Origin of the sequence: Treponema socranskii subsp. socranskii VPI DR56BR1116 = ATCC 35536 (assembly GCF_000468115.1) — a bacterium.
Taxonomy (GTDB): Bacteria; Spirochaetota; Spirochaetia; order Treponematales; family Treponemataceae; genus Treponema_D; species Treponema_D socranskii.
The window spans coordinates 57672-115342 of the sequence record NZ_AVQI01000016.1; the positions used below are offsets into that span (position 1 = coordinate 57672).

Consider the following 57671-nt stretch of genomic DNA (forward strand, 5'->3'; position numbering starts at 1 on the left):
TTTGCGAGGCGCGAACGGATGACCCGTATCATCGAAAGGGTCGTATCGTATGCGCCTTCCCGCCGGGCGGCATAGCACCACGGAAGCGTATTTTTCGTGAGAGCTGCGACATCGGAAAACGACATCGCATAAAAGCGCTCGAAGGGAAGACCCGTAGGAACTTGACGCGCGCAATAGTTTCCGAAAATGACAAAATCTCCGTACGCGCTTTTGCCGAGCGGAGAAAATTGGACGTACACGCCGCTGTCGGGTGCAAAATAATAGCGCACGCAAATCGGATTTCCCGAACGCTTATTCCGGATGAGAAGCCATGCGCCCGGTGCCGATGACGAATAGACGTCCTGCACCGCCGTCGTTTTGCCGCTTTCGGAATATACGTCGACCGGCATTTCCGTGCGCGGAGCGACTACGACGGAAAAAGTCGTATCGGTTTCTTCGAGGCGGATTTGGAAGCGGTTTCCGTCTTTTGCCGTACGCACTTCGGTGCGGTTTTCTCTGACGGACGAAAGAGGGGACTCAAACCACGTTTCGCGCAGCTCTTTCCGTATATCGGACGAATCGGGGACAAGAGTCTGAGCGAAAAGCACATTCACCGCCCCACAGACGAATGACAGTAAAATTAATAATTTTCCGGCAGCACTGCGCATTGCTCATCCTCTATATTCCCTCATGCATGCACCGGTGCGAGCACCGGAGGACGGTTCCCCGCTGCAACGGGTTCGAAATCGGTAAAGCTTACGGCCCCTTCGGCAAAACGTATTTCCGGCTTTACGAGAGAATCGTCGCTCATCACGATCATACCGTCTTCGTTTTCGTCGGGATGCTTTCCGATCGGCGCATTCGACAACAAAAGCTTTAAGCGGTTGAGCTGATTGACTTCGCTCGAACCCGGATCGTAATCGATCGCGCTGATATTCGCGCCGGGAAAGCGACGGCGGAGCTCTTTTATCATGCCCTTTCCGGTAACGTGATTCGGAAGACAGGCAAAGGGCTGCACGCATGCGATACTCGGCACTCCCGTTTTGATAAGTTCGACCATCTCCGCCGTGAGAAACCAGCCTTCACCCGTGATATTTCCGAGCTGGACGATATCGTCGACGCTTTTCATCTGTTCGTAAATCGTTTCGGGCGCATCGAAGCGCCGGCTTTTGCGGATGTATTTTTCGATAGGCTTTCTGAAGCGCTCGGTAAACCACACGAGAAGGCGCGCAATCGTTTCGGTTTTTTTCGGGAACGCGAGTTTTTCGTGTCGGAAAATACCGGTCGAAAACGTATACAGGAAAAAGTTCACCATATCGGGCATAACCGCTTCCGCGCCTTCGCGCTCGATCGTATCGACGATCTGATTGTTCGCCGTCGGATGAAATTTGACGAGGATCTCTCCGACTATGCCGATGCGCGGTTTTTTGATCGGCAAAAGCGGCAGCGCATCGAAATCGTCGATGATGTTTTTGACAAGTTTGTGAAAACCGCGGACCGAAAGGGAGCGCAGCTGAATCTCCGCCCTGCCGTTCCATTTTTCGTAAAGCGCGTTCGCCGACCCCTGCACTTTTTCATAGGGGCGCGTCCGGTACAAAACGCGCATAAGCACGTCGCCTATCATCGAACTCATGATGAGTCGTTCGAGGAGAGGGAGCGTCACTTTAAATCCCGGATTTTGTTCGAGACCGTTCGCGTTCAGCGAAAGGACGGGGATATGTCCCCATCCCGCATCGTTTAAAGCTCGCCTGATAAAGCCGATGTAATTCGTCGCGCGGCAGCCGCCTCCCGTCTGCGAAATGATGAGGGACGTATGATTCAAATCGTACTTGCCCGATTCGAGGGCGGCGATCATTTGCCCCGTGACGAGGATCGACGGATAACACGCGTCGTTGTTGACGAATCTCAAACCGATATCGACGGCGCGCGGATCGACCGCATCGAGTACGACGAATTTATAGCCGGAATATTCGAAGGCTTTTTGAAAGAGACGGAAGTGGATCGGCGACATCTGAGGAGCGATGATCGTATGCGTGTACTTCATCTCTTTCGTAAACACTTGCTTTCGGTACGAAGCGCTTTTTACGACGGGTTTTTGATGCCGCCTCTCGCGCTCCTTTACCGCAGCGATGAGCGAGCGGATGCGGATGCGTACCGCGCCCAAGTTTGCACCCTCATCGATTTTAATAAGCGTATACATACGTCCCTTTGCGCGCATGATTTCGTCGACCTGATCGGCCGTAACCGCGTCCAGCCCGCAGCCGAAACTCGTCAACTGCACGAGTTCGATGTTCGGCATTCCGGTGACAAAGGAAGCCGCGCGGTACAATCGATTGTGATACGTCCACTGATCGATGATGCGCAGAGGCCGCTCGATGCTGCCCAAATGTGCGACGCTGTCTTCGGTAAAGACCGCAAGTCCCAAATCGTTTATCAGTTCGGGAATACCGTGGTTGATTTCGGGATCGAGATGATACGGACGGCCTGCGAGCACGATGCCGTTTGCGCCGCGCCTGATCGTCTCTTCGATCGCTTCGATACCCTTCTCTTCCGTATCGCGCCGAAACTTTTCCTCTTCTTTCCACGCTTCGTCGACCGCGCGCGAAATGCGCTCTTTCGTCAATTCCGGAAAGTGCGGGATAAGCTCTTCGGCTAAACGCACGGCGAGACGGTCTTTATCGTAAATCGGCAAAAACGGATCCATATATAGGATGGAAGCGTCCTGTCTGAGCGAATCGATATTGTTGCGCAGCACTTCGGGATAGCTTGTGACGATGGGACAATTATAGTGATTGCCCGCAGTCGAATCTTCCTGCAGTTCGTAGGGCGCGCAGGGATAGAAAATAAATTTTACGCCCTGCTGCAAAAGACTTTCGACGTGTCCGTGAGAAATCTTTCCCGGATAGCACACCGACTCCGACGGAATCGTTTCAAGTCCTTTTTCGTAAACCGTACGCGACGATCGGGAAGAAAGACGCACGCGGAAACCGAGCGCAGTGAAAAACGTAAACCACAGCGGATAATTTTCGTACATATTGAGTACGCGCGGGATGCCGACTTCCCCCATCGGCGCATCTTCGGCACGGAGCGGAATGTAATTGTTAAAAAGCCGCGCGTATTTCCACGCGAACATATTCGGAAGCTTCCCTTCTTTTCCCGCTTCGATATTCGTCGCTTTTTTATTGCTCGCATCGAGAACATTGCCGTCGAGTTCCGCTCCCCGCTCGCAGCGGTTGCCCGTTACGAACTTCCGCTCGAAGCCGCCGGTGCTGAACGTGTTGATCGTCAAAAGGCAGTTGTTTTGGCATTTGCCGCAGCGGCGGAGATCGAGCTTGACGCTGAACGACTCAAGATCCGAAAGCGTGGCGATGCCCGAACGGATTTCATGACGAGGAGCGCCCGGTCCCTCTTCGGGCTTCGGAGCCGAAAGGTCGAGCCACTGATCGTAGGCGATGAGCGCCGAACCGTAGGCTCCCATGAGACCTGCAACGTCGGGACGGAACACGTGCACACCCGAAATGTTTTCGAACGCACGCAGCACGGCATCGTTGTTGAACGTACCGCCCTGCACGACGACTTTCGTGCCGATGTCGCTCGCCTTACGCAATTTAATAACTTTGAAAAGCGCGTTTTTAATAACCGAATACGAAAGACCTGCGGAGATGTCGGCGACGGACGCACCTTCTTTTTGCGCCTGTTTGACGCGGCTGTTCATAAATACGGTACACCGGCTTCCCAAGTCGACGGGCTTTTCGGCGCGCAGCGCCCTTTTGCTGAACTCGCGTACATCCATACCCATCGTGCGCGCAAAATTGTCGAGAAAGCTGCCGCAGCCGGAAGAGCAGGCTTCGTTCAATTGAATGGAAACGATGGCTCCGTCTTTCATGCGAAGGCATTTCATATCCTGCCCGCCGATGTCGAGTAAAAATTCGACGCCCGGCACGAAAAAGTCCGCCGCGCGGAAATGCGTTATCGTTTCTACTTCGCCCGCATCGACGTTGAGTGCCGCTTGAAAGAGCGCTTCTCCGTAGCCGGTCGAAACCGCGCGCGCGATGTACACATCTTTCGGAAGCCGCGCATAGAGTCCTTTTAAAACTTTGACGGCAAGGTCGACGGGATTGCCCGCGTTCGCCGCATAAAAATCCCACAGGATTCTTCCTTCCTGATCGATGAGCACGGCTTTCGTCGTCGTGGAACCCGCATCGAGGCCGAGAAAGACGGGGCCTTTGACAGAATCCAAATCGCCGCGCTTCGCTTTTTCTTTTGCATGCCGACTGACAAATTCGTCGAGATCGCTTTGGCTTTTAAACAGCGGCTCCAAGCGCTGCACTTCGCTGAGTTCCGCGCCGACGAGATTCGAAAGGCTGCTTCTGAAATCGGCGACCGTCGGAAAAATAAAATCCGGCATACCCGAATAGCGGCGGTCGGCCGAATACGCGCAGCCCTGCGCGACGAAAAGCTGGGAGTTTTCCGGGACGATGATTTCGTCGTCTTTTAATTTCAGCGTAACGATAAAGCGTTCACGCAGCTGATCCATAAAGTGGAGCGGGCCGCCCAAAAACGCGACGTGACCGCGTATCGGCTTTCCGCACGCAAGACCGGAAATCGTTTGGTTGACGACGGCTTGAAAAATGGACGCGGCGATATCTTCGCGACGGGCGCCTTCGTTGATGAGCGGCTGCACGTCGGTTTTCGCAAAAACGCCGCAACGTGCGGCAATCGGGTAGATCGTGTGCGCGTCTTTTGCAAGCGTATTGAGACCGTCGGCGTCCGTTTCAAGGAGAGCGGCCATCTGATCGATAAAGGCGCCGGTACCGCCCGCGCACGTACCGTTCATGCGCTGCTCCACGCCGCCTTTAAAATACGTAATCTTCGCATCTTCGCCGCCGAGTTCGATGACGACATCGGTGAGCGGAATGATCGTTTTGACGGCAGTCGTCGCCGCGATAACTTCCTGAATAAACGGAACGGAAAGCCACTGCGACACGGACAATCCTCCCGAACCGGTCACTTTGACGGTAACCGCTCGTTCCGCTCCTCCCGCGATATTTTTTTCGAGGAAGTCGAGAGCTTTGTTTACGACGGATATGATCGTGCTGCGGATATCGGCACGGTGACGTTCGTAGTCGCTGTATATGAGCGTATCGTCGTCGTCGAGCACGGCAATCTTTACGGTCGTCGAGCCGACATCGATGCCTATACGGATCGGAAGCAATTCATTATGTAAAGCACTTTGTGTTACTGCCATAAATTCCTTGTTAATTCTCTCCCGTTTTAGCTCTCCTACTATAATAGTAGTAAAGCATAAAATAGGCAAGTTGAACGATTTTACAAATTGACGGCAGGTGCGATCCTATGCGCACATACGGTACCGTAAAAGATCCGCGCGATCCGCCGGGCACATAACGGCGCAAGCGAATCGCACGGTATTCGATTTATTCACCCAAAAACAATTTCAAATCGTCGTCGACGGTGCCGATCGTCGCAAGACCGAAATTCTTTACGAGCACGTTTAAAACATTGGGCGACAAAAACGCCGGGAGCGTGGGCCCGACGTGAATGTTTTTTACGCCGAGGTACAAAAGCGCAAGGAGCACGATGACGGCCTTTTGCTCGTACCACGCAATATTGAACGCGAGCGGCAGTTTATTGATATCGTCGAGACCGAAAATCTCTTTGAGCTTGAGCGCGATGAGCGCGAGCGAATACGAATCGTTGCACTGCCCCGCATCCAAAACGCGCGGAATGCCGCCGATATCGCCGAGATTCAATTTATTGTATTTGTACTTTGCGCAACCCGCCGTCAAAATGACGACGTCTTTCGGAAGCCGCTTTGCGAATTCGGTGTAGTATTCGCGCGACTTCATCCTTCCGTCGCAGCCGCCCATCACGATGAATTTTCTGATCGCACCGGATTTTACCGCAGCGACGATTTTATCGGCAAGCGCAAAAACCTGCTCGTGCGCGAATCCTCCGACAATCGTTCCGCTTTCGATCTCTTCCGGCGGCTCGCAGCTTTTCGCCTGTTCGATGATCGCCGAAAAATCTTTTTTTTCGCCGTAAGAACCGGGAATGTGACGGCAGCCGGGAACGCCCGTCGCGCCCGTCGTCCACAAGCGGTCTTTGTAGCTGTCGGGAGGAATCACGACACAGTTCGTCGTCATCAAAACGGGGCCGTGAAATTTTTCGAATTCTTCTTTTTGTTTCCACCACGCGTTTCCGTAGTTTCCGACAAAGTGCGGATATTTTTTAAATGCGGGATAGTAATTCGCCGGAAGCATTTCGGAATGCGTGTACACATCGACGCCCGTCCCCTGCGTCTGCTCCAAAAGCATTTCCATATCTTTCATATCGTGCCCCGAAATCAAAATGCCGGGATTTTTCCGCACACCGATATTGACCGTCGTCGCTTCGGGATTTCCGTACGCGCCCGTATTCGCTTTATCCAAAAGCGCCATACCCTGAACGCCGTATTTTCCCGTTTCAAGCGTAAGGGCGACCAGATCGTCGACCGAAAGACCCGCATCGAGCGTTTTCGAAAGCGCCTTTTGAATAAAAGCGTCGACTTCTTCATCATCCTGCAAGAGCGCGTTCGCATGCTTCGAATACGCCGAAAGCCCTTTCAAACCGTATATGATAAGTTCGCGCAGAGAGCGAACGTCTTCATCGCTCGTCGCGAGAACGCCGACCGTCGAAGCTTTCGCATCGAAATCCGATGCATCGCCTTTCCACGTCGCAGCTTCCGGAAGATCCTCTCCGCCCGATACTGAAGGCAAGAGGCGCTCGGTCGCAGCGAGCGTCTCTTCGATCCGCTTAATAATCGACTCTCTGTCGAAGTTCGCATTCGTAATCGTCGTAAATAAATTGAGCGTTACGAGATGATTGACATCTTTGCTTACAGGAAGCCCCGCTTGGCGCATCTTCGTCGTTACGCACGAAAGCCCCTTCGTCACATAGATAAGCAAATCCTGCATCGCCGCCACATCGGGCTTTTTACCGCAGACACCCGAAACGGTGCAGCCTTTGCCGCCCGCAGTTTCCTGACATTGGAAACAAAACATCTTAGCATCCATAATAAGACACTCCTTGTTCTTCCGTATAATTTCGCACATATACATTTCCGCTGCGGTTGCCCTGCCCTTACAGTTCAAACGCTTGCGTTTACAGTTCGAGTATACTAAAATGGGGCGCGGAATGATGTGGTAAAAACCACGCCGGTTTTATATCGATTTTACCGGATTGAACGGCGAGTTTTATTAAACTCGAAATTGAATCTATCGGGGAATACGGCGCAGGAGGCGTAAGTGGATACGGCGATGCTTCGTTCGCTGAAAATCTTCAACGGCATGGACGAAAAAGAAACGGCGCGCGCGGCCGAGGCGCTGGGCGTATGCGAGCGCGCATATAAAAAAGGCCAAATCATCTTTCATGCGGGAAAGACGACCGATAGGATGGGCATGGTGCTTTCAGGAAGCGTCATCATCGAAAACAACGATGTGTGGGGCAACCGCACGATACTCGGTTACATCGGTAAGGGACAGTTTTTCGGCGAAACCTACGCGCTTTTGGAAAACACCGCACTCCTCGTCGATGCGTGCGCGAACGAAGACAGCCGTATCGTATTTTTTAAAATCGGCGCCGTCCGTCGCCTTGCGGCAAGCGGAGAGCCCTGGCTCGTAAAACTTTTGTCGAATCTCCTTATGATTTCCGTCCGCAAAAACATCGCGCTGTCGGAGCGGAGCTTTCACACCGCCCGCAAAACGAGCCGCGCAAAACTCCTGTCGTATCTGAATTTCATTTCGCTGAAAAAGAAAAGCACCGAATTCGACATTCCCTTCGACCGACAGCAGCTCGCCGACTACCTCAACCTCGAACGGACGGCTCTTTCGAAAGAACTCGGAAAAATGCAAAACGACGGTCTCATCACATTTCGAAAAAATCACTTCGTGCTGAACAAAACGAAGTCACAGGGAAAATAGAGGCTATCCCAACATGCACATCTTTTATCAATGTATGATTCTATTTCGCCGTTTGCCCTTGTTTTCATTGCGCGCATAAAAAATGCCGACCTGTCCGCAAAAGAATCGATCGGCGTCTTACGGACGATCATGCAGGCGGAACAGACTCATCCTGATGTGCGTACGGTTTCCAGCCAGCCCAGCATAGTGTCCAGTACGAGGCGGCTGTTTCCGCATTGACAGTGGTTCGACGCCGCTTCTTTGTCGGTGAACAGCCTGAACGTTACCGATTTTGCACCGGTGAGCGCATCGATTTCTTCTCGGTATAAATGCCAATCGATAAAGTGGTCTTTTGCGCCCTGCAAAATCAATACGTCCTGATCGATTTTGTCCGCAATATCGAGCATTTGAAAATCGTTCATTTTTTGCATCCATTCGTACGGGCTTTTTACGCCGTATGCGTGCATGCCGTGATTGAGCGCCCATTGGAAAGCGGGATCTTTTTTTACTTGACCGTACAACACGGCGTTTATAATGCCTTTTAAGCGAAGACGCAGCAGCGTTTTGAAAAAGTTCTGCGCCGCATCGGGTAAATCAGAGAGGGCTACGTGTAAAAAATTCGGAAACACCGACCATGCGATAACCTGCTTAATGCGTTTTTCAAATGCGGCGGCTCTGGGCGCAAGCATCCCTCCCAAGGAAGCGCCGACGATAACAAGGTCGTCCAAATCGAAATGATCGATGATCGCCGTAACCGGTTTTTCCCATTCGTGCGTAAAAGTTGCTCCCTGCACACGCAAAACGCCGCCCTGTCCCGGCCCTTCAAAAAGATACACATCGTAACCGTTTTCGGCAAAATACAGCATAGGAAAAAACAGCTCTTCAAAATAACTGTCGTTTCCGCCGTGCAAAAGTATCGTCCCTTTCGGAGTTTTATGCGAAGCGCTCATGCCGGCTTTTGTGTACATAACCGGAAGACGGATCGAACCGAACGGAACGTCGAAGCGTTCAACCGTACCCGACGAAAAATAATCGGCATAGTGCGCGTAAAACAAATCGGCGGCTTTTTTATAATACGCAAGCTTGTCACCGTCGCCGTCCGCCATAAAAAACTCGCTCATGCGATAATAAGCGATCGCGTTTTCGGTTCTGCTTTCTTTGAGCGCATTGTCTCCCAAGCGGATGAGCGTATGCTTCCAGTCGTCGTGCGTGCGAATGCCGCGCGACACGGCGGCCGTTTCATCCAAGTCGCCTCCGTCCCAGTTGATAAGCCTATTAAGCTGAAAATTATAGTTTGCATTGTCGTTTAAATTATATAAACCGACTTTAAATTGGATCATAATTCCTCCAAATAAATATTTTTATAGAAACCTGCTGTAAAGTTTCAGGCGAGTGACAACGTACGATTTGTTACATAATAACGGATCGAATCGGAAAATACTTCCATCAGGACGCTGTTTTTCGAGTCCTCGATTTTTTATCGTCGAAGTGAAGTAATTTGAAGAACGCGAAGAGTTTCGGCAAGATTTTTTTAAGCGATGTTGCCGGTATCAGCTTCCGCTTTTGAGAAAGTCCGTAAACGATATGCCGCAGTATTTTTTACAGGCGGTTGCAAAATGAGAGGAACTTGAAAAGCCTGCAAGGATTGCGGCGTCCGTTATGCTCATGCCTTTTTCGATAACGCAGCGGCAGGTTTTTTCGAGTTTTTTCAAAAGAAGATAGTTTTTAAAATCGATGCCGACTTCTTCTTTAAATAAATGTAAAAATCGGCTTTTGCTCAAACACAGCATCCGAGGAATCGTATCGTATGCATCGCTTTCGATACTTTCGCATTGTTCTATAAGACGTATCGCTTCGGCAATACGGCAGTCCATATTCCGCTCTCCCTCGCTCTTGCACATATCGCCGAATACGGATGCACCGTTCGCCTTCCGCTTTTTTTGCTTTGCATGCACGGCGAGAGTGCCGACAAGATATTCATCTACGGCTTCCAAGTGCTCCCCGTCCTCAAGCATACGTATGAGATGCTTTTCGATTTCACTCGGAAACGGGCTGAGCTTCTTTCCTTTTAGCAGTTCATCGTCGATTATCCGTGAAAGCTCGGACGTCGTATCGATCAAAAACACCGCCATAGGCGCATCCTTGTTTCGCCGAACACAGTGCATGACGTTCGATTGAATGACGGCCGAACGCAGACTTTCACTCTCCTTCTCCGCCGTACAGGTAAAAGGTCGTACCGAAATGAGAGCATGCTTTGCAAAATGTTTGTGCGCTTGCGGGTCGTCGTAGCGCGCCCAAAAGACAATACGATCGTCTTTATATATCATACCGTTTGTATTTTAGCAAAACACGAATAATTATTCATTGTTTGTGAGCACAGATGCGCCCCTCCCGTCCGCAGCGTGTGGGTATTACAGTGTCGCCATACCGCGCAGCACAAAACCTCTACCGAACCAGAGAAATCGGACGCCGCCCGTTAATCGACGGAAACGCCGACTTCGCGGTAATAGCGCTTCGCGCCCTCGTGCAGCGGTAAGCCTGCGATGTCCTTTACCGCATCCTGCGCCGTCAAGCCTTTTAAATTACGCTGCGCGTTTCCGAGCTCGTCGACGTTTTCCCAAAAGGTTTTCGTGAGCATATATACCGTTTCATCGTCGAGCGTCGAATTGCAAAACATCAGCATTTTAATAGCCGTCGTTCCGACATCGGCGTTTTGTCCGGGATAGGTTCCCGCGGGAATCGTATAGCGCGCATACCACGGATAAGATGAACGAAGCTTTTCCAAAATATCGTCTCCGATTCCGACGAGATTGCATCCCGACGAGCAGGCCTGAGAAACGGCGGCTGCGGGAATGCCGCTCATAATCCATGCACCGTCGAGCGTGCCGTTTTGGAGCATGTCGGCAGCATCTCCGAACGCGATGTATTCGGTTTGAATATCGGACGGATAGCTCAAGCCCGCCGCGGTAAAGTGGTTTTTACACTCGCCTTCAACGCTCGATCCCGCAGCGGCGACGGCAAAATGTTTGCCTTTGATGCCGGAAAGGGATGCAATGCCGGATTTTTTTGTAACGACGACCTGGTTCGGATTAAAATACAAACCCGCTATGATGCGGAGATTTTTATTCGCAGCGCCATCGAAGCTGTCGGTGCCGTTATAGCTTTGCCAGCAGTTCGAGCTCACGGCGATCGACACTTGCGACTCTCCGTCGGCGATCTGATTGAGGTTATCGATGCCGCCGTTCGACGCTTGACTCGACGCGCTCACAAAATCGATCTTCGTGTCCCACACGTTTGTGATCGCAGCTCCTACCGCATAGAGCGCGCCCGAAGCGGATGCCGTCGGAAATTTAATAGTCACTTTTTCGTGTCCGCCCGCCGCAGTTTTTTTTCCGCTGCAGCCTGCAAGTACGGCAGCCGCAAAAACCGCTGCAAAGCTAATCCTTATCGATACGTTTTTCATATTCACCCCCATAAAACTTATGCAAACCTCTAAAAACCGACAGAGCTTTTAAAAGCAGCTTTTATTAAAACTTCCGTTTTCAAAAAATTCAACCGCGCGCTTTGCAGAACACATGCAAGCGCACTATCATCCGCGTAACCGTATTCTTGAGCCTCCGCTTATGAGCGCTTTTCCGAATCGGAAATCTTTTTCACCTGCACTCGGTTTTTTACATATTGATAAATGCTCACCACAGCGAGGAGCGCAAAACCGATCGCATCGGAGACGACGCCCGCATAGAGCAAAAGAGGGGCGATCGCGATTAACGCCGCCCGTCCGAAAAAAGTTGTGCGGCGCAAAAGCCATCCTTCAAGACCCGCGACGAGCGTGACCGTGCCGACCGATGCCGTAAACATCGACCAGAGGCTCATCGCAAGAGGTGCACTTCCGCTTCCGATGAGCAGCACCGGATTTGCCAAAAAGAAAAACGGAATCAAAAATCCGACAAGCCCTATCCTCACGGCAAGCAGTCCCGTTTTAAGCTGATCCGAATCTGCGATGCCGGCTGCGACGTAACAGCTGATCGCGACCGGCGGCGTGATATTCGAAAGGCACGCGTAGATGAGACAAAACAAGTGCGCCGCTATCGGAAGCACGCCGGTTTTTATTAAAACGGGAACGGCGACAGCCTGCACGATGACGTAGGCCGCCACGCCCGGAACACCCATCCCCAATATCGTAGACATAACCATGACGAGGAGTCCCGTCAAATAGATGCTCTTATTCGGCACGACGTTTAAAATCACGTAGCCCATGTTTAGGCCGAGGCTTGTCAGCGTCACGGTTCCGATGATGACGCCGATGATAATGCACGACACTCCGACGCCGACGGCACCCTTCGCGCCTTCGACGCAGGCGGCGATTATCTTATCCGCTGTCATACGCGTATCTTTTCGGAGCCAGCTCGCGCCGACGGCGGCGAAAATCACAACAACCGCCGAAAGAAGCGGCGTAAATCCTTTCGCCATCATAGCGATAAGCAGCACGAGCGGGAGCACAAGATGTCCCTGCTCTTTCAGCACTTTCAAAGCATCGGGGATGTTATCTTTAGAGAGGCCGGGAAGCCCCATGCGCTTCGCTTCAAAGTGAACGGCGAGCAGAATTCCCAAGTAATACAAAAACGCGGGCACGATCGCTGCGAGCATGACGGTCGTATAGCTTATGTTTAAAAATTCCGCCATGACAAAGCCGACGGCGCCCATGATCGGGGGACAAAATTGGCCGCCGGTACTCGCCGTCGCTTCGACCGCCGCGGCGAATTCTTTTTTGTAGCCTGTCCGCTTCATAAGCGGAATCGTAATCGTACCGGTCGTTGCGACGTTTGCGACGGCCGATCCGTTTATCATGCCCATGAGGGCGGATGCTAAGACGGCGACTTTTGCAGGCCCTCCCGGCGTGCGACCGACGAGCGTCAAAGAAAAATCGTTGATGAATTTTGAAAAACCGCTGTGCTTTAAAAAAGAGCCGAACACGACGAATAAAAAAATATACGTCGCAGACACACCGACGCCGACGCCCAAGATTCCCTGCGTGCCCCAAAACTGCGTAACGAGTACGCGCTTTATCGTAAAGCCGTTGTGTCCGAGCTGCCCCGGAATATATTTCCCGAAAAAATTATACGCAAGGAAGAGCGCCGCAAGAAAGGCAAGATTTCCCGAAGTGCGGCGGGCCGCTTCAAAAACGACGGCAAGCGCAAGAGCGGCAACTGCAATTTGAAACGGCGTAACGCGGCCGCCGCCTCGAGCGACCGCCGTATAGTGAAGTATAAAATAACCGAACGTAAAAAGAGCAAACGCGATGAGAAAAAAATCGACGACGGGAGGAAAGCGACGCTTTCTGTTTTCTTTTTTTGCTGCAGGATATAACAGAAACGCGAACAAAAGCAAAAAGATGCTGTGAAACGCGCGCAGGTTTACGGCGCTCATCACTCCGACGGTATTGAAATACAGCTGAAAGACGACCCAAACGCAGAGCAAAACCGTAATGATCTTTTCCGTCGGACCGGTATACACTCTGGTACGGGAATCGGTATCCGTGTCTTCAAGCAATTTTTGCGCAAGGGCAGCTTCGGTCGATTTCGGCATACGCCTTCCTAAAAGTTTGTATGCGGTCGATTGTATAAACATACATCGGAAAAGTCAATGATTTTGAAAACGCGTAATCTTGAAAACGCGGCTCCCGTGAAGGCTTTGACAAAAATAGGACGACATCTTTTAATTCATAAGAATTTATGTACAATACTAGGGTAGTTTTATTTCTTCATAATGCTGGAGGTCATATGAAAAAATTCCGTATCATTGCCTGTATTTCGGGCATTGTATTTTTAGCGGCGGCCTTATCATCCTGCGGAGGGAAAAAAGGCGTGGCGAAAGACGGTACGTATACCGGCACCGCAATCGCCCACAACGGCCCGCTCACCGTCGAAGTAGGCTTTGCAAAAGGCGCCATCACGTCGGTAGCCGTAACACAGCACACGGAAACTAAGGGTGTAAGCGAAAACGCTATCGCAAAAGTTTCCGAAGCGATCGTAAAAAACAATTCTACAAACGTCGATTCCGTAAGCGGCGCTACGATCACTTCTTATGCTATTAAAACGGCCGTACAGAATGCGATCGAACAGGCAGGCGGACAGCCGAGCAATTACGCTAAAGAAGTTTCCAAAGCAAACGAGGGAGATAAAACGCTCGAATGCGATGTTGTCGTCATCGGAGCCGGAGGCGGCGGTATAACGGCAGCTGCGCGGGCACAAGAACAAGGGGCGAAGGTTATCCTCATTGAAAAGAACGGACAGGTAGGCGGCGACACCGCTCTTAACGCGGGCACGCTCATAGCGACCGGTTCGAAATTCCAAAGAGAACAGTTAAAAGAAATCAAAGATTCTCCGGAACTGGCATACAGCGATATCATGCGTATAGGAAAAAACGTAAACGATCCCGTCTTGGTTTCCATGATCACCAAAACCATCGGCAAAACGGTAGACTGGCTCATCGACGACATGAAAGTGCCGTACAACGTTGCCGCAACACAATACCCCGATCATTCGGCTAACAGACAGATCGGCGTTGTAGGGCGCTCTCCGGCATTCTTTGCCGCAATGCAAAAAAATTTTGAAAACCTCGGCGGAACATTGCTTTTGGAAACAAAAGGTGAATCCCTAATCTTCGAAGACGGAGAAGTAAAAGGCGTTACGGCAGGCGACAAATCGGGCGCGAAGATTACGATCAAAGCGGCTTCCACCGTTATCGCCTCGGGCGGTTACGGAGCGAACGCGAAGCTTCTTCCGAATACCCTCACGGGGTATATGTTTTACGGACGCAGTACGGACACGGGAGACGGCTTTACGATGGCAAAAGCGATCGGCATAGATACGATTAACCTCGACTGCGTAAAAGTCTACGCACAGGGCGTAGAAACAACTCCCGGAAGAGCTCTTGCGGCGACGGCATCTTCTACCGCAGCTTCCAACGGACACGGAACGATATACGTAAATACAAAGGGAGTTCGCGTCGTAAATGAAACGGGAACGCTTGCGGCACAGACGGAAGCGACCGTAGCGCAGAGCGACAAAATCCTGTATCTCTTAATGGACGAAGATGCATACCGCGCATACGTGGCAAAGAGCCTTGAAGACAAACTCGTCGCATCCGAAAGCGATATCGACAAATGGTACAACATCTCAAACGACGGCAAACCCGTAATCGCAAAAAGCGCAAATCTTGACGAGCTGGCAAAAACTATGGGCATAGACGCAAGCGCATTGCAGACAACCGTCGCAAAATACAACGACAACTGTGCAAAGGGAGCCGATCCCGAATTCGGCAAGAAAAACCCCGTCGCTCTTGCATCGGGCGGCACGTACTACATAGTAGAACAGCGTCCTCGCTTTTCCACGACCTTGGGCGGTTTAAAAGCCGATGCTTCCATGCAGCTGCTCTCAGGCGGAAAGCCCGTTAAAAACTTATACGGAGCCGGAAGCGTTGTAGGCGGTGCAAACGGCCGAGACTCGATGACTGCAATGATGAATTCATGGGCGATCGGTTCGGGACGCATAGCCGGTGAAAGCGCTGCAAAAAACGCAGGTAAATAAATAATCCGAAAATACGCTCTGTAAAAAACGATCGATGTGACGGCGATGCTTGGAAAAGAAACGCGCTTCGAAACAACCGAAGCGCGCAAAAATGAGCTATTGCAGATTCGAACTGCAGACCCACGCCTTAAAAGGGCGTTGCTCTACCTACTGAGCTAATAGCCCAAGCTGTACGGCAAGTATGTCGGTTACTATATTATTTTTCGTAATAAGTGTCAATAACCTGCCGCACATCTCAATTTTTTTTAATAGCCCGTAACGGCGGCGCTTTCGTCCCAATCTTCAACGATTTTGACGCCGCTCGACGTGCCGAGCCTGTTCGCTCCGGCAGAGAGCATCGCCGAAGCGGTTTCTGCGGAGCGTATGCCTCCCGACGCTTTTACGCCGAGGGATGTGCCGACCGTTTTCCGCATAAGCTCCACGTGATGAACCGTCGCGCCGTTCGGAAGCGGCTTTCCGTCATCTCCTTTCGGATTTGCAAAACCCGTCGATGTTTTTACAAAATCTGCTCCGGCTTTTGCCGCACAGGTACAGCACGAAGCGATCTCTTCATCGGAAAGAAAGCAGGTTTCGAGAATCACTTTTACGACGACGCTTTTTCCCGCTTTTTTTGCGGCATCCCGCGCCGAATCAGTGACGGCTTTGATGTCCGCTTCCACGTCTCCGAAACGGCCGTCCTTTGCGGCACCTATATCGATTACCATATCAACTTCATCCGCTCCGTCCGCAATCGCGCGCGCGGCTTCAAACGCTTTGACGGCGCTTGCATTCGCGCCGAGGGGAAAGCCGATGACGGTACACACTCGGACGGTCGAACCTTCCAGTTCGGAAGCCGACAGCCGCACGTAGGCGGGGTTCACGCATACCGATGCAAAACGATATTTTTTTGCATCCGCGCAGAGCTGTCGTATTTTTTCAGTTCCCGCTTCCGGCGCCAAAAGCGTATGATCGATCATCGACGCAACCGTTTCTTTTTTCATAATCATCCCTGCCAAATAATCAATTTATAACGAATACAGTATAGCGGTCTTGCACGGTTTTCGGCAATAGTGTATTATTTTACGCGTGGTGCGTGCCGTGTTACGGCACACAAATAAATCAAGCTATAACAGGAGAACACTTATGGCGTACAGAATCAACAAATCGCAGTGCGTAAACTGCGGAACCTGCGAACCCGACTGTCCGGTCGGCGCTATATCGGAAGCCGATAACGCCCGCATCATCGATGAAGAAAAATGCATCAGCTGCGGAACCTGCGCAGGCGAATGCCCGACTTCGGCGATCGCGGAAGTGTAACTTTTGCTGCAAAGCGGGGACATGCCGGACTGCGTAACATAGGGCTGCCGGCTGTCCTTTTTATGCAGGCGACTATGGCAAAGCGTTTTCTTTATTACGTATTTACAGCATTTTCCTCGGCAGCGAAAGCGATAATTCTTATCGTATTGTGCGTGCTTGTCGGCTGTGCCGTTACGTTTCCGCTGTGGCGCTTTGCAACTTCGCTCCCTTCCGTCTACACGGCAGTCGTCCTCAGTCTTTTTGCCGCATACGTCGTATATAAAACGGCTCGCGCGATAAAAAAATCGACGCGGAGAACGGTGCTGTGCATCGTTCTCAATATTGTCATCATCGCATCGGGACTTACGGCGGCAGTCGCGCTCGTATTTGCCGGCGCACGCTTTATCGCGATCCCCGTCATCATCCTCATCCCCGTACTCTGCATTATCTCATCCCGTCTTTTGCGGGGTGAACAATAAGCGATTCCATGCAAAAGCTGCGCCGCTTTTTTTTTACGGCAGCCGTCATTGCATTTTTTTTCATTCCGCTCCGAAAAGTATCCGCCGAGCAAAATGCAGCACATCCCTCTACTCTATCGAATTCCGCTTCGGCGCAAAACGGTATTACGCTGTACACGGAAAAGCTCCCGCGCATTCCGCGTCTTTCTTCGCGCGACGACGTTTTTAAACAGTACGGTGCAGATGTCGAGGAAAACTATAAGCGTTCCGCTTCGGGAAAAGCAAAGCACGTGCAGTTTTATGCGTACACGCCGACGGCCGACGATACGCTTTTTACCGTCGCGGCAGCCTGTTCGATCCCATACGAGACGATAGCGACGGTAAACGGCATCGCGAATATCGGCGACATAGCCGAAGGTAAAACGATCATTCTGCCGACCGATGCGGGCTTATTTGTACCGGAAACGCCGAAATCGTCTATCGAAATATTAATAGAAAAAAAATATTTTTCGATTATGGAAAATTTGCCGAAAGCGTGGTATAGTATAGACGGCAGACGTTTTTACTTTCTGCACGGAGAGCGTTTCGGCTCGACCGAGCGCGCATATTTTCTCGATGCGGATTTTAAAATGCCGCTCGATGCTTCGTGGCTGTCGTCCGCATACGGCATGAGGATGAGTCCGCTTTCCGGCGAAATGCGCTTTCACCGCGGCATCGATTTGGCAGCTCCCGAAGGTTCGCCCGTGTATGCATGCAAAAGCGGAAGCGTCATACGCTGTACAAAGGGCGATCCGATATACGGAAATTACGTCGTGCTCAAACACGACAAGGGCATGACGAGCATCTATGCGCACCTGTCGGAAATAGACGTGCGCGAAGGCGATATCGTCATAGGCAGAGCTCGGATCGGGCTTGTAGGAAAAACGGGAGCGGCGACGGGGCCGCACCTCCATTTTGAAATACGCGTAAACGGCGTTTCGACCGACCCGCGAGGTCTTTTGCCGGATTACGGTGACAGGCAAGGGCGATGAAGATACACGGCATCTGCAGTAAAATTATTATTTTTTCCCTTTTATGCGCCGCATCTCCGCTTTTTGCCGAAACGTTCCGTGTGCGAAAACTTTTTTCGATACGGCTTACCGGTACGGTGCAAAGCGAACAGACGCTTGTCACCGGCATCAACGACGGCATTGCAATTCTCCTGCCCGAAGATCGCAGCTGGCTTGAAGGCATCGAAATAAAGATAGCGATTCCCGAAGCGGTTGCCGCATGGCAGGATTCGGTCGCCCTCTCCCTCTACGACAATATAACGCCCGACCCCGCCTCTTCCCGCATCGATTACAGCGGATCGCGTTCCTTTGTCAAGCCGCTTCCGACCCGGCTTTCGTGGATTATCCAAATTCCACTTTCGGCATCGGCATCGTTCAAAGAAAGCGCATACGCGACAAAACTCGACGTCACCCCAAACACAAAGCGCGGCTTCGTGTTCGTGCGCCTGCAGCCCGCGATGAAAGGCATTCCCGACGAAACGATCAACGCGGAATTAAAGATTACCGTAAAGCCGATCTTAATAAATAAAGGGAAACTGCGAGTTTCCGTCGCCTGTCCGAACGGTGATGCCTCTCCGTATACGATTTTTATTGACGGCACCAAGACGGATGCCGACGCAGGCTATACGCTCTCTCCCGGCGTGCACGACATAAACATCGTTTCCGATTTTTACCGCGACGAAATGCGTACGGTGCGAATCGATCAGGCAAAGACGACAGAGCTCGCGATTACGCTCAAGAGCCTTGCTCCGACACTGCTCGTCACTTCTCCCGACAATGCTGCGGTATATGTCGACGGCCGGAAGTGGACCGCGTTCGGCAAAGAGACTGAGATTTCCGAAGGAGAACATACGGTGCGCTTTGTCATGGGCGACTACGAAATCGTACGCACGCTCAACGCACAAAAAGGCAAATCCTATACGGCGTCAGTCGCCGTCGATGTAAAGATAAGCGAAGAGTAAATAATCAAGCGTCCGCATAAAGGTAAAAACGCGCCGATTTTTTTTAAATCAGCTAATTTTTTTCGGCATTTCGGTCGATATAGTATATACCGGGAGCATTTCCCCTCCCACCCATGCTTCCGGTTGCCTGATGGGCATTGGAGCCGATATGCGTTTTGCGTACCGGCTCCTTTTTTATACGGGTGTACAGACATTATGAGGCAACAACACATGTCGTACTGCCCGCTTGACATACCGTTTTTTTTATGCCATAGTATTTTTATGATATATACGGCGCTACTATATGCAAACACTTTCTCGATGTGTCGACGGTGACGGTGCTGTATAGTGTTATCGCGTAGATTACAGACCTGTCGCTTCGGCGGCGGGTCTTTTTTGTTTTAAATAACGACGCACGGCGCAATGTGCAAGGAGCAATGCAATGGCAGGAATGGATGCAAAAGGAAAATACCGGCAGTTTCCGATAATCGATATCGGACGGCGCGAATGGCCGGATAAGCTTATCACAAAAGCGCCGGCGTGGTGTTCGGTCGATCTCCGCGACGGCAATCAGGCGCTCGTCAATCCGATGGGCGTCGAGCAAAAACTCGATTTTTTCGATCTGCTCGTAAAGATCGGATTCAAAGAAATCGAAGTGGGATTTCCGTCCGCATCCGAAACGGAGTATATATTTTTACGCCGGCTTATCGAAGAAAACCGCGTGCCCGAAGACGTAACGCTGCAAGTGCTCTGCCAGGCGCGCGAACACCTTGTCAAAAAAACCTTTGCATCGCTGAAAGGTGCGCCGAAAGCGATTTTCCACATATACAATTCGACGTCCCCCGCGCAGCGAAAGTATACGTTCGGCATGACAAAAGCGCAAATAACGCAGCTTGCCCTCGACGGCGTCAAGTGCGTGCAGGACTGTCTTTCGGATGCGGGCGACACGCATATCCGACTTGAATATTCGCCTGAAAGTTTTTCGACGACCGAAATCGAATACGCGGTCGAAATCTGCGAAGCGGTAAAAGAAGAGTGGGCGAAAACGACAAGCGATAAAATTATTTTGAATTTGCCGACGACGGTCGAATGCGCGACGCCGAACATCTTTGCCGATCAAATCGAATATTTTTGCAAACACATATCGAACCGCGAAAACGTCATCGTCAGTTTGCACAATCACAACGACCGCGGAGAAGCCGTCGCTTCGTGCGAACTCGGCTTGCTTGCGGGAGCAGATAGAGTTGAAGGTACGCTTTTCGGAAACGGCGAGCGCACGGGAAACCTCGACATCGTAAACGTCGCCCTCAATATGTATACGCAGGGCGTCGATCCCGCTCTCGATTTTACGCATATCGACGGCGTGCGCGAACGCTACGAAGAGTTCACCGGCATGACCGTCGGCCCGCGCGTGCCTTATGCGGGCGAGCTCGTATTTACCGCGTTTTCGGGTTCCCATCAGGATGCGATTCGAAAAGGCATGGCTGCCCGAACTCAGGCAGGAGAGAGCGCTCTGTGGGACGTACCCTATCTTCCGATCGATCCTCACGACATCGGAAGGCAATACGAAGGCATCATCAGAATCAACAGTCAAAGCGGAAAAGGAGGAGCGGCCTTTATCCTCGAGCAGGACTACGGCATCATGCTGCCCAAAGCGATGCACACACCTTTCGGCGATATCGTTAAAGCTGCGGCGGACGAAGCGCAGAGGGAACTCAAAAGCGAAGAGATATACGATATCTTTGCAAAGACATGGCTCAATAAAACCTCTCCGCTTAAAATACTCGATTTGAACGAAACGCATCTCGACCGCGGCATCGAAAATGAGGGCGACGAACAGGTTATGTGCCGCGCCGCAGTCGAATGGAAGGGCGAAAAGCATACGATCGGCGCAAAGGGAAACGGCCCGCTCGACGCTTTCGTCAATGCGCTGAAATCGACACCCGTTCCGAAATTCAACATAGCATCGTTCCACGAACACAGTATCGGACGCGGCAGCGATACGAGCGCTATGGCGTACGTGCAGATCACGACGGAAGACGGAAAGCAAGTGTGGGGCGCCGGCAGAAGCAGCAACGTCGGACGTGCGGGCGTCGCCGCTGTCGTAAGCGCGATAAATTTTTAATAGGTCGAATGAAGGCATCAGCTAATAAAGCTGTGCTTTCGGCGAGAACCCGGTACGGTTATTCCATAAGGTAATTATAATCCGCAGCCGTATCAGGTACATTGGCCGCATCGTTTTCATTTCCGGTTTTCGTTCCGCTTCCGCCGTCGAAGAGGTCGGACGGAATTGTGAGCGGAGAGGTATCGTAGGGTTCGTCATAGCCGAATCCCGATTTGTACATTTCCTTTTGCAGCCGATCGATAAATACAGCGGTCGCATTTTTATCCGAATGGATCGTACAGAATTCGGTCGGTTCGGTTCCCGAAAGAAACCATTGCGTCGTTATGTGGTTGCCGCATTCGGGCGTCGGCAGCAGTCCGCTTTCGGTGCATACCGTCGCGCGGATAACGCCGGATGCGGGCGCGGCGAAATCTTTCGACGGAAGATCTTTATGAATCGCGCCCATAAAGTCGCCCATCGCGGGGCCCGCAAGCGTGGCTCCCGTTATGTTGAGTCCGAGCGAATTGCCGCGCTTGTCGAAGCCGAACCAAAAAGCCGACGTATAGTACGGACTGAACGCGATCGTCCACGCGTCCGCCCAGTTTTGCGTCGTTCCCGTTTTGCCCGCGAGCGGAATCGCATACGACTTTCCGCTTTCCGTTTTATATGAAAGCTTTGCTCCCTGACCTGCGAGCGTTCCGCTCTTTACGGTGTTCGTCAAAAGCTGTGTCATAACGTATGCCGTTTGCGGCGAAATGATTTGCGCGGAGGCACCTTTTTGCTGCTGCGCCAAAAGGATATCGCGTTCGGGATTAAAGATGATATTTCCGTTTCTGTCTTCGACCGTGCGGATCGCCATCGGTATGACTTCTTTTCCGCCGTTTGCAAAGATAGCAAATGCCCGCGCCATTTCGATCGGTCGCACGTCGCAAACGCCGAGTCCGAAGGGGTAAACAGGAATAAAGCTGCGCTCGCGGTATTCGCTTTGCGGGATGCCGAGCAGTTTTGCCGCCCTGTCGATTGCGGCGTCAAAGCCGACGGCATCGAGCACTTTTATGGACGGTACGTTCATCGAATGGGCAAGCGCGTACCACAGCTGGACATTGCCTCGGTATACGCCTTTGAAATTCTGCGGAATATAGGGCGTGCCGTCGGATTTGTGAAAGACGGTCGGCGTATCGGAGATAACCGTCGCGGCAGTAAATTTTTTCGAATCGATCGCCGCAGAGTAGTAGAGCGGTTTAAATGTGGAACCCGGCTGAAAGCGCGATTGCACGGCGCGGATAAATTGATTGCTTTGTCCGTACTGGCTGCCGCCGACGAGAGCTGTGATATAGCCCGTATCGTTTTCGATCGCGATCATCGTTCCTTCGATCGTCGTCCGCTCGCTTTCCGCTTGCGAAATTTTCGTCGCGTTATTGACGATCTGCATCTTCAAATCTTCAAGACCGAACATGAGGGAGCATGTATCGAGCACGGGATTGATTTCGTCGACAAAGGCGCCGTTTGCGGTTTTTTGCGCACGTTCGGCCGAAAGCTTTATGCCAGGCAGACCGAAGGTGAGCGCGATAAGTTCGGAAAGCGGAACGTAGGGGCTGAACGTCGTTACGGCGCGGTTTCCCTGTTCCCGCCTCCACATTCGATTCGCCTGCGAAATGTATTTATCCATAACTGCCTGCGCCGCCGCCTGATGTGACAGGTCAAGCGTCGTATTGACGGTAAAGCCGCTCGTGTAGATGTCTTCCGAACCGTAAACCATATTGGCGAGCTCGCGCCGCACGTATTCGCTGAACCACGGCGCTTTATCGTCGCGCGTAAAATATGCCGATGCGCTCGTCCTCGTGTAGTCGAAGTCTGCCCAGTACGCATCGAAGGATTCGTCGGCGTCCGCCTTTGTGATATAGCCCCTGTTTACCATCGAAAGCAGCACGTCGCGCTGCCTGTCCATCGCCCTGTTCGGATGATCGAAAGGATTGTAGTACGCGGGATTCGACAGCTGGATGACGAGGATCGCCGCTTCGGCAGGAGTAATTTCGGTCGCATCGTGTCCGAAATAATATTTTGAGGCCGCGTTGACGCCGTAGGTACCGCCGCCGAAGTAAATGCGGTTTAGATAGGTTTCGAGGATTTCGTTTTTCGAAAGCCGCCGCTCCATCTGCATCGCCCACCACAGCTCTTTGATTTTTCGCTTTACGCTCCTATCGGAGCGGTCGCAGTAGAGCGTTCCCGCAATCTGCTGCGTCAACGTCGAACCGCCGCCGAGTGGGAGATGCAGCGCCTGTCCGATCACTGCGCGCACGATCGCCTTTGCGGAATAGCCGCGGTGCTTGTAAAAGACGCGGTCTTCACGCGTGAGCAGTGTATTTATCATCAGACGAGGTAAGCGTTCGAAGCTGATGATTTCGCGCTTTTCGTCGGACGAGAGTTCCGTGATGAGTTCCCCGTTTATGTCGAGCAGTTTTGTCGGCAACGCCGTTTCGAATTCGGTGATGTATTCGGTATTTTTGATATTGATCGTTTCGGACAACGCCCAACCGAGCGTGCCTCCGAACGTGAGCGCAAAAAATGCGAGCAGCGCAATCGCTGTAATGGTCGATTTTTTTATCGAACCGGTAATTGTGTTTCGTATCATACGCGTTAATCCGTATACTAGCCCGAATAGCGTATTTTGTAAATCACCCGCATTTACTTGATTTCACATTAGACAGCCCCGTGTTTGTTCTTATACGGCAGTTGCGGTCGGCTTTACTACCCTTTGTTATACGACGCAAGGCATCGGAACAGCAAACCTTCCGCACGAATAAAACCGGTATGCAAAAAAGGCACAGTCGTTTCGGCCGTGCCTTTTTTTACCGGCGGGAACTCCGCCCGTCAATCATCAGCGCTTGAGCGATAAAATCGTTTCAAGCATCGAGTCGGTCGTTTGAATCGTCTTTGCATTCGATTCGAAACCGCGCTGCGTAACGATCATATCGGTGAGCTGTTCGGCCAAATCGACGTTCGACATTTCGAGTGCTCCGGAAAGCAGTTTACCCTTTCCCGCCACTCCGCTTTCGCCGATCATCGCCTGCCCCGAATTGTTCGATTCGGTGTACGTATTGTCGCCCGCCTTTTCGAGACCGCGGTCGTTCGTAAAAGAAGCCATTGCGATCTGTCCGAGCGTGCGCACGCTGCCGTTCGAATAGACACCCGTTATGACGCCGCTCGAATCGATTTTGAAATTGTCGAGGTAACCGAGCGCATAGCCGTCCTGCGAAAACGCTTTTGTCGTCGAGCGGGATGCATCCTGCGTGATCGTGTCGGTCATGCTGCCGATCGTACCGATGTTGATGTTGAGCGTTTGCCTATACGGATTGCCGTCCGCGTCGGGATTCGATTCGGGAACGGTAAACGACGTCTGCAGCAAAATCTGCCCGTTTTCGTTCGATGCGACGCCGGCAGAATCTTCGACGGAAAGCAGGCGCCCCATATTGTCGAAAGATACGATAAACGTATTTCCCATGCCGTCGGTCGTATTGAGTCCGACTCTCGTCTGCGTAAAGTCCGCGTTGTCGGCATCGACGTTTACCGTCGCCTGCCATTGATTGACCGCGCCGGGAACCCTCGCAAACGATACCGACAAAAGGTGCTTGTTGCCGAAGCTGTCGTAGATTTCCTGTTCCGTTCCCCACGTGCCGCGGATGATGTCTTCCGCGTTCGCCTGTTCGGGAATGAGCGGCGTATTTTTATCGAGGTTGCAGCGGAACAAAACGTTTTGCGTCGCACGCGCCGGATCCTTCGATCCGACGGGGATAACGATATCCGTCGGAGTGGCGGCCGTCGAAACGATTTCGATACCGTTCACTTCCTGCGCCATCCAGCCCTGCACGCGCATACCGTTTGCAGGATTGACAAAGGTGCCGTCGCGGTCGAGCGAAAAATCTCCGTTCCGCGTATAATAAGACTGCTCGCCGTCCTTTAAGATAAAAAAGCCGTTGCCTTCGATCGCGATGTCGGTCGTCACTCCGGTCGTCTGTAAATTGCCCTGCGTAAAGATATTGTCGACGGATGCGATCATCATGCCGAGTCCTACTTCTTTCGGATTGACGCCGCCGAGTTCGTCGTTCGGACGAGCCGGTCCCGAAAGCTGCTGGGAAATCATATCTTGAAAATTGACGCGGGCACGTTTAAAACCGAAAGTATTTACGTTCGCGATGTTATTGCCGATGACGTCCATGCGTGTCTGGTGATTTTGTAATCCCGAAACGCCCGAATACAGTGATCTCATCATAGAGCTGCCCCCGTTTAATTTCCGTAAATCGCGCTGATCTGATCCATCGTGTAGTATCTGCCGCCTACCATGACGCGCGGCTTTTCTTCGCGCGTTGCAGCCTGCACGACACCCGTCGTAGTGGTATCTCCGACGTTGAGCTCAACCGTCTTTCCGAGCATCGAAGACGCTTCGGAAACTCTGAACACGCCCGCGAGCTTTGTAAACTCTGCGCTCATGTTCGTCATCTGTTCAAGCGATGAAAACTGTGCCATCTGAGCGATAAACTCGGTGTTTTCGATCGGACTTGTCGGATCCTGATTCGACAGCTGCGCTATCAAAAGTTTTAAAAAGTCATCCTTGCCCAACGAATGATTGACCGTACGTCCTTTTACGCCAAGTTCTTTGTTGTAGCCGCTTACGGCAAAATCGACCGCCGCTCTGTCGGCTGCACTCATGGTGGTGTTGATTCCGTCCATCATCTACCTCTATCCCGCTGATTAATAATTAATAATTTCAAAACAATTAATAATTTACACAACGACGTTTACCGCGTGTTCGCTTCCGATATAGCTTCCGCCCGAAGCGGCGCTTACTTCCGACACGAAAGCGCTTTCATATCGCCCCGCGTGCTGAGCATCGGCAAAGCCGCCGCCCGCCCCGCTTCCTGAAAAACTTCCGCCCGTTCCGGCCGACGAATAGGCTACGGTAAAACCGCCCGCTTCAAAACCGCTTTGCGCGAACGCGTTCTTGAGCGCGTTGGCGCTTTCCTTAAACGCGTTGTACGCTTCTTCGGAATGCACCGTGATTTGTCCGCTCACTACCTTATCGGAAAGCTGCAAGCTGATCTTTACATTTCCGAGCGATTCCGGGCGCAGCACGAGGTTGATCGTTCCCGCGTTGTTGTCGCGTAAAACGATCGAACCCGCTTTTACAAATTCGGATGCGTTTTGCCGTATTTGATTCGCGAGCATCGCTTGAAAGTTCGAACTTGCGGTCTGTGCGCTTTGACCGTTTGCAGGGGCGACATTTTGCAGAGTACCGTCCGAAACGAACATCGTCAGTTCGGGCGTATCGCCGACTTGAGTATCGATTTTTATCGATTTTTCCGTTTCGGGTTTTACTTCGGAAAGGATTTCCGCCGTTTCCGTTCGAAGATCGGTGACGAGGATTTTGCCGTCCGCATCGAATGCGCGCTCTCGCTTTGAAATAGCTTTTTCATCGCGTATTTCAAATGAAAACGCTTTTTCGTCCGAAAATCCGTTATCCGAAAATTCGTCTCCTTCAGTTTCACCGTCCGACAAATCGGCCGTATGCACAATGGCGCTTCCTATTTGAAACGGGACGGCTTCTTCGGAAACGGATACGCTTTCGGCAAAAAAATCGTCCGTATCGCTTTCGGTTTTTGTATCGATTCCCTTGCCCGCGCTTTCGGAATCGAGCGTTCCGTCGACGAGATATGCGAAATCTTCAAGCAGCGCGGTACGCGCGGCGTCCCCCGCATCGAGGACTTCCGTTTTTTCAAGAGCTTCATCGGCGGTATCGGCCATCCGTCCGCGGCTTTCATCCTGCGTGTACTCAAAAGATTTTTTTTCGTTGAAATCCGAAGACGTACTGTCAACTGGCTCTTTTTTTGCGGTATCTTTTGCAGCGGCGGTTTTGCTTTCTTTTTTCGTATCGACGTCGTCATTCCGCACAGCTTTCGCCTTCGATGCGTCTTTCCGTCTAAGATCCGCAGAAGCGCGCTTACTTTCGTGAAACCCATTCGAGCTTGAAAACGCATCGGAGACTTGAGCGTCGATTTTTTTGCCCTGCGCGCGCGCGAGGAGCTTTGCAAACGAATGCTCTTCGTTTTTCGTACTCGATAAAAGAATTTTTTTTGAAAGCGGGGATGAGAGAGAGTCGATTTTATCGATTGCGTTTACTTTCGGAACCGCGTTTACTTTTGCAACGGGAATTCCCTGCATCGCCATCCTCCATTTGTGCAAACAAAGAATGACCGCAGAGAAGTTCAGTCAAGCGCTTTCGGCTTACTCACCATCTTCCGTTGGACTGCCGCAGCCCGCTCCGCCGGCATGAGCGAAAGCCAGTACGATGTCATCGAATACTGCTTTTTCGTCGTCGCCATTTCTTCTTCTTTGCGCAAAACGTCGATCACGAGCTGATCGTCCATCGCCACAAGTTCTTGAACGGCCGCGGCGGGCGGCATATTGTACAGACGCGTTGCGATCTGTTCTATGTTTACTTCTTTATCATCGTACTTTTTTTGCAAATTGTTAAATGTTTTTTCGCGTTCTTCGAGTGTTTTTTCGCGTTCGGCAAGTTCGGCCGCAATCCGCTCGTTTTGTTGTCCCGACGCGGTCAATTCGCTCTCTTTTTGATCGAGTTCTTCCTTATAAAGCCTGAGCGCTTCGCGCTGTTTGTCTATGCGATCCTGATCGATATCGTTGTTGAGCGGGCGAACGGCGGTCATCGACGTCTGAACTTCTCTGCCGAGGATACGGTACAGCGGCGTAAACAGCGTCTTTGCGTGAATGATTCCCAAATAATCGAACCACAACAAGCCGCCGAGACAGAGAATTATAATCAGAAAAAGAAGGACAATCGATTTGCCCAGGTTTTTTCCTTTTGCCATCGTAACCCACCCGTTTATATATTTGGTTCAATTTCGAGTTTTCTAAAACTCGAAATTTTCCAACCGTTTCACGCATCGCCGGAATGGCGAGTTTGGAAAACGGATAAAATTATGCTTTCGGCGAGGTTCCGGCTGCGTGCCGCTTTGAGCGTTAAGCTTACGGAAGCCTGCCCAAAAAAGCTCAACCGCGGCATATACACTGCGAGTTTGCGACGCAAACTCGGTAGTGAGCGCAGCGAACGAAGTTCTCGCCGAAAACACAGCGTTATGGATTGATACTTTCCAAACTCGACATTTTACCTACTTCCTACATCGGCGCTAATCCGGCCGATATTGAGCGTTATTTTGTTTAACTTTCGATAAGCCCCGCGATCGCCGCTCCGAGCGTTATATCGTTTTCCCGCGAAATGATTTCCCAATAAAGACCGCGTTCTTTTGTGAGCGCTTCTTCGAGATAGCCGTGCACGCGCGCGGAAAGCATGTGCGTTTTAAAATACGTGCTGCCGTTGCAAAGTATGCACACGGGGCGCGAAGCGTTTTTCCCCTCGCCGCTTTGAATAACGCAGGCTGCAAGGATAGCTGCGGCATAGCGGGCGGAGCGTTCCGCAACCGCATCGATAATCTGAAATATGCGGTCGTAATCTTCGTCGGAAGCGCTTTCGGCGGCAAGGGCACCGAGGGAAGCGTTCGTGTTGTACGGCGCGTGCAAAAACGCGTCGGCTTCGACGAGCGACAGAGCAGGCAATGCGAGGATTCGCTTGGCACACGCTTTGCCGAAAAGCCCTTCTTCCGCCGCAGCTTTCAGCGCTTCAAATGCGACGTCTCCGAGATAGCCGCCCGAACACTGTTTTTCCGTGCGGTATTTTCCGGGACTCAGCGTTTTCGCGTCGAGCGCGTCATCGAAATCGGAGCAGACTATAGCGCCGAATTTTCCCGATTCGCACACGACGATCTGCTTGGCAAAATCTTTTACGCCCTGTATCTCCGGCTGAATATACGCGGCATTCAATCCCGTGCCGAGTATAAGACCTATGTACGACGAATATTTTTTTCCCGCATCCGGCGTCGCAGCTCCGGCAAACAAGGCCGCCACCGTATCGTTTAAGAGCGTGACGCGCCGCAGCTTTTTCCATCCGCGCGCTTCAAGCGTTTTTTTGAGCGTTTCGCCGATACGGCACCCGACAACTTCGGGCGCGTTCACTTCTTTCGTAAACCTGATGAGGATACCGTCTCCGCCGTCGGTGATCTCCATCGGATACGAAAAACAAAAACCGATCGATTCGGCTTTGTCTTTTAAGTGTTCGATGTTCGACGCGATTTCATCGAAAAAATCCGCACGTGAAAGCGTCTTCGCAACTCCGGGCATCTTCGTCTTTTCGAGAAAATCGATCGACGCTTTTCCCTGCTCGTTGAACGACACGAGACATGAGCGGAAATTCGTTCCCCCCGCATCGATGACGATGACGCTCTTATCCGAAGCGGGATTTTCCGGCGGATTGCTGTACGTGCGTATCATATCCTGATAAATTTTTTGCCCGCGGAGACCGGAATTCATATCGTACAAAAGCGCATCGATTGCCGAGTCGATATCGACGTGACGGATAAAATTATGTTTTGCCAAAAACGCGCTGACTGCCCGATTCATAGGCTTTCAGTATACCACAACGCGGCGAAAATGTGAATGATACGCCCGCACTGTACACAATGAACGAAACGGGGTGTTGCGGGGTATCCCCCGCAGGAAGGGGTAGCGCGCAACGAAGTGCGCGCGAGGGGAAGGCTTTCCCCCTTAAAAAAAACATATAAAAAATTACTTGCATAAAGAGCGCTCCGAGTGCTACACTGTGCGCCATGCCCGAGCTCGACATACATGCATTGAAAACGGAACTCAACCCCGAACAGCTGCGCGCCGTTACGACGATAACAGGTCCTATTTTGATCATCGCCGGAGCGGGAAGCGGCAAAACGAGAGTCATCACGTATCGCATTGCGCACATGCTCGACGAGGGTATTCCGCAAAGCGCGATCCTTGCGCTGACCTTTACGAATAAAGCTGCGCGCGAAATGGAAGAGCGTGTCAAATCGCTGACGGGCAAAAAGCTGCAAAACCTCACGGTGTCCACGTTTCACGCATTCGGCGTGCGCATTCTCAGGCAGGACATCGCCAAACTGGGCTGGCGGGAAAATTTTTCGATTTACGATGAAACCGACAAAGCCTCTCTCATCAAAGAGAGTGCGCGGGAACTGCAGTTCACATCCGATGCGCTCGACTTATACAAAATCGCAAATCTTTTTTCAAACATAAAAACCGGGCGCAAAAATTGGGAGACGGCAAACGATATGTACCGAGCGCTCTACGAATCGTACGAGCAGGGATTGAAGCTGTACAATGCGGTCGACTTCGACGATCTCATCATGCTGCCGATCCGCCTGTTTCATGAACACCCCGACGTGCTCGCAAAATACCGTTCTCGCTACACGTACATCATGGTCGACGAATTTCAGGACACGAGTCATCAGCAGTACGAGCTCATGCGTCTCCTTGCCGATAAAAACATCGCGGTCGTCGGAGACGACGATCAGTCGATCTACAGCTGGAGGGGTGCCGATTATCAAAACATCGTGCAGTTCGAAAAGGATTTTCCGAGTGTCAAGGAAATCCGCCTCGAGCAAAACTACCGTTCAACCGAAACGATTTTAAGCGCGGCGAACGGCGTCATATCGCACAACACGAACCGCAAAGATAAAAAACTCTGGAGCGGCAACGGTTCGGGAAAGCCTATCGAACTCTTTATGCCGGAAAACGAAAGCGCCGAAGCGGATTTTATCGCCGAAAGCATTCAAGGCATCGCGATGGAAGAGAGGCGCACATACGACGATTTCGGCATACTCATGCGCGCAAACTCGCAGAGCCGCGCGATCGAAGAAGCCCTGCTCCAAGCGAACATTCCCTATACGATGAGCGGCGGTACGAGTTTTTTCGAACGGCTCGAAATAAAAGATATCGTAAGCTATCTGCGCGTCGCGGCAAATCAAAGCGACGACATCAATCTGCTTCGGATCATCAATACGCCGAGAAGAGGTATCGGGCGGAGTACGATTTCGGCGATAAACGAAACGGCAAAGCAAAATGCGAGCACGCTGTGGGATGCGATCCGCTATCTGCAAAAAGATCCCGCAGGCGCGCTTTCCGATTCGGCAAAAAAATCGCTCGGAGAATTCATCGATACGATCGAAAGCGCAAGGGCAAAGCTTTTCGGCGGACGGGGACTTGCAAACAAAGTGCGCGAACTCATCGACGACGTGCAGTACCGCGACTATATCATCGGCGAATTTCAAAAAAACGAAAAAGCGGTGCGCTTTAAATTGCAGAATATCGAAACGCTGCTCATGTCGATCGAAACGTGGGAAAACAATCCCGACAATTTCGATCCGAGTCTGTTCAATTATTTGAACCGCATTACGCTTTTGAGCCGCGACGACATCGAAGACGACGACGGCAAAGGTAAAGTCAATTTGATGACGATCCACGCGTCGAAGGGGCTCGAATTTCCCGTCGTGTTTATCGCCGGTGCGGAAGAAGGGCTTATGCCGCACGCGCGTTCCGTCGAAGAAACGGACGGAGACGTCGAAGAAGAGAGACGTCTTTTTTACGTCGCGATCACGCGCGCACGGGACAAATTATTGATTACGTCGTGCCAAAAGCGGAGGCGCATGCAGGCGACGGTCGAATGCACGCCGTCGCGTTTTCTTGAAGAGATACCGGAAAATCTCGTCGAATACCATGAAGTAAAAAAAACGGAGCCGGTGAGTGAAGATAAAGCACACGATTATTTTGCCGACATGCTGAAAAAGCTCAAAAGCTGAAATCTCAGGCGGTGCAGCGTGTACAATGCGCGGGAACGAACCGACGGCAGCGCGGTGTGTACGCTCGCGCGACCCGGCGAGAGTGCGGACGGCGGCGTTATGCGGTAGAGTTCGATGTTCGCATCTTGAAAATTCGAAGAACACAAATATGCGCCGTCGTTTGAAATGCCGAGTCCCCGCTCACACGCGGTATTTGATTTTTTTGCCGGTGCCTTCGTAATATTTTTTTCGAAGCTCCGTCACCGTATCGTCTGCGATATAGTCGTCGAAGTTCATCATGCGGTCGATGACACCGTTCGGCGTGATTTCGACGATGCGGTTTGCGATCGACGAAATGAATTCGTGATCGTGGCTGTTGAACAGCACGACGCCCGGAAAATCTTCAAGCGCGTTGTTGAGACTTTCGATCGCTTCCAAATCCAAATGGTTTGTCGGATCGTCGAATATGAGCACGTTCGCATTTTGCAGCATCATCTTCGAAAGCATGCACCTCACTTTTTCACCGCCGGAAAGCACTTTGACCGGCTTCAGCGATTCGTCGCCGCTGAAAAGCATTCTGCCTAAAAATCCGCGCACGTAAGCGTCGTCCTGTTCTTTAGAATACTGTTTAAGCCATTCGGTAATCGTCAAATCGTTTTCAAAATACTTGTTCGTATCGCGCGGCAAGTAGGAATAACTCGTCGTCTGCCCCCAAAACACTTCGCCCGAATCCGCCTTCTTTTCTCCTGCGATGATGTCGAAAAACGCCGAAATGGAATTGTGTTCGATGCCGACGAAGGCGACTTTATCGGTGCGGTTTACGATGAGCGAAAAATCTTTCAAAAGCTCGACAGCGTCCTGAGCGTAATTGAGCTTTTTCACTTCGAGCGTGTTGTTTCCGATGGCTCGCTCTTGGGCAAAGTGAATGTACGGAAATTTTCTGCTCGTGACGGGAAGCTCTTCGAGGGCAAGTTTATCGAGCACTTTTTTGCGGCTCGTCGCTTGCCGGCTTTTCGCCGCGTTCGACGCAAAGCGCTGAATAAATTCTCTCAAGTCCGCCATCTTGTCTTCGCGCCGTCTCGCTTGATCTTTCGCCTGCTTTTGCAGCATTTGGCTCATCTGATACCAAAAATCGTAATTGCCGGAAAACTGCGTGATCTTTCCGTAATCGATATCGCAGACGACCGTACACACCGTATTGAGAAAGTGGCGGTCGTGGCTGACGACGATGACGATGTTTTCAAAATCGAGCAAAAAATTTTCGAGCCACGTAATCGATTCGATATCGAGACCGTTCGTCGGCTCATCGAGCAGCAGTATGTCGGGATTTCCGAAAATCGCCTGCGCGAGGAGGACGCGCACTTTTTGACTTTCGTCCAAATCGCTCATCGCTTTGTCGTGATATTCTTCTTCGAGACCGAGGCCGGAAAGCATCTGTTCGATTTGATTTTCCGCTTCGTAGCCGCCGAGTTCGCCGAACTCCGCTTCGAGTTCCGACGCTTTGATGCCGTCTTCTTCGGAAAAATCCGCTTTCGCGTAGATTTCGTCCCGCGCCTTCGTGCATTCGTAGAGTTTCGGATAACCCATCATCACCGTTTCTTTGACGGAATAATCGTCGAACGCAAAGTGGTTTTGCTGCAAAACTGCCATGCGCTTTCCCTGCGCCATAGCTATGGTGCCGGTATCGTGTTCGAGTTCTCCCGAAAGCACTTTCAAAAAAGTCGATTTTCCGGCTCCGTTCGCGCCGATAATGCCGTAGCAGTTGCCCGGCGTAAATTTCACATTGACGTCTTTAAACAGCGGCTTGTCGCCGAATTTGACACTGACATCGGATACGGTTATCACTCACAGCTCCCTTGATAATATAAATAAATTGAACGGCGAATTTAAAAAATATTAATTAATAAAAACACGCGGCGCTCTCCGTGTGCACGGACTTCGGCGCACACGATCGCGCGTTATTTTTTCCCGAACAGCGATTTGATTTTATGCCACAAGCTCTGCGACTGCAAACCTTTTTTGCTTTCGTCGTAGCGCTGCACACCGCTCCTCTTTTTCGCAGCCGACGGTTTTTGTACGTTTTGTCTTCCCCTCTCGAAAGAAGAGCGGGAAGCACCCTGCCCTTTCGCCGAGTCGTTTTTGCGGCCGGTTTTTGCGCGGTCTTTTTTCGAAAACGGCTTTGCGCCCTTCGATTTGGAAGAAGAGCCGCCTTTGCCGTCCGTGAGCGCCGAAGCGGACTTTGCGTATTTTTCTTTATAGAGCTTCATGCGCTCTTCGAAAGACATACTCTGAAGCTTTTCCGTGTCGTCTTCGGTAAAGCGCTCTTTTCGAAACGCCGGTTTCTCGGATGCGCTTCCCGTCTTTCGTCTGCCGCGGCTTCCGCTTCGCGCATCGCTTTTTTTCGAATCGCGTCTTCCGGAAAACTTTCCGCCTCCTGTTCCGCCTCTCCGCGAAGAAGTTCGGCCGCCTTCGTAATCTTCGCGCCAATTTTCAGTTCTGATATACACGCCTTCGCTCGCGTCTCCTCCGAGCATCGATGCATCGGCGACGCGCGAAGGAATTTGCATTTCTATATAACGTTCGATCGCCGGAAGATTGTATACATCCTGTTCGCTGCAAAACGTGTACGCTTTGCCCGTCTTGCCTGCGCGGGCGGTACGTCCGATGCGATGCACGTAGTTTTCCGATTCGTTCGGCAAATCGTAATTGACGACCATCGCCAAATCGTGCACGTCGATACCGCGCGCGGCGACGTCGGTTGCAACGAGGATCGAAACGCTTCCGTCTTTAAATCGGTTGAGCACTTGCAGCCGTTTCGCCTGCGGCAAATCGCCGATGATGAATTCGCTTTTAAAACCGTTTTTGACGAGCCGCTTTGAAACGACTTCGCACGAACGTTTCGTATTGCAAAAGACGAGCACGCTTTCGGGTTTTTCTTTTGAAAGGATGCCGACGAGCAGTTTCATCTTTTCGTCGCTCGAAACGTGCAGCAATTCCTGATCGATTTGTTCGACGGTGATAGTATCCGATTCGATCGTAATCTCTTTCGCATCCCGTGTGTATTCCCATGCGAGATTTTTTACGTATGAATTGAGCGTCGCGGAAAAAAGCATCGTTTGGCGGTCTTCCGCTTTCGGCAGCACTTTGAGCAGCGTGCGCAAGTCGGGGTAAAAACCCATATCGAACATACGGTCGGCTTCATCGACAACGAGAAAACCGACGTTCGACAAGTCGAGCTGGCGGCTTTGCTGAAGATCGATCATGCGGCCGGGAGTACCGACAATGATGTCCACTCCTTTTTTAAGGGAAGCGATCTGCCGCTCATAGCCGACGCCGCCGTAAAAACTGAACGCTTTCAGCTGCGTTCCGCTCGTCAATTTTTTCGCTTCTTCTTCAACCTGCACCGCAAGCTCGCGTGTCGGAAGCAGGATGAGCACTTTTTTGCCCGCATTGTCCGGAGAGGCAAGGAGTTCCTGTAAAATGGAAACGAGGTACGCCGCCGTTTTTCCCGTTCCCGTTTGAGACTGAACATATAAATCGGATCCGTCGAGCGCCGTTTTGAGTACCGCTTCCTGAACCGGCGTGCACGTCACATAGCCTGCCGCTTCGATGCCTTTGAGCAGGTCTTCGTGCAAATTAAATTCGGTAAAATCCATATCTTTTTACTATATACTTTTTCCTTCGTTATGTATAGTATTGCGCTTATGCCGACGGAATGCAAAGACGATTATCAAGCCCAACTGTTTTCAAACCGACTCGTAAAACGCTTGAGGCACCTTCGAAAATGGGCGCGCAAAAACGGTGTCACTTGCTATCGCGTGTACGACCGCGATATACCGGAAATCCCGGTTTCGGTCGATCTCTACGAATTTTTGCCGGACGAAATCGGAGACAAAAAAAGCGCCGCCCGTTTTACCGCAGACGAATTCGCACGCCTTTCTGAAAACGATGCCGGGATGCAGGCGGAAATCGCTTCGAGGAGCGCCCTCGTCATCTGTCTGTACGAACGCCCGTACGAAAAAGCGGAAGCCGAAGAGAGGGCGTGGCTTTCCAAAATCGCACAGGCGGCAAGCGCCGTCGTCGGTACGGCGGAAAATCGCATCGTCGTCAAAACGAGAAAACGCGATAAGGGCGGAAGCCAATATGCGGAAGACGTAAACGACATACAAAGCGCAGGGCACATCGAAGGGCTCATACAGGAATGCGCATCTCTTTTCCGCGTTTCTATAAGTTCCCGCATCGACAGCGGACTTTTTTTCGATCACCGTCCCCTCCGTGCCCGAGTCCGAGAAAACGCGAGCGGAAAATCGGTATTGAATCTCTTTTGCTATACGGGCTCTTTTTCCGTCTACGCCGCCGAAGGAAACGCGCGCCTCGTCGATTCGGTCGATTTGTCGAACACCTATCTCGAGCGCGCAAAAGAAAATATGCGCTTAAACGGTTTTTCCGACGAAAAAAAATACCGCTTTATCCGCGCGGACGCCGCCGAATTCATCTTTCAAAAAAAAGCATCCGGCGAACGATACGATATCATTATTCTCGATCCGCCGACATTCAGCAATTCGAAGATGACGGATACCGTACTCGATCTCGTAAAAGATTGGCCGCGCTTCGTAAACGGCTGCATCGCCCTGCTTGCAAAAGGCGGCGTACTCTATTTTTCGACGAACGCCAAACGCTTACGCTTCGACGAAAGCCTTATCGAAACGCCGGCGAATGAAAACGCAATCACGGTGCGCGACATCACCGCTTCGACGATCCCCGAAGACTTTTTGCAAAAAAAGCCGCACCGCGCGTGGGAAATCCGCAGGAATTGAAGTCTTTTACCTTTTTCGTTTCCGACTTGATTTTTTTTTATCCGCATGTATACTGAGCAGTAGGGTTTTCCCTACTTTTCATACTTCACAAATGACGGTGTATTTATGTCGGTAAATATGTTTACAGATAATGCCAAAGTCATGGCAAAGGGACAGATTACAATCCCGAAAGATATTCGTGAAATTCTCGGAGTGGCGAGCGGCGACCGTGTTACTTTTATCGTAGAAGGAAATACCGTCCGCCTTATCAACTCGGCGGTTTATGCGATGCAAGTACTGCAAAAGGAAATGGAAGGAGAAGCCGAACGTGCAGGTTTATATTCCGATGACGATATCACGGCGCTTGTAAAAGAATTGAGGAAAGCGGTCAAATAATCGCATGCGAGTTCTGATAGATACCAATATCCTGATTTCCGCCGCCCTTAATGCTGACGGCGTTCCGTTTCAAGCCTATATAAAAGCGGCATCCTATCCCAATCGCGGTTTAATCTGCGAACAGAATATCGATGAGATGAAGCGGATATTTAACAAAAAATTTCCGAATCATCTTTCATCTCTGAATAAATTTCTTTCCGCGGCACTTCCGACTTTGGAATTGATTCCGATACCGGCAAAAGAAAATAAATCGGAATCGCAAATCCGAGATAAAAAAGACCGTCCGATCTTACGGGCGGCAATTTACGCGAAAGCCGATGTCATTCTTACGGGCGATAAGGATTTTTTAGAATCCGGTTTGAAAAAACCGCGCGTTCTGACACCTGCGGAATTTGTAAAACGCTAAAGCCGCACCGCGCGTGGGAAATCCGCAGGAATTGAAGCATAAAAAAAAACCGCCCCCTAAGGAGCGGAGTTTTTATACGGCGGTCAATTTGCCGATTCTTCGGACTTGATGCCGTAGCGCTTGTTGAAGCGGTCGATGCGACCTGCGGTATCGACGAGCTTTTGCTTACCCGTATAAAACGGATGGCACGCCGAACAGATTTCCACACGGATGTTTTGAGCCGTCGATCGCGTTTCGATGACGTTTCCGCACGCGCAAGTGATCTTTGTCAATTTGTATTCGGGATGAATTCCTTTTTTCATAATTGCTCCTTTCATTTTGCCCGGCTGCACGGCACGAGTTTACGCGCTGAGCGCAGCCACAAAACGACGATGTTCTACCAATATAGTAAAAAAATACGCGCTTGTCAATTATCCGAAACGGCAGCCGTACCGGTGTTCATGGACGCGAGGAACGCTTCGTTCGTCTTCGTCTTTCTCATGCGGTCGAGCAAAAGTTCGAGAATGTCCGCGTCTTCCATAGGATTGAGCACTTTGCGCAGCACCCACATCTTTTGCAGTTCGTTTTCGGACAAAAGCAGTTCTTCTTTGCGCGTCCCCGATTTTTTGATGTTGATCGCCGGGAAAAGTCTGCGTTCGGCAAGCTTTCTGTCAAGGTCGATTTCGCTGTTGCCGGTGCCTTTGAATTCTTCAAAGATAACTTCATCCATGCGGCTTCCCGTTTCGATGAGTGCAGTCGAAATGATCGTCAAACTGCCGCCCTCTTCCACGTTGCGCGCCGCGCCGAAAAAGCGCTTGGGCTTGTGAAGGGCGTTCGAGTCGACGCCGCCGGAAAGCACTTTACCGGACGTCGGTACCGTTTGGTTGTATGCACGCGCAAGACGCGTAATCGAATCGAGGAAGATGACGACGTCGCGCTTGTGCTCAACGAGTCGCTTCGCTTTTTCGAGTACCATCTCCGCAACCTGCACATGGCGCGTCGCCTGTTCGTCGAAAGTCGATGAGATGACTTCCGCTTGAATCGATCGCTCCATTTCAGTCACTTCTTCGGGACGTTCGTCGATAAGCAAAACGATGAGGTAAACTTCGGGATGATTTTTCGTAATCGCATTTGCGATCTTTTGCATGAGGATCGTTTTACCGGCTTTCGGCGGCGCGACGATCAGGAGGCGCTGCCCCTTACCGATCGGATTGAAAAGATCGAGGATGCGCGTCGAAACTTCGGTCGAAACCGTTTCGAGATGCAGTTTATTGTTCGGATAGAGCGGCGTCAGATTTTCAAACGGGATCCTCGTCTGCGCGACGCGCGGTTCGTCGAAGTTCACCGATTCTATGCGGAGCAGCGCAAAAAAACGCTCGCCCTCTTTCGGAGAACGCGTCTGCCCGTACACGGTGTCGCCCGTCTTTAAATTGAAAAGCCTGATTTGGCTCGGCGAAATATAGATATCGTCGGGACCGGGAAGATAGCTGTTTTGCGGAGAACGCAAAAAGCCGTAGCCGTCGGGCAGGATTTCGAGCGCGCCGGACGCAAATATCGTGCCGCCGTGTTCGGTGTGCGCTTTTAAGATGACGAAGATGAGCTCCTGCTTTTTCATCGGTGCCAAATCGTCGCTCGAAAAGCCGTATTTCATCGCAAGCTCTCGAAGCTGCGTCATGCCCATGACGGTCAAATCGTTTATGACAAGCTTCGGCTTTGCTTCTTCGTCTCCGTCGCTCTCCATAGGAATCGATGCCTGATTTTGGAGGGCGGCGTCGACTGCGGGGCTGGAATATGTGCGGTTCGCACCGTAGCGCGCAGGCTTTCGATACGCTTGATTTGCGCTTCCGTTCCAGCGCGGACGGGCACGGCGATCCGCAAACGATTCGTGCGCTTCTTCAGTCTCCGCTTCCTGAACCGTATCGGATTCGCTCGCTTCCTCTTCCTGGGAGGCAGCTTTATCGACTTTGATTACCGCGCGGCGTTTCGTTTTGACGGTGCGTACCGGACGCGCCGCATCAACGACATCAGCCGGCGTTTCTTGCGCATAGTTTTCTTCGCCCCCGTCGGAAACGGATTCCGAGCCGGCATAAGAATCGGGCTGAACTTCGGATTCGCTCTGCGCTTTTTCCGTCTTTTCAACATCACCTGATGCGCCCGCAGTACGGCGCTTTCGTATTGGTGCCATTAATAATTCTCCATTGCGTTATGATTTATAAAAAACGACATACTCGATTTTAGAATGAAAATATTCCTTGGAAAAGGGATAGAGGTCTCTAAAAACTTCGTTTTTGGAAACTTTCCTTGATTTTACTGTACGACGTCTGTCTATCGAAACGATTATGCAACGATTTATTATTAGCGTATTTGCCGCCGGCTGTCAAGCGCTTTTGTTTTTTTTCTTTTTTGCTTTTTGCGGAGGTATCAAAATTGCATGCAGAGGCATTACGTCACAAAGCGGAGGCAGGCGAGATTTTCGACGTCCGCGATTTTTTTATCGATGCACGCATAGAGCTCGGGATGAGATTTCCGCAGCCCTTTGATTTTTTCGAGCCACGTATAAAACGACGCGCGGTTTTTTCGGTATGCAAGCTTTTTCAGCGTACCGGGGATGAGCGAAACAAAAGCGCGGCTTTTTTCGCTCCCGTCCATATTCGACAGCAATTCCGCCAACTCATCTTCTTTCGTTTCACACGCGCATGAAAAAAGAACATCGTACAACGTACGGAGAGCCGATGCGGAAAGCGCGGTGTCCTCCGGCGGATATAAAACGAAGCCGCCCTTCGTACGGAGCGATACCATTTTTCCGCAAACCGAAAACAAAAAGCGCTCCCCGTCAAAACTTGAAGCTGCGGCGGCGAGTTTTCTTTTCGAAAATCTCCGCTTGAAAAGGAGTGCGAATTTTTTTTTGATAAGGATATCGTCTATCGCCCGCATCGACGCCGCATCGGATTTTTGCGTCGTGTCGACGCAAAGGACGAATTCGATATTCGCGTTGCGCCGCGCGTTACTCTGCTTACCGCCTCGGTACGTCGTGTATTCGCCCGTCACGATCGAAAGCTTTCCGCGCGTCATACACATTTCGCGCATCGCTTCAAACGGGATGATGCCGTCGGTACTGTAGCTTATTAAAATATATCTCGCGTCGAGATTCGGAAGCAAATCGGCAAATGCACGTTCGGCTTTTTCCTTATAACAATAATCCGAACGCGTCCTGCTCCAATCGTGCCTGATCCCCGCTTTTTCGGCAAGCTCCCCTCTTTCGTTCAAATCGAGCGGAACGGGAATGCGATCCCACAGCGAGATCGTATTGAGCAAATGGTAATTGCTTCCGTACTGATGCTGATTATACGGAGGATCGACGTATGCGATATCTATACCCCCGATTTTTTTTACGAGCGCGTTCGCGTCTTCTTTGTACACGTGAACCGGAAACGGAGATAAAGCGAGTACCGGAAAGCGGAGCCGTATCGGAGAGGTGATGCGATCGAGTGCGTCTTTCGAATAGCCGCCGAAACCCTTGTGAAACGCTTTGAAAACGCCGGACGTATTCGTGTGAGTCGCAGCTTCATAGAGCAGTTCCGCCAAAAGCAATTCGCGCTTTTTTTGTTCGGACGGAGACGCGCTTTCAGGATACGCATGCTCGATATGATTTCTGATTTTATCGATCGCGAGCGCATTGCGCTTCGTATAAAAGAGACGTTCGGTTTTAAAATCCGCCGCATCGTCATCGAAGGATTTGGGCGCATAGTAACGGGCGATATATCGCTCATCTTCGGACGGATCGGGCAGATCGTTGATTTTTTCGATAATACGCAAAAGTTTTTCTTCCGAGCCGAAGAGTTCGGAAATTTCATTTTTATCGATTTTAATATAAGCGGAATTCAATATGTACGAGTAGTATTCCCAATCGTTAGAGAACACTTCACAGCCGAGCGATTTTGCAAGACGCGATACCGCCCCGCTTCCCGCAAAAACGTCGAAAAATTTCGCACCTTCCAAGGGGACGCCGGTCTTTTCTATCGCACGGTAGACGAGAGGGAGCAGCCTCCGCTTATTTCCGATATAGGCGATGAGTTGTTCCGTCAAATACGGCGAAGAAAAATCAACCATGCGAAATCCTTTGCGGCATCTGCGAAAGCTTCGCATCGTACGACAACCGCATCTGCTACGCCATCATACACGATGCGGTAAAAAAGTCAATTAACCGATAGGAGGCGTCAGTTCGATGCAGTGAAAGCCCGCCGCAGCGATGCCCGTGCGCGGTATGTATTTGGAAACCGAACTCATCGTGCGCGAATCGTCAACGCGCCGCCCCGCATGATGTGCGCATCGCATGTATTTTTCGCGCTATGTATAAAAACGGCGTATCGGCGATGCTCGTCACAATGTAGATCGCATAGCACGACGCCGTTATCGCCGCGAGCGTTTTCATATCGTAGACGCCGAAAAACGCACCAAAATTGAAGAGGACGATATTCACCGCTTGGGATGCGAGCGTCGCCGCGTTGTTGCGGAGCCACAAGTATTTCACCCCGCTGCCGCTTTTCTTTTTTGTTAAATCCCACAGCGCGTGATAGAGGCGTACGTCGAGCAGTTCGCTTACGGCATACGCGATGAGGCTTGAGGCAAGGATGCGCGGCGTTCCGGAAAAAAGCGCTTTGACGGCCGCCATCGCGCGGTCGCCGGAAGCAGGCGCATAGTGCGGCCACAGCGCCGAAAACAAAATAAAAACGCAGGATGTCGCGATGCCGATTTTTACCGCTTTGCCGGCTTCTTTTTTGCCGTAGAATTCGCTTAAAAAATCGGTTGCAAGAAAGCTCGACGCAAAAAGCGTATTGCCGAGCGTCTGTTCCATGCCGAACGCTTTTATTAAAACGGCGACTTCGATATTTGCCAAAACCGTGCACAGCGCGATCCACACGCTGCAGCCGGTTTTTCCGAAAAGGCAAAAAAACGCGAGCAAGCCGCCGAACGAAGCGGCAAGTGAAATGATAAGCAGCAATTCATTTGTCATAGTCTGTAGTTCTTATTATATCACGGAAAAAACCGCATAGGCAATTCCCGCAATGATCGCGATCACGGCTCCCGGCGGCAAATCGAAAACGACGGCGAGCACGTAGCCTCCTGCGGCGAAGATGCAGCCCGAAACGCTGCTCAGCAAAAAGAGAGAACCGATACCCTGCCCTTTTTTCCGGCGCAAAAAAGCTGCGGAGGAAAGCACGGGCAGCACAAGCAGCGCGTCGATTAAAAACGCGCCGAGCAATTTCATCGCGATCGCCACAGTAAACGCGATAATCGCGACCATGAACGTATAGTGAACGCGCACGTGTATGCCGAGCGAATAGGCGATCTCCCTGCTGTAAAAGAGTGCGGCGATATTTCTGAAGTTGATAAGGACATAGGAGGCGAGAAAGATTGCAAGACCGGCAAGAAAGGCAAGGTCGGACACACCGAGCGCGAATGGACTTCCCCACAGCAAACTGAGCGTATCTTTTGCCGGAACCCCTCCGATGCGCATGACAAGGGACGCGAGCGCCATGCTGAAAACCATCGCCGCGGCACTCGCCCCGCCGAAACCGAAATTTTCATTTTTCGTAAACGCCGTCATAGCAAAAATGAGAACGATGTTTACCGCGAGAATCACGGGAACGAGCGGAAGTGAAAATGCAAGCGCGAGCGCACCTCCCAAAATGACGCCGTGCATGAGCATATAGCGAAGCGGCACAAGCTGTAAGCGGAGCACCATGACGCCGCAAAGCGGAAAACAGGCGCCGGAGACGACGAGCGCGATACCCCCGCGAAACACCGGCGGCAGCATGAAGAGCAGCAACAGTCTATCCACACACACCTCCCGCATCTTCGGCCGCCGCTTTGCCAAGGTGCAGCACTTGCCACCCTGCCATACGCAAAAGCGCTTCGTCGTGCGTAACGATGATGACGGTCGGGATTTCGGAAACGGAAAGCGAATGCAGGATTTCCATAACCGTAGCGCGGCTTTCCGTATCCAAAGCGGCAGTCGGTTCGTCGAGCAAAAGCAGTTTTGCGTTTTGCGCAAGGCAGCGCGCAAAAGACACTTTTTGCTTTTCACCGCCCGAAAGACTTGCAAAGCTCCTGCCCGAAAGATGAAGCGCATCGACACGTGCGAGCGCTTTTCGAATAAGAGACGTTCCGTTTTTTACGCGGGACGGCAAACCGAGCGACACGACTTCTTCAACCGAAAGACTGTACTCCGAGCTCTCCGCCGCTTGCGGAATATAACCGATCGTCCGCTTGGGCAGCTTCGACGGATGTACGCCGTCGATCAAAATCTCCCCCGATTCGACCGGGATCATACCGATCAGCAATCGTAAAAGCGTCGTCTTTCCCGCGCCGTTTTCGCCCGCTATCATAAGACGACCGCCGGCATTTACGGCGAACGAAATGTTTTTGATAAAACCGTACGGCGCGGACAAATTTCGCACGCACACGTCGACGCCCTGCACGAGCTTTGCGCGGAAGCGCAGATGCGTATACATCTCATCGCTGTCGTGCATCGTTTCGAGACGATCTTCGGTCGCGCACAAAAGACGGCGCACCGAGGTATCGTACGAAAGTTCAATCGGATCGTGCCCGCCGCGCACACGGTTCAATTCCGCAACATAGTCGATCGCCAACGCGCTTGCGATATTCGCGTGGATTTTTTTGATGCCCATACGGATCATCAAAACGCAGGCGGCCTTTCCGACGGCGGTATCGTGAGCACAAAGATCGCTTCGAGAACCGTCATACGTTTTAAAAAAATCTTCAAGGGCAAACAGCGGCATAAGCCACTTTCCGCCGTTTGAAAAGATGAGCGTATCTCCGTCGTAAACGCACAGCGTCGTATGTTCGGGAAGCGGTAAACGATAAGCGGCAATCATACAGACAGTATAGAATAATTCGCATAAATGGCAAATAGCGCATATAGGGCTGAAAAAAAATACTGTGAAATAATCTGCATTCAATGTATACTATTAAACATGGCCAACACATTCCCCGTGACCAGAATATCGCCCTGGATTAATATCGATCTTTCCTATTGGGATGACCTTACCCGAAACCGGCTGCCTCGTTTGTTTCGAAAAAAAACGTTCCTGTATCACCAGAATGAAATGCCGGACGGTGTGTATATCATAAAATCGGGACGAGTCAGGATAACGTCTTACCGCTCCGGAGGAGAAGAAAAACAGCTTTATATTGCGGAACAAGGAGCTATGTGCGGGGAGTTTGCATGTATTCAAAACCATCCTCATGACACTTCCGCAGTCGCCATTGTGGATTCGATGGTATACTTCATTCCTTATCATGTGCTGGAAGAACATATGCGAAGAAATTGGAGTATAGCACAAAAAATCATGCGTCTTGTCTGCCGAAAGAGCAGCATTTTTGTCAGCCAAATTCTGGAGCTCAGTTTTTACCAATCCCTACAGCGTATCGCCCGCATACTCCTGGATATCGCCGCACAGTACGGAAGGGCTCAAGCCGACGGAAGCGTCCTTATAAGTATAAAGTTTACTCATCAGGATATCGCCAGTATGATTAACACCAGCAGGGTTACGACCAGTAATATTTTTAACGATTTTCTTGAAAAGGGCATAATCGGCCGGAAAGACGGACATTATATTCTTCGGGATACGGAAGAACTTGAACGCCTTTTATCCGAATACTAGTCGACAACGGAAAGGGCTGTTATAAAAGCAATCGATTTTTACAACAGCCTTTTTATTAGCGTGTCCGGAATTATTTAGCGCAGCCTATGCTTCGGCCGTATTTTCATTATCGCTTTTTTCACCGCCGTCGGCCATCATAGTACGGCCGTATCCGGTGACAATGGACACAATGAGAATAACAAGCATTGCCCAAGGGTAAAATTGTCCGACGATGATTGCAATTGGAGAAACGGGACTTGCCCCTTCCACAGGAGCTGTCGTTGCGCTCAGCATAACACCGATGACTACCGGAATCATGTAGGGAAGCAGATAATTCAGCGTGCTTCCCGTACAGTCCAAAAGATTTGCCCGCCGGTATTTATTGATACGGTATTTTTTACCCAGCTTGTTAGCCAGTTCTCCTGTTCCTACGATGGCTGCCGTGTTGAGACCCGTAGCCATGTTTAGCAGGATAACAATGATAACGATCGCAATTTCCGCTGAACGGACGCCTATTATAAAACGATCCATGGACTTGAGAAGCAGGTCTATACCGCCGCCTTCTTTCAGAACGCTTATTTGGGCGAACATCATCATGACTATGATCACTGTGGGAACTGCGCTCTGTATACCTTCGAGGATAATTCCTCCTGCACCGAAGGGCTCCGGAACGGAAACTATATCACCCAATCCGATGGTACCTGTCGCCAAGGCGATTATGAGCCCAGATATGATGCCGTAACTCAAAGCTTCCAAAAGATGTCTTTTAAATATGCAGGCGGTTACAACTATCACGGGGATGAGCAAAAACAAAAGAGATACCGGATTGGTCTCGCCCGCCGAAATCATTGTGCTGTCTATAACTTGGCCTCCGGATCCGAGGATAAAATATAAAATCATTGAAATAAGCGCTGCGGGAATGGAGTATTTCAGTCGGCTGCGCACAACACCTCCGAGATCCGCTTCCTGCGTAGATGCTGAGGCGATGGTAGTGTCGGAAACGGGGGAAAGGTTGTCTCCGAAAGCGCCTCCTGAAATTATAGCACCCATAAGCAGTCCCGGTGTCGCTCCTACCAAGTATCCTACGGGATAAAGTATAGGCCCGACTACGAATATGGTACCCACAGATGTTCCTGTAGAAAATGCCACAAGACAAGTCAAAAGGAATGTCGCCCCGACAAACTTATTTCCTAAAAAATTCGCCCGCACAAGATAATTGGCAAGGGTTGTCACAACACCGCTTCGGCTGAGCAAGGCGCCGCATATACCGGCATATATGACGGCAACAATCAGTATAGCCGCTATATTGTCGGTCACCCCTTTAAGGATGGCTTCGCAATAAGCGATTTTGTCCTTTGCCAAAAAGATGCAAAGTATCAGAGGAAGCAAAAAGACTACCCAATACTCAGGGATATTTGCGTTTAGGACTGCGATATAGATAAGTCCCGCTATGGCAAGCATAATCGGTACGAATATCATACCTTTACTGCCATAGAATTCCAGATTTCGTTTTTCTTCCATAATGATTACCGATCCTCCTTTTTAAGGAATTGCTATTCTAAGGCGGCGACGATTTCTATTTCGCAGAGTACTCCTTTCGGCAGTTGTTTTACCGCGACGCAGCTGCGGGCGGGTTTTGATACAAAATATTTTTCATAAACTTTGTTGAATGCCGCAAAATCTCCCATGTCCGCAAGAAAACAGGTGGTTTTGATAACCTTTGTAAAATCAATACCGTTCGCGGTAAGTACGGCGCTTATGTTTTTTATTACTTGCTCCGCCTGTGCGCTGATATTGTCGCCCGTTACGTTGCCGCTTACGGGATCAAGGGGTATTTGCCCTGACGTAAACAGCAGATTTCCGTAACTTATGGCCTGTGAATACGGTCCGATTGCCGCAGGCGCCTTGTCGGTATTTGTTATTTTTAACATGATCCATTCCTCCTAAAAATTCAATTCGCCGAAATAATCCGGCGGTTAATTCACGATCAACATGGATCATACATCCATTATATTTTTGGATTTATTCTCCGCTGCGTCTTTTGCTATTTCAGCGTCGTATTGATCTTTTGGGATAAAACTACGTCCCCATCCCGAAATACAGGCGAACACCATCACTGCAAGAAGCGTCCATCCGTGGAATGCGAACAAGCTTATATGAAACACCGTAAAATCTACCGGCGCGCCGGAACCTGCGGCAAACATATACGCTAGCATCGGGGCAAAACTGTAGGGAATAAGACACATAGCCGCTCCCGAAACAGCATCCAGAATATTGGCGCTTCTGTCTCTGGAAATACGGTGTTTTTCCACCAAAACTTTTTTTGCCACGGGGCCGAGCATGACTATGACAACAGTGTTTGCCACAGTCAGCATGTTAAGGATGATATCGAGCATTAAGATGGTAAGTTCCGAACTGCGGGGGGACTTTGTAAAAACCGACAGTCTGTCTATGAGATAGCTGAAAAATCCGCCTTTGTCGAGGAGATTTATAAGTCCCATAAGCATAAATGCGAATAAGGAAATGTCGATAAGCCCTAAAATGCCTTCAACTAAAACACCGCCTACGGTAAAATTATTTAGATCGATGACAAGAATTCGAGCAGGATCAAGCAGTCCCGTCGCAAGACTTAGCACCAATGCGATTACACAGCTTAACATCAAAGCTATTATCAGGTGAGATCCTCGGTACATAAGGAAAATAAGAATTGCCGGTATTAAAAGCATTATGAGACCGTTCGGCTTAAGTTCTCCGAGCGATGCGGTAGTAAATTCCCCTCTCGTACCGCTGCCGGCAAAAATAAAAAACAGCACCGCTGCTATTGCGGCGGCAACCAGTGCATATTTTAGGCGCGAGCGAACCACATCGGCGACTTCTATCCCTTGTGAATATGCCGAAGCGATAGTAGTATCCGAAACAGGCGCAATATTGTCGCCGAAATACGCTGCAGACACTATGGCACCCAAAAGGACAGCTCCGTTGGAACCGATAGCAGCCCCTACGGGATAAAGAATAGGAGTCAGAGCGATCACAGTCCCTAAAGCCGTTCCCGTTGCGGTCGAGAGGGAGCATCCTAAAATGAATACCAATACAGGGAACAATCGAGGGCTGACATTGGCCCTTACGCAAAGCCAAACAAGACTATTGATCAGACCCGATTCTTTAAGGATCTGAGCTACGATTCCCGCAAGGAACCATGCCATGAGCATTATGGCCACCATCTCGGAGGCCATACCTTTTACCAATTCGCCGGCGCATTTTTCCGGATTTTTTGCCATGATCAACGCTGCAAGAATGGATGCCAGAGTCGGAACCCAAAACGCCATCGGAAGAGCCTTGCCGGTTAGAGCCAAAATGATTATTCCGACAAACAGGACAAGAAACGGAATCGCCGCCCCCAAAACGCCGCCTCTGAATTTAAGTACTTCGGATTTTGTTTCGTTGGTTTTATTTACCGATTTGTCTCCCATAAATACAGTCACCCCCTTTCAACCCGGTGTTTCCCGGCTTACGCTATGTCTGGTCATATCTTCGGGGACATACGCTGTGTGCTATAAGGTCTGCCGCTCCTATTAAATCGAAAACGGGTAAACCCGTTTCATCCCGTACCGTACGGGAAAATGAGGCTAGGTTGCTGCATTCTATAAGCACAGCCCGAAGATCTTTGTCTTGTGCTTGTAACTTTTGACATGCCCGGCAAACGTCCTGTTCCATTAATTCAGGTTTAAGGGCATGACCTCCTTTTATGATTATTTCGTTAAAATGCGCCTCTTCTTCCATGCCTTGTATTACCAGAGGAATCTCGGGCACCCATCCCGACTGAAGCAGATGAGTTTCCTTTAAGAGCTTTGAATGGCCGGTGATTATTCCGATTTTTCCTTTTTTACCTATTAGTTGCCAAATAAGCGGTATCTGACAAAGAGAAGAAGCCGCCGTAATAAGTTTTTCCGCCATGTCCTGCTGATACAGCGACATGAGCCCGCAGTCTCCAATGACTGCGGAGATACCCTTTGCCTTCAGTTTTTCTACGGCGTCAAGAATGTTTTTTCGTATCTCGGGCGAACCGTCGATGAGATCTGCAAAACCGCCTTTTACAATCTGATAGCAGACCGGATATCGGAAGCTCAAGGCATTACCCGCGTCTCCCGGAATCCGAGGAGTCGTAGTGGAAAAAACCAAAATGCCGATATCCTGTGCGTAGAAGGAATACCCCGTGCGCATCATGTCCGGCCTCCTTTTCAGACAGGCTTAAATTGTTTATACCTTTTTGTAATCCGGCTTACCCATTTCCGCAATGATCGGCTTTAGGGTATCTGCAAGAACGTCAATATCTTTTTCCATATTGTAATATTGGCAGGAAACCCTAAATCATCCGACATAGTCGGTGAAGCGCTGCGCGATGAGTACTCGTTTGGCATGCAGCTTTTTGAGAATTTCCAAATCTTTTTTCGTATCATTGTACAGTCTGAAGATAACGATGCCTGCTCTTCTGTCCCGTTCTTTGTGGGTGATAATGGTTCCGCCGAGTTCTTCCATCTTTTTCATGCAGTAGTCGCCCAGATCAAGGACGTGTTCTTCAATGTTTTTAATTCCCAATTCATTGACCAGCCCCAAAGATTCGCCCAGCGCAATAGCGCCCGGATAATTTGACGTTCCGCCGATTTCAAAACGTCTGGCTGTTTTGACGAATTTCCAATTATTTACCGCCTGCGAGCCGGGATTTTCCCAATATGCGCCCCATCCTTCAGCCGGAGCTTCGCTGTTGAGGTACCCCCAGAAAACCGGATCGATTTTGCCGAGCAGATCCTTGTTAATGTACATGACACCCGTCCCGAACGGCGAATTGAGCCATTTATGCCCGCCTGCGGTGAGGATGTCTACATGGAAGCTCTTTGTGTCCATATTGCGGACACCTAATTCCTGTACCGAGTCGACTACAAGGTAAATACCCTTTTGCTTGCAGAAGTCGCCTATTGATTTGAGATCCATGCGCCAACCGTTGCACCATTCCACCGACGAGATGACGATTATTCTGGTTTTATTGTCAGCAGCTTTGGCAAAATCTTCGACGGTAAAACGATTGTCCTTTGCCTTTACCACCTTTATCTCTATTCCCTCTTTTTCGCGTTTGACACACCACGGCAAGGCAACCTGAATAAATTCCAAATTTGTGGTAAGTATGTTTTCTCCCGGTTTTACCTCCAGCGACGTCGCCGCAATGTTGAGGCCGTGGCTGGTACTTTCCACCAAAGCGATTTCCTCAAGATCCGCGTTCAGAAGTTTTGCGGCTTCTGTATAGGCTTTGTCCCTTTTGTGATCCATATTGATGTGGTGTGCGCTGGAGTTGATTTCATCGTTACGGGCGCTGTATTCGATAAATTCGTGCATTACCCTGACCGTGCGCTGAGGAATAAGGCTTACGCAGGCGGCGTCCAAAAACGTAAGATCCTTGTCGAGCGCAGGGAATTCTTCTTCTCTAAACTTTGCCCAATTGACACTCATATCGATCTCCTTATAAATATGAATTTCAGCGTTTTACAGCTGATCGATTTATCCTTAACGAAAGTATACGACCGCTTTCCCGTATTTTCTATAAAGTATTTTACATTTTTGATGATTTTTTAATAAAATTTACACGGCAAAACTTATATAAATCATCGACCCTCTCCTGACTATCTTTTTTTCCGCATTTTTGTTAAAGTAATACGTATAAGCGTCGGCGCACAGCCGCTTTGCAAACGCTTCACATTTATCGTATCGATTCCGAGGTATTTTATGAAAACTGTCGAATGGTGCAATCTCAACAAACTGGAAAGCTACAAAAAACTTCTTTCGCTGAAAGGAGCCGTTTCCGTTAAAACCGCTTTGAAAGGAGCGGCGGGTGCAAAGCGCATCGCGGACTTTTCGATTCCGATGAGCTCGGGTCTCACTTACAATTATGCGGCAAAAGAAGTGAACCGGCAAATCCTTTCGATTTTCAAATCGCTTGTCAAAGAGGCATCGCTCATCGAAAAGTTTTCCGCGCTCTACAACGGAGAAGTCGTCAACACGGGAGAGGGGCGCATGGTGCTTCATCACTTGACGAGGGGCAGGCTCGGCAAAGACGTATTCGACGGAAATGTAAACAAGCGCGGTTTTTATACCGCACAGCAAAAGGCGATCGCGGACTTCGCCGAGCGAGTGCATTCGGGAAAACTCGTAAATGAAAAAGGCGAGCCTTATACGGCAGTGTGCCAAATCGGCATCGGCGGAAGCGATTTGGGGCCGAGAGCGCTCTACCTTGCCCTTGAAAATTGGGCGAAGGCGAACGGTAAGCTCAAAATGAAAGCGCATTTTATTTCGAATGTCGATCCGGACGACGGAGCTGCCGTCATCGCGTCTCTCGATCCTTCCCGTACGATTTTTATCCTCGTTTCGAAAAGCGGTACGACCCTTGAAACGCTTACGAATCAAATGTTCGTCGCCGATTTTATTAAAAAAGCCGGCTGCGATCCCGCAAAACACATGATCGCCGTAACGAGCGAAACGAGTCCGCTTGCAAAGAGCAGGGATTTTCTTGCGGCATTTTTTATGGATGATTATATCGGCGGACGCTATTCGTCGTCGAGCGCCGTCGGAGGAGCGGTGCTGAGCCTCGCATTCGGCGCTGACGTATTCGAAAAAATTCTTAAAGGTATGGCGGCTGAAGACAAGCTTGCAACGGAAACCGACCTCGTAAAAAACGCAGCTCTCATGGACGCGCTCATCGGAGTGTATGAGCGTAACGTGCAGGGCTATCCGATGACGGCGGTGCTCCCTTATTCGCAGGCGCTCGTGCGCTTTCCCGCTCACTTGCAGCAGCTCGATATGGAATCGAACGGCAAAAGCGTCAACCGTTTCGGTAAAAAAATCAATTATGTGACGGGTCCCGTCATATTCGGCGAGCCGGGAACGAACGGACAGCATTCGTTTTATCAGCTTTTGCATCAGGGAACGAATATCGTGCCGCTCCAGTTTATCGCTTTCAAAGAAAGCCAAGCCGGCAAAGACATCGTCGTCAAAGGTTCGACGAGCCAAAAGAAACTCGGCGCGAACGTAGCCGCGCAGATCATCGCGTTTGCATGCGGCAAAGACGACGATAATCCGAATAAATATTTTGCAGGAGAGCGGCCGTCGAGCATTATCTACGGCGAAAAACTCACGCCCGAAGCGCTCGGTGCGCTCCTTTCGCACTACGAAAACAAAGTGATGTTCCAAGGATTCTTATGGAATATCAATAGTTTCGATCAGGAAGGCGTACAGCTCGGCAAAAAACTTGCGAACGCAGTGCTCGAAGATAAAATGGAAGCGAACCTCAAAGCGTACGCCGAACTGCTCATAAAGCGATAAGGTCGAAAAGCGGTGCTTAAAAGCACAACCGGAGCGTAAGCGGGGATTCCGCTGTGAGAGCCGCGTTCTTATACGTCTACAAAGATTGTACGTCGCCATCCTCGCCGTAAACACAGCGCTATTAGCTGATACTTTCCAAACTCGCGTTTTGACCTTTTATTAATTTTCACTTTACCGCATCTGTGCGCCGCTTGAGCGTAACCGTTTTTCCTTTAAGTTCGGCTTTGTAGATTTCGCAGTAAGCGATGCGTTTATCTACGATGCCGAGCCTCACGATTTCGCTTTCGGTCGCGCCCGGCATCCCTTCCATACCGTTGAACAAAAAATTTCCGAGGCTGTAGACGATGAGGCTTTTGCCGTACCATTCGACGCTCTGGAGGACGTGCGGATGGCTTCCGAATACGACGTCGGCGCCCGCGCTGCACAAAGCTTCGTACAAGCGGCGCTGACTTTGTGTCGGCGTAAAGCGGTATTCTTCTCCGCCGTGCACGTTTACGATGACGAAAGCGCCCGCATCTTTTTCTTTTTTGACGCTTTCCAAAAGCTCATCGCTCTGCCACAAAATACCCGCCCTCGTGTCGGTCGCAGTTGCAGTCGTTTTACCGTTAAAGCCCGAGCGTTCGACGGGAAAGGCGCCGCACGAAATGATTGCAAACGTCGTGTTTCCGACAGTTTTATGGTAAAACTTTTTCGCTTCATCTGCATTGTGCCCCGCGCCGCTTGTCGGTATGCCGTACTTTTCAAAAGCGGCGAGCGTGTCCTTAAAACCTTCTTCTCCGAAATCGTAAGCGTGATTATTCGCCTGCATGAGATAATCGAATCCCGCGTCTTTTAAGTGCGGCAGCACTCTTTCGTCGAAACGAAAGGTATAGGTTTTTACCGCATTGTTTTTTGAAGACGTTACGACGCCTTCGAGATTTCCGATCGTAATATCGTTTTTTTGCAAAACCGAAAGCGTATTTCCGAATACCGTTTCGAGGCCGTCCGGACGACCGATTAAAATTTCCTGCACGCCGCGCGCGACCATGATATCGCCGACGCTTGCAACGAAAATCGTTTTACATGCGGATGCGCTTTTCGGCGCAAAGACGGCTTCGCAGAATGCGGTGAATTTTTCCGCATATCTTTTATCGTATGAGACGCACACGGCATAGCGCTTTACGGAAAGTGCATAGCCCTCGCTTCCGGCATAGACGCCGTCAACTGGAAGCGTGCGATTGCCTTCGGGCATTGAAGCCGCCTCGGAAAACGAAACGCTCGCATCGGGAGAAAGGAGCGATGCTTGCGGCGTTCCGTCGTTTGCAAAATCCGCTTTTACCGAAGGAAGCAGTTCCGTCTCGGATAACAGATAATAGACTTCGTTTTCTCCCCGCTCTTCTTTTGCGATCGGCACTTCTGTCCTTTCCGAAATGTGTCCTATCGTAACGGGAACGGCGCCGAAAAACGAGGGGCGCATGTTTTCGCTTTCTTTTATAAAGCGGAACGAAAGCTTTTCGCTTTGCACCGCTTCAAATTTCGCTTTATACGATTCATAGAGCGCATCCGACACGCGGACGAAAAGTCTTGCGGGACGGAACGCCCGCACGATAAGCACGATAAAAAAGAGCGATGCGAAAGCAAAAAAAATCGCCCGCATTTTCTTGGGGTACATCATTTTATTAATTTCGACAGCTCCTCGTTAAGTTTCCGCATCTCGGTATCGTTCGGTTCGAGCGCAACGACTTGTTTCAAATAATACTGCGCTTTACGGTAATCTCGCCGCTCATAATAAATTTCATAAAGCCTGAAAAGCGCATCCGTATTTCGCGGGTTTGCGATGAGGCTCGAACGCAAATCGGCGAGGGAATCTTCCTGCGAAACGTCTAAAAAACTCCTCCGATAATAAAAAAAACTTTTCATTCGGGAAGAAGATGCCGGCAAGCGGGAATTGATAAGCGAAAGCGCCTGCGCACTCCGGCCGGTTTTGCTCAGCACGACGACGTAGGACTGCAGAATGTCGTCGTCATCGGGATTTTCGGCGTACAGAGGCGAGATGAGATTCCACGCTTCATCATTTTTCCCGAGCTCGAGGCAGATGCGGATGTGTACGAATATGTCGCTTCGGAGCGCCCCTCTTGAAGCGACGAGCGCTTTGCTTGAATCGTATGCACCCTTCCATTTTCCGCTGCGCATCATACCGTCGATCTCATAGCGTTTCGCTTCCGTATTTGCAGGATCGATTTCAAGCGCGCGCTTTGCAAATTCTTCGGCGGTCACCCCCGCAAGCGGAGCAGCCGTCGAAGAAGCCAGGCGTGCGGCGAAGAGAAGCACGTCCAAATCGTTCGGGTACAGCAAAAGAGCGCGCTCTATCGTTTCGGATGCGGCGGCGAAGTTTTTACTCCATTCGTACTGAAGGCGGGCGCGGAGCAAAAGGTAAGCGCGCGAAGACGTATTCTGCCGCGCGTATACGTCGAGGAGAGAGGCCGCACGGATGTAATCGCCTTTGCCGGCTAAAATGCGCGCGCGGAACAAAACGTAATCCAAATCGTTCGGTTCCTGCTGGAGCACGCGGCCGACGTATTCTTCGGCTGCGGAAAAATCGTTAAGCGCGAACGAAGTTTCGGCGCAAAGCTTCAATACCGCGATGTCAGCAGGATAGCGCTGCAAGAGAGAACGCGCTATCGTCTGCGCTTCCTGCATCCGATCCAGTCGTTTCAGGCAATCCGCTTCGGCGTATGAAATCTCTTTACACGAAAGCGCCGATTTCGCCGCGTTCGAAAAATGCTCGAGCGCTTTTTCCGTTTGCACCGTCTTTACGTAGAGCACGCCGATGAGGTAATGAGCGAGGGCGGACTCCGGTCGAAGGACGAGGGCGGCCGTGAGCGACTGCTCGGCGACAGAGGCATAAGAGGAAACATCGTCCGCTTTAATGACGACGAGAGACGGAAGGACGAGCGTAAAAAAATCGACGTTACCGGTACTCAAATCGTAGATGCCCTTTTGCGCCGAATCGAGCGCCCCGAGATAAGCGGTCGCCTCGGTTACCGGCGGCGTTTCCCAATCGACACGCTCGGAAACCCACGCCGCTTTCATGATGCCCGAAAGCACGTTCAAAAGTACCTTTTCCGCTTCGGTATAATCCTCTCCCGATTTGCGCAAAAGCGATACGGCGCTCCGTATCGAATCGGGAGATGCGTTTTCCGCTGCAGCCATCACATCGGGGGCAATACGGGAAAAGTAGGTACGGCGCCCCTTTTTCGGCACATCGATCGCGATCGCCGTTCCTTTGTCGTCGGATGCGGTATTTTCGGCTGTCGACGGGACATTTCGCACGCGGGAAGAATTTTTCTTCGGCGCGGCCGACAGAGGAGCGGCACGGAGCATACACACCGCCGCAAATAGAATTATTAATTTTATTCCGCTTCGGAAATATGCGCGCACCGATTACAATCCCTTATCGAAAAAGTCTTCGTCTTCGGTTTCAATCTCTTCCGACTCTTCGTTTTCATCTTCGACGTAAAATTGGTTGTATTTTCGCTGCAGCAAAAAAAGGACAACCATAAAAGTCCCGGAAATAATAATAAAAAACGGGATAAACGTAAGGGCAAAGCTTTTAAACGAACCGGGAATAACGCGGAACGAAAAGAGTAAAAACACGCTTCCGAGCAAAAGCAGCGTTACCGCCGGAAAGGTATAAGCGATGCGCAATTTACACGCTTTGTAAAATCCCGAGGCGAAGAGCGCAAAAGAAGCGAAGACGACTAAAGCCGGCCACCATTCACGTATCGTTTTTGGGATAATGCCGCCTGAGACAAGGCCGAAAAAAATACCGGAAAGACCGCAGAATACGGCGAGAAAAAAGTGGAACGAATTGTGCGTAAACGACAGAGTAAAATACAAAAAGACAGCGCCGCAGACGATACCGACAAGGGGCCACACGGTTATAACGAGGCTGTCCGTTCCGCCCGGGGACAGAATAAACATGATAAACCCCGCAGTGATCAAAAATATCCCCAACGCGAGAATCATATTGTAAAAGCGCATACTGTGTCTTTTCATGGTATCTTATAGAATACACTTTATACGGCGTCTTGCCAATAAGTCCCGCTCGTGCTACAGTACCGTATGCCGAAAAAACGTATGCTGAAAAAGGTTTCGTACGCGGCGGGAATCGCCGTGCTGCTCGTATGCATTTTTGCGTTTCCGTCGTCTGTAGCTACGGCCGAGTCCAAACGCAAAGAACAAGCGCAGCTTGTTTCCCTCCTCAAAAAGAGCGATCTTGCAGCCGGCAGCCGCTACGCGATCGTCAATCAAATCGCAAACAATATGCTTTCGGCGAACGAATATCAATCCGCCGTTTTGTTTTTAACCGATTGGGTACAAAAACATCCCGACGACGCATACAATTCGTATTGGCTTTTGATGACCGGCTACGCATATCTTTCGATGCAGGCCGAACCCTTTGCCGAATATTATTTCGACCGTATCCTGCGCCATTATCCCGATTTGCTCGTAAAGGGACGCTCCGTTCACTTTTTGTGTCTTAAAAATCTCATCCGCATAAGCAAAACGTCTTCTACGCGTATCGCCTATTTTAACGAAATGATAAACCGATTTCCGTCCGACGTCAGCATTACGGAACTGTATTACCGCCGTGCACTCGAATACGAAAAAAACAGCGAATGGGAATCAGCTCTGCGCTCTTTCGCGCAGTTTCTCGAACAGAGCGACGCGCCGACGATTCAAATCGCGGGAGAACCGAACGCATACGGAGATGCCAGGCGCTTGGTCGATTTTAATAATTCTTCGAAAGACTGGACATTTGAAACGCTCGACGCCCTCGTCACCGCGGTCAAAAGCGCGATCACGCGCTACGATTGGAGAGCGCTCGACAGTTATTGCTCGAAGATCAACTTCTTCTATATGTCGTGGACGCAGGACGAAAACGATCCCAATTCGCAAAAAGAATTTTCACTGCGCGTCTATATGCGCGGACA

General features: G+C 50.7%; 44 protein-coding genes and 1 tRNA gene (2 of these 45 cut by a window edge). 14 read left to right on the forward strand and 31 right to left on the reverse strand.

Annotated elements, in window-relative coordinates:
- From HMPREF0860_RS02425 to hcp, 3 genes are all read right to left on the reverse strand, one after another.
- On the reverse strand, window positions 1–647 hold the beginning of the coding sequence (locus HMPREF0860_RS02425; protein ID WP_021329806.1) for a hypothetical protein. The gene continues 715 nt to the left of window position 1, outside the view; only the first 647 of its 1362 coding nucleotides appear in the window; it begins with the start codon at window positions 645–647; its stop codon lies off the left edge, out of view.
- 20 nt (window positions 648–667) lie between these two features.
- Window positions 668–5227 carry a 2-hydroxyacyl-CoA dehydratase gene (locus HMPREF0860_RS02430; protein ID WP_021495464.1) on the reverse strand — a complete coding sequence of 1520 codons (4560 nt, stop codon included), beginning with the start codon at window positions 5225–5227 and terminating at the stop codon, window positions 668–670.
- 187 nt (window positions 5228–5414) lie between these two features.
- On the reverse strand, window positions 5415–7052 hold the full coding sequence (hcp, locus tag HMPREF0860_RS02435) for a hydroxylamine reductase (protein WP_021329830.1): 1638 nt from the start codon (window positions 7050–7052) through the stop codon (window positions 5415–5417).
- 231 nt (window positions 7053–7283) lie between these two features.
- Here hcp and HMPREF0860_RS02440 point away from each other — a divergent pair, with 231 nt between their 5' ends.
- Window positions 7284–7958: a Crp/Fnr family transcriptional regulator gene (locus tag HMPREF0860_RS02440; protein ID WP_021329811.1), complete on the forward strand. Its 675-nt coding sequence runs from the start codon at window positions 7284–7286 to the stop codon at window positions 7956–7958.
- A gap of 146 nt (window positions 7959–8104) precedes the next feature.
- Here HMPREF0860_RS02440 and HMPREF0860_RS02445 read toward each other — a convergent pair whose 3' ends face one another.
- The 4 genes from HMPREF0860_RS02445 to HMPREF0860_RS02460 all read right to left on the reverse strand — a co-directional run bounded on the left by HMPREF0860_RS02445 (window position 8105) and on the right by HMPREF0860_RS02460 (window position 13523).
- Window positions 8105–9277 carry an alpha/beta hydrolase gene (locus tag HMPREF0860_RS02445; protein ID WP_021329842.1) on the reverse strand — a complete coding sequence of 391 codons (1173 nt, stop codon included), beginning with the start codon at window positions 9275–9277 and terminating at the stop codon, window positions 8105–8107.
- A gap of 210 nt (window positions 9278–9487) precedes the next feature.
- Complete coding sequence (locus tag HMPREF0860_RS13155) at window positions 9488–10264, reverse strand: helix-turn-helix domain-containing protein (RefSeq protein ID WP_021329816.1); 777 nt, start codon at window positions 10262–10264, stop codon at window positions 9488–9490.
- Between the two features lie 149 nt (window positions 10265–10413).
- Window positions 10414–11400, reverse strand: coding sequence for a TAXI family TRAP transporter solute-binding subunit (locus HMPREF0860_RS02455; protein ID WP_021329838.1), 987 nt, complete (start codon window positions 11398–11400; stop codon window positions 10414–10416).
- A 158-nt stretch (window positions 11401–11558) separates the two neighbouring features.
- Window positions 11559–13523 carry a TRAP transporter permease gene (locus HMPREF0860_RS02460; RefSeq protein ID WP_038080612.1) on the reverse strand — a complete coding sequence of 655 codons (1965 nt, stop codon included), beginning with the start codon at window positions 13521–13523 and terminating at the stop codon, window positions 11559–11561.
- A 194-nt stretch (window positions 13524–13717) separates the two neighbouring features.
- Here HMPREF0860_RS02460 and HMPREF0860_RS02465 point away from each other — a divergent pair, with 194 nt between their 5' ends.
- Complete coding sequence (locus HMPREF0860_RS02465; protein WP_021329818.1) at window positions 13718–15526, forward strand: FAD-dependent oxidoreductase; 1809 nt, start codon at window positions 13718–13720, stop codon at window positions 15524–15526.
- 92 nt (window positions 15527–15618) lie between these two features.
- On the opposite strand, the gene HMPREF0860_RS02470 is transcribed toward HMPREF0860_RS02465, so the two are convergent.
- Window positions 15619–15691, reverse strand: a tRNA-Lys gene (locus tag HMPREF0860_RS02470).
- 80 nt (window positions 15692–15771) lie between these two features.
- On the reverse strand, window positions 15772–16506 hold the full coding sequence (gene deoC / locus HMPREF0860_RS02475; RefSeq protein ID WP_021329774.1) for a deoxyribose-phosphate aldolase: 735 nt from the start codon (window positions 16504–16506) through the stop codon (window positions 15772–15774).
- A 142-nt stretch (window positions 16507–16648) separates the two neighbouring features.
- Between deoC and HMPREF0860_RS02480 the strand changes: the two genes are divergently transcribed.
- The 5 genes from HMPREF0860_RS02480 (at window position 16649) to leuA (ending at window position 21374) form a co-directional block, all read left to right on the forward strand.
- Window positions 16649–16822, forward strand: a complete 174-nt coding sequence (locus HMPREF0860_RS02480) for a 4Fe-4S binding protein (protein WP_021329796.1) — start codon at window positions 16649–16651, stop codon at window positions 16820–16822.
- A 74-nt stretch (window positions 16823–16896) separates the two neighbouring features.
- Complete coding sequence (locus HMPREF0860_RS02485) at window positions 16897–17280, forward strand: hypothetical protein (RefSeq protein WP_156002025.1); 384 nt, start codon at window positions 16897–16899, stop codon at window positions 17278–17280.
- 8 nt (window positions 17281–17288) lie between these two features.
- Window positions 17289–18290: a LysM peptidoglycan-binding domain-containing M23 family metallopeptidase gene (locus tag HMPREF0860_RS02490; protein ID WP_021329808.1), complete on the forward strand. Its 1002-nt coding sequence runs from the start codon at window positions 17289–17291 to the stop codon at window positions 18288–18290.
- Window positions 18287–19270, forward strand: coding sequence for a hypothetical protein (locus HMPREF0860_RS02495; protein WP_021495471.1), 984 nt, complete (start codon window positions 18287–18289; stop codon window positions 19268–19270). The genes HMPREF0860_RS02490 and HMPREF0860_RS02495 overlap by 4 nt, the downstream gene beginning before the upstream one ends.
- Window positions 19271–19691: 421 nt before the next feature.
- Entirely contained in the window at window positions 19692–21374 is a 1683-nt protein-coding gene (gene leuA, locus HMPREF0860_RS02500; protein WP_021329829.1) for a 2-isopropylmalate synthase, read from the forward strand.
- Window positions 21375–21432: 58 nt separating this feature from the next.
- Here leuA and HMPREF0860_RS02505 read toward each other — a convergent pair whose 3' ends face one another.
- The 6 genes from HMPREF0860_RS02505 to HMPREF0860_RS02530 all read right to left on the reverse strand — a co-directional run bounded on the left by HMPREF0860_RS02505 (window position 21433) and on the right by HMPREF0860_RS02530 (window position 29882).
- Complete coding sequence (locus tag HMPREF0860_RS02505) at window positions 21433–23985, reverse strand: penicillin-binding protein 1A (RefSeq protein ID WP_021329750.1); 2553 nt, start codon at window positions 23983–23985, stop codon at window positions 21433–21435.
- Between the two features lie 246 nt (window positions 23986–24231).
- Complete coding sequence (gene flgE / locus HMPREF0860_RS02510) at window positions 24232–25623, reverse strand: flagellar hook protein FlgE (protein WP_021329823.1); 1392 nt, start codon at window positions 25621–25623, stop codon at window positions 24232–24234.
- Window positions 25624–25637: 14 nt separating this feature from the next.
- Window positions 25638–26084, reverse strand: coding sequence for a flagellar hook assembly protein FlgD (flgD, locus tag HMPREF0860_RS02515; RefSeq protein WP_370586956.1), 447 nt, complete (start codon window positions 26082–26084; stop codon window positions 25638–25640).
- 51 nt (window positions 26085–26135) lie between these two features.
- Window positions 26136–27569, reverse strand: a complete 1434-nt coding sequence (locus HMPREF0860_RS02520; protein WP_021329810.1) for a flagellar hook-length control protein FliK — start codon at window positions 27567–27569, stop codon at window positions 26136–26138.
- Between the two features lie 44 nt (window positions 27570–27613).
- Window positions 27614–28237 carry a periplasmic-type flagellar collar protein FlbB gene (locus HMPREF0860_RS02525; protein WP_021329815.1) on the reverse strand — a complete coding sequence of 208 codons (624 nt, stop codon included), beginning with the start codon at window positions 28235–28237 and terminating at the stop codon, window positions 27614–27616.
- A 349-nt stretch (window positions 28238–28586) separates the two neighbouring features.
- A complete protein-coding gene (locus HMPREF0860_RS02530) occupies window positions 28587–29882 on the reverse strand; it encodes a hexokinase family protein (protein ID WP_021495455.1) in 1296 nt (431 codons plus the stop codon).
- 206 nt (window positions 29883–30088) lie between these two features.
- Between HMPREF0860_RS02530 and HMPREF0860_RS02535 the strand changes: the two genes are divergently transcribed.
- A complete protein-coding gene (locus HMPREF0860_RS02535) occupies window positions 30089–32104 on the forward strand; it encodes an ATP-dependent helicase (protein ID WP_021329809.1) in 2016 nt (671 codons plus the stop codon).
- 180 nt (window positions 32105–32284) lie between these two features.
- Here HMPREF0860_RS02535 and HMPREF0860_RS02545 read toward each other — a convergent pair whose 3' ends face one another.
- On the reverse strand, window positions 32285–33928 hold the full coding sequence (locus HMPREF0860_RS02545; RefSeq protein ID WP_021329783.1) for an ABC-F family ATP-binding cassette domain-containing protein: 1644 nt from the start codon (window positions 33926–33928) through the stop codon (window positions 32285–32287).
- A 113-nt stretch (window positions 33929–34041) separates the two neighbouring features.
- Window positions 34042–35739, reverse strand: a complete 1698-nt coding sequence (locus tag HMPREF0860_RS02550) for a DEAD/DEAH box helicase (RefSeq protein ID WP_021495460.1) — start codon at window positions 35737–35739, stop codon at window positions 34042–34044.
- A 30-nt stretch (window positions 35740–35769) separates the two neighbouring features.
- Here HMPREF0860_RS02550 and HMPREF0860_RS02555 point away from each other — a divergent pair, with 30 nt between their 5' ends.
- From HMPREF0860_RS02555 to HMPREF0860_RS02565, 3 genes are all read left to right on the forward strand, one after another.
- Window positions 35770–36900, forward strand: coding sequence for a class I SAM-dependent methyltransferase (locus HMPREF0860_RS02555; RefSeq protein WP_021329828.1), 1131 nt, complete (start codon window positions 35770–35772; stop codon window positions 36898–36900).
- A gap of 117 nt (window positions 36901–37017) precedes the next feature.
- Window positions 37018–37275: an AbrB/MazE/SpoVT family DNA-binding domain-containing protein gene (locus HMPREF0860_RS02560; protein ID WP_231364300.1), complete on the forward strand. Its 258-nt coding sequence runs from the start codon at window positions 37018–37020 to the stop codon at window positions 37273–37275.
- A gap of 4 nt (window positions 37276–37279) precedes the next feature.
- The gene (locus tag HMPREF0860_RS02565; protein ID WP_021329835.1) at window positions 37280–37681 is read left to right on the forward strand and encodes a putative toxin-antitoxin system toxin component, PIN family; all 402 of its coding nucleotides are present in this window, start codon (window positions 37280–37282) and stop codon (window positions 37679–37681) included.
- Between the two features lie 83 nt (window positions 37682–37764).
- On the opposite strand, the gene rpmE is transcribed toward HMPREF0860_RS02565, so the two are convergent.
- From rpmE to HMPREF0860_RS02595, 6 genes are all read right to left on the reverse strand, one after another.
- The gene (gene rpmE / locus HMPREF0860_RS02570) at window positions 37765–37983 is read right to left on the reverse strand and encodes a 50S ribosomal protein L31 (RefSeq protein ID WP_021329766.1); all 219 of its coding nucleotides are present in this window, start codon (window positions 37981–37983) and stop codon (window positions 37765–37767) included.
- A gap of 104 nt (window positions 37984–38087) precedes the next feature.
- Window positions 38088–39845 (reverse strand): transcription termination factor Rho, encoded by a 1758-nt coding sequence (rho, locus tag HMPREF0860_RS02575; protein ID WP_021329797.1) that lies wholly within the window; start codon window positions 39843–39845, stop codon window positions 38088–38090.
- Between the two features lie 257 nt (window positions 39846–40102).
- Entirely contained in the window at window positions 40103–41770 is a 1668-nt protein-coding gene (locus HMPREF0860_RS02580; RefSeq protein ID WP_021329790.1) for a DNA adenine methylase, read from the reverse strand.
- A 190-nt stretch (window positions 41771–41960) separates the two neighbouring features.
- Window positions 41961–42674 carry a queuosine precursor transporter gene (locus HMPREF0860_RS02585; protein WP_021329789.1) on the reverse strand — a complete coding sequence of 238 codons (714 nt, stop codon included), beginning with the start codon at window positions 42672–42674 and terminating at the stop codon, window positions 41961–41963.
- A 15-nt stretch (window positions 42675–42689) separates the two neighbouring features.
- Window positions 42690–43502 carry a metal ABC transporter permease gene (locus HMPREF0860_RS02590; RefSeq protein ID WP_231364302.1) on the reverse strand — a complete coding sequence of 271 codons (813 nt, stop codon included), beginning with the start codon at window positions 43500–43502 and terminating at the stop codon, window positions 42690–42692.
- Entirely contained in the window at window positions 43495–44559 is a 1065-nt protein-coding gene (locus tag HMPREF0860_RS02595; protein WP_021329825.1) for an ATP-binding cassette domain-containing protein, read from the reverse strand. Before HMPREF0860_RS02595 ends, HMPREF0860_RS02590 begins: the two co-directional genes overlap by 8 nt.
- Before the next feature lie 99 nt (window positions 44560–44658).
- On the opposite strand from HMPREF0860_RS02595, the gene HMPREF0860_RS02600 reads away from it, so the two are divergent.
- The gene (locus tag HMPREF0860_RS02600; RefSeq protein ID WP_038080655.1) at window positions 44659–45348 is read left to right on the forward strand and encodes a Crp/Fnr family transcriptional regulator; all 690 of its coding nucleotides are present in this window, start codon (window positions 44659–44661) and stop codon (window positions 45346–45348) included.
- An 84-nt stretch (window positions 45349–45432) separates the two neighbouring features.
- Here HMPREF0860_RS02600 and HMPREF0860_RS02605 read toward each other — a convergent pair whose 3' ends face one another.
- The 5 genes from HMPREF0860_RS02605 to HMPREF0860_RS02625 all read right to left on the reverse strand — a co-directional run bounded on the left by HMPREF0860_RS02605 (window position 45433) and on the right by HMPREF0860_RS02625 (window position 50829).
- A complete protein-coding gene (locus HMPREF0860_RS02605; protein WP_021329803.1) occupies window positions 45433–46848 on the reverse strand; it encodes a Na+/H+ antiporter NhaC family protein in 1416 nt (471 codons plus the stop codon).
- Between the two features lie 32 nt (window positions 46849–46880).
- Entirely contained in the window at window positions 46881–47258 is a 378-nt protein-coding gene (locus HMPREF0860_RS02610) for a RidA family protein (RefSeq protein ID WP_021329804.1), read from the reverse strand.
- A 66-nt stretch (window positions 47259–47324) separates the two neighbouring features.
- Entirely contained in the window at window positions 47325–48797 is a 1473-nt protein-coding gene (locus HMPREF0860_RS02615) for a Na+/H+ antiporter NhaC family protein (protein ID WP_021329841.1), read from the reverse strand.
- 43 nt (window positions 48798–48840) lie between these two features.
- Window positions 48841–49551, reverse strand: coding sequence for an aspartate/glutamate racemase family protein (locus HMPREF0860_RS02620; RefSeq protein WP_021329787.1), 711 nt, complete (start codon window positions 49549–49551; stop codon window positions 48841–48843).
- Window positions 49552–49695: 144 nt separating this feature from the next.
- The gene (locus HMPREF0860_RS02625) at window positions 49696–50829 is read right to left on the reverse strand and encodes an aminotransferase class V-fold PLP-dependent enzyme (RefSeq protein ID WP_021495453.1); all 1134 of its coding nucleotides are present in this window, start codon (window positions 50827–50829) and stop codon (window positions 49696–49698) included.
- 273 nt (window positions 50830–51102) lie between these two features.
- On the opposite strand from HMPREF0860_RS02625, the gene HMPREF0860_RS02630 reads away from it, so the two are divergent.
- On the forward strand, window positions 51103–52695 hold the full coding sequence (locus HMPREF0860_RS02630) for a glucose-6-phosphate isomerase (RefSeq protein ID WP_021329767.1): 1593 nt from the start codon (window positions 51103–51105) through the stop codon (window positions 52693–52695).
- Between the two features lie 166 nt (window positions 52696–52861).
- Here the strand turns inward: HMPREF0860_RS02630 and HMPREF0860_RS02635 are convergent, their stop codons facing one another.
- The 3 genes from HMPREF0860_RS02635 to HMPREF0860_RS02645 are packed head-to-tail and all read right to left on the reverse strand — an operon-like array spanning window position 52862 to window position 56733.
- On the reverse strand, window positions 52862–54331 hold the full coding sequence (locus tag HMPREF0860_RS02635; protein ID WP_021495456.1) for a CapA family protein: 1470 nt from the start codon (window positions 54329–54331) through the stop codon (window positions 52862–52864).
- 14 nt (window positions 54332–54345) lie between these two features.
- A complete protein-coding gene (locus tag HMPREF0860_RS02640) occupies window positions 54346–56058 on the reverse strand; it encodes a tetratricopeptide repeat protein (protein WP_038080626.1) in 1713 nt (570 codons plus the stop codon).
- Between the two features lie 60 nt (window positions 56059–56118).
- Window positions 56119–56733: a hypothetical protein gene (locus tag HMPREF0860_RS02645; RefSeq protein WP_038080628.1), complete on the reverse strand. Its 615-nt coding sequence runs from the start codon at window positions 56731–56733 to the stop codon at window positions 56119–56121.
- Window positions 56734–56799: 66 nt separating this feature from the next.
- Between HMPREF0860_RS02645 and HMPREF0860_RS02650 the strand changes: the two genes are divergently transcribed.
- Window positions 56800–57671, forward strand: the 5' portion of a protein-coding gene (locus HMPREF0860_RS02650; RefSeq protein ID WP_021495468.1) for a hypothetical protein. It continues 190 nt past the right edge of the window; only the first 872 of its 1062 coding nucleotides appear in the window; its start codon is at window positions 56800–56802; the stop codon falls past the right edge of the window.

Excerpts from the sequence above, each read along its gene's own strand:
- HMPREF0860_RS02430 (WP_021495464.1), bottom strand. The coding sequence starts at position 5,227 with ATGGCAGTAACACAAAGTGCTTTACATAATGAATTGCTTCCGATCCGT.
- hcp (WP_021329830.1), bottom strand. The coding sequence starts at position 7,052 with ATGGATGCTAAGATGTTTTGTTTCCAATGTCAGGAAACTGCGGGCGGC.
- HMPREF0860_RS02445 (WP_021329842.1), bottom strand. The coding sequence starts at position 9,277 with ATGATCCAATTTAAAGTCGGTTTATATAATTTAAACGACAATGCAAAC.
- HMPREF0860_RS13155 (WP_021329816.1), bottom strand. The coding sequence starts at position 10,264 with ATGATATATAAAGACGATCGTATTGTCTTTTGGGCGCGCTACGACGAC.
- HMPREF0860_RS02455 (WP_021329838.1), bottom strand. The coding sequence starts at position 11,400 with ATGAAAAACGTATCGATAAGGATTAGCTTTGCAGCGGTTTTTGCGGCT.
- HMPREF0860_RS02460 (WP_038080612.1), bottom strand. The coding sequence starts at position 13,523 with ATGCCGAAATCGACCGAAGCTGCCCTTGCGCAAAAATTGCTTGAAGAC.
- HMPREF0860_RS02465 (WP_021329818.1), top strand. The coding sequence starts at position 13,718 with ATGAAAAAATTCCGTATCATTGCCTGTATTTCGGGCATTGTATTTTTA.
- deoC (WP_021329774.1), bottom strand. The coding sequence starts at position 16,506 with ATGAAAAAAGAAACGGTTGCGTCGATGATCGATCATACGCTTTTGGCG.
- HMPREF0860_RS02480 (WP_021329796.1), top strand. The coding sequence starts at position 16,649 with ATGGCGTACAGAATCAACAAATCGCAGTGCGTAAACTGCGGAACCTGC.
- HMPREF0860_RS02485 (WP_156002025.1), top strand. The coding sequence starts at position 16,897 with ATGGCAAAGCGTTTTCTTTATTACGTATTTACAGCATTTTCCTCGGCA.
- HMPREF0860_RS02490 (WP_021329808.1), top strand. The coding sequence starts at position 17,289 with ATGCAAAAGCTGCGCCGCTTTTTTTTTACGGCAGCCGTCATTGCATTT.
- HMPREF0860_RS02495 (WP_021495471.1), top strand. The coding sequence starts at position 18,287 with ATGAAGATACACGGCATCTGCAGTAAAATTATTATTTTTTCCCTTTTA.
- leuA (WP_021329829.1), top strand. The coding sequence starts at position 19,692 with ATGGCAGGAATGGATGCAAAAGGAAAATACCGGCAGTTTCCGATAATC.
- HMPREF0860_RS02505 (WP_021329750.1), bottom strand. The coding sequence starts at position 23,985 with ATGATACGAAACACAATTACCGGTTCGATAAAAAAATCGACCATTACA.
- flgE (WP_021329823.1), bottom strand. The coding sequence starts at position 25,623 with ATGATGAGATCACTGTATTCGGGCGTTTCGGGATTACAAAATCACCAG.
- flgD (WP_370586956.1), bottom strand. The coding sequence starts at position 26,084 with ATGATGGACGGAATCAACACCACCATGAGTGCAGCCGACAGAGCGGCG.
- HMPREF0860_RS02520 (WP_021329810.1), bottom strand. The coding sequence starts at position 27,569 with ATGCAGGGAATTCCCGTTGCAAAAGTAAACGCGGTTCCGAAAGTAAAC.
- HMPREF0860_RS02525 (WP_021329815.1), bottom strand. The coding sequence starts at position 28,237 with ATGGCAAAAGGAAAAAACCTGGGCAAATCGATTGTCCTTCTTTTTCTG.
- HMPREF0860_RS02530 (WP_021495455.1), bottom strand. The coding sequence starts at position 29,882 with ATGAATCGGGCAGTCAGCGCGTTTTTGGCAAAACATAATTTTATCCGT.
- HMPREF0860_RS02535 (WP_021329809.1), top strand. The coding sequence starts at position 30,089 with ATGCCCGAGCTCGACATACATGCATTGAAAACGGAACTCAACCCCGAA.
- HMPREF0860_RS02550 (WP_021495460.1), bottom strand. The coding sequence starts at position 35,739 with ATGGATTTTACCGAATTTAATTTGCACGAAGACCTGCTCAAAGGCATC.
- HMPREF0860_RS02555 (WP_021329828.1), top strand. The coding sequence starts at position 35,770 with ATGTATAGTATTGCGCTTATGCCGACGGAATGCAAAGACGATTATCAA.
- HMPREF0860_RS02560 (WP_231364300.1), top strand. The coding sequence starts at position 37,018 with ATGTTTACAGATAATGCCAAAGTCATGGCAAAGGGACAGATTACAATC.
- HMPREF0860_RS02565 (WP_021329835.1), top strand. The coding sequence starts at position 37,280 with ATGCGAGTTCTGATAGATACCAATATCCTGATTTCCGCCGCCCTTAAT.
- rpmE (WP_021329766.1), bottom strand. The coding sequence starts at position 37,983 with ATGAAAAAAGGAATTCATCCCGAATACAAATTGACAAAGATCACTTGC.
- rho (WP_021329797.1), bottom strand. The coding sequence starts at position 39,845 with ATGGCACCAATACGAAAGCGCCGTACTGCGGGCGCATCAGGTGATGTT.
- HMPREF0860_RS02580 (WP_021329790.1), bottom strand. The coding sequence starts at position 41,770 with ATGGTTGATTTTTCTTCGCCGTATTTGACGGAACAACTCATCGCCTAT.
- HMPREF0860_RS02585 (WP_021329789.1), bottom strand. The coding sequence starts at position 42,674 with ATGACAAATGAATTGCTGCTTATCATTTCACTTGCCGCTTCGTTCGGC.
- HMPREF0860_RS02595 (WP_021329825.1), bottom strand. The coding sequence starts at position 44,559 with ATGATTGCCGCTTATCGTTTACCGCTTCCCGAACATACGACGCTGTGC.
- HMPREF0860_RS02600 (WP_038080655.1), top strand. The coding sequence starts at position 44,659 with ATGGCCAACACATTCCCCGTGACCAGAATATCGCCCTGGATTAATATC.
- HMPREF0860_RS02605 (WP_021329803.1), bottom strand. The coding sequence starts at position 46,848 with ATGGAAGAAAAACGAAATCTGGAATTCTATGGCAGTAAAGGTATGATA.
- HMPREF0860_RS02610 (WP_021329804.1), bottom strand. The coding sequence starts at position 47,258 with ATGTTAAAAATAACAAATACCGACAAGGCGCCTGCGGCAATCGGACCG.
- HMPREF0860_RS02615 (WP_021329841.1), bottom strand. The coding sequence starts at position 48,797 with ATGGGAGACAAATCGGTAAATAAAACCAACGAAACAAAATCCGAAGTA.
- HMPREF0860_RS02620 (WP_021329787.1), bottom strand. The coding sequence starts at position 49,551 with ATGATGCGCACGGGGTATTCCTTCTACGCACAGGATATCGGCATTTTG.
- HMPREF0860_RS02625 (WP_021495453.1), bottom strand. The coding sequence starts at position 50,829 with ATGAGTGTCAATTGGGCAAAGTTTAGAGAAGAAGAATTCCCTGCGCTC.
- HMPREF0860_RS02630 (WP_021329767.1), top strand. The coding sequence starts at position 51,103 with ATGAAAACTGTCGAATGGTGCAATCTCAACAAACTGGAAAGCTACAAA.
- HMPREF0860_RS02635 (WP_021495456.1), bottom strand. The coding sequence starts at position 54,331 with ATGCGGGCGATTTTTTTTGCTTTCGCATCGCTCTTTTTTATCGTGCTT.
- HMPREF0860_RS02640 (WP_038080626.1), bottom strand. The coding sequence starts at position 56,058 with ATGCTCCGTGCCGCTCCTCTGTCGGCCGCGCCGAAGAAAAATTCTTCC.
- HMPREF0860_RS02645 (WP_038080628.1), bottom strand. The coding sequence starts at position 56,733 with ATGAAAAGACACAGTATGCGCTTTTACAATATGATTCTCGCGTTGGGG.